Raw genomic sequence first — 56,689 nt, 5'->3', positions numbered from 1 at the left:
CTCGTCCCCGTGTCGATAGCCGCTCGGCTCTGGCCAGCTCCAGTGGGAACACCCGCACAATCGTGCTCGGCGCCGTCATTGCCCTTGTCATCGTGGCGATTGCGGTGGCGGCCTGGGTCCTGCGCGATACGCCTGAAAGCCTGCCCGCTCAGCCTCCGGTGGCCGAGACGCCCGCGCAGCGTCCCGCTCAGGAGGCCGGCAAGTTCAACGAGCGTGTCGGCGGCCAGTCGACTCCCGTTCAGGCCAGCCAGCCCAAGCCCGATCTTGGGGTGGCCCAGCGCGCGGTGTTCTACGAGGAGGATCCCTCCAACCCGCAGACGCCGAAGGCGCAGGTCGGCAAGGTGGTCTGGCGTCTTGAGAATGTCAGCGGAGGGCAGGGCCAGCCGCTTGAAACCGCGGTTCGCGCCGCCATCGAGATCCCGGACGCCGGCATCAACCTGAACATGACGATCCGCCGCAACACCGATGCGACGCTGCCGGCATCGCATACGGTCGAGCTGTTGTTCACGACCCGCGCCGGAGACACCAGCCGGGTCATCCGCGATATCGGCCTGCTCCAGTTCAAGAACGAGGAAGCCGCGCGCGGCACGCCTCTCGCTGGTCTGCCCGTGCCCGTGCGCGAAAACATCTTCCTCATCGGCCTCTCGAACCTCTCCGGGGACATCGAGCGCAATGTGGAAATGTTCATCCACCGCAACTGGATCGATCTGCCGGTGCGCATGGCCTCGGGCCAGCGTGCGATCCTGAGCTTCGAGAAGGGCGCTTCCGGCGAGCAGGTGGTCAACAACGCCTTCCGCCAGTGGCAGTAGCCTGATCAGCAGGCGTCATGCTTTTACGAAAAAGCCGCGGTCGATGCCGCGGCTTTTTTAATGTCGTTTGGTCTGTCGTCAGAAAGCTTTAGGCCTCAGCCGTGCTCTCGATCCGGGCGAGGTTTTTCTTCACGGCTTCCTGCACCTTCTCGAAGGCGCGCACCTCGATCTGGCGCACGCGCTCGCGCGAGACGCCAAATTCGGTGGAAAGGTCCTCGAGCGTCATCGGATCTTCCGCGAGGCGGCGCGCCTCGAAGATGCGCCGTTCGCGCGGGTTGAGCACGGACAGCGCGTTGCGCAGAGCGGAGAGGCGGTTCTGGCCTTCCTCCTCGGCCACGAGCAATTGCTCCTGGCTGGCGCTGTCATCGACAAGCCAATCCTGCCACTCGCCTTCGCCTTCCTCGCGCAGGGGCGCGTTGAGCGAGGTGTCGCCGCCGAGGCGGCGGTTCATCTCCACCACGTCCTGCTCGTTCACGCCGAGCTGGGTCGCGATCTGCTCCACCTGATCGGGGCGCAGGTCGCCGTCCTCGAAGGCCGAGATGCGGCTCTTCGCCTTGCGGAGATTGAAAAACAGTTTTTTCTGGTTGGCCGTGGTGCCCATTTTGACGAGGGACCAGGACCGCAGAATGTACTCTTGAATCGCGGCCTTGATCCACCACATCGCATAAGTGGCAAGGCGGAAGCCTTTCTCGGGTTCGAAGCGCTTGACGGCCTGCATGAGGCCGACATTGCCCTCCGAGACCACTTCCCCGATGGGGAGGCCGTAGCCGCGATAGCCCATCGCGATTTTCGCGACGAGGCGCAAATGGGATGTGACGAGCTTGTGCGCCGCCTCACGGTCGCCATGCTCACGCCAGCTTTTGGCGAGCATGTATTCCTCACGCGGTTCGAGCATGGGGAAGCGACGGATTTCGTCGAGATAGCGCGAAAGGCCCCCTTCATTGGCGAGAACGGGAAGCGCTGAAGCCATATTCTATATCCTCCTTGGGCTCCCTCCTGAGAGGCAAGCCGAGAGACGGCCTCCTGAAAAATGGCCGACCGTCGATCTCCCTATATAAGCACGGAGACCTTGGCCGAATAGAGGCATCCGCTGCACGAGCGTGTGAACGAGGACAACGCGCATGGCGCGCTCCCGGTCCCGCCCCCCCCATGCCGATGCGGCGCCGTGCCGCCTAACCGGCCTTGCGCAAGGCTTCGAGCAAGGCCGCCATGTCGGCGGGGAGGGGGCTTTCAAACTGCAGGAATTCCCCGGTTCTCGGGTGTTCAAAACCAAGCACCGTCGCATGGAGAGCCTGACGGCCAAGGGCCGCGAGAGCGTCCTGCTGCGCTTGTGAAAGGCGATTGGCTTTCGTCTTGAAGCCGGAGCCGTAGACAAGGTCTCCGAGGAGCGGATGGCCGATATGCGCCATGTGCACACGGATCTGGTGCGTGCGCCCCGTCTCCAACTCGCAGCGCACGAGCGTTGCGGTGGGGGCCAAGGCCGGAAGCGGCTCCTCGATCCGGTAATGCGTGATCGCGTAGCGTCCGCGCTCTTCGGACACCACCGCCATTTTCTCGCGGTTGTGCGTGCTGCGCGCCAGCGCCGCCTCCACCGTGCCGTGCTGGCGCTCAAGGGTGCCCCAGACGAGGGCGAGATAGGCGCGCTCCAGTGGCCCCGTGCGGCCGTGATCGGCGAATTGCTCAGCCAGGCCCTGATGAGCCCTGTCGTTCTTGGCGACGACGAGAAGGCCGGAGGTGTCCTTGTCGAGGCGGTGCACGATGCCGGGGCGCTTGACGCCGCCGATGCCGGAAAGGCTTTCCCCGCAATGGGCGATGAGGGCGTTGACCAGCGTGCCCGATTCATGCCCCGCCGCCGGATGCACCACGAGCCCGGCGGGTTTGTCGATGACGATCAGGTCCTCGTCCTCGTAAACGACGGTGAGGGACATGGCTTGAGCCACAGGCTCGGCCGGCGCGGGCGGCGGCACGGACAGGGCGATATGCGCCCCTGCAGCGACCTTGCGGCTGGTATCGATGACAATCTGCCCGTCCACAAGGGCGTGTCCCTCGCGGATCAGCGCCTGCAGGCGGCTGCGCGAGAGGTCGCTCCAGGCATGCGCGAGCACGCGGTCCAGCCGCTCAGGCGCCGCATGCTCCTCGACAATCCATTCCCGTGTCTCGCCGCTCAAAGAAAAACCTCTTTTTTGCCTGTCCGCGTCGCTTTTTTTCGCAAAGGCCTTGAAGCCGTCAGACAAGCTCGTTATACGAGCCACCTTCCTCTTGCTAGCTCCCTTCGTCTAGCGGTCTAGGACGTCGCCCTCTCACGGCGAAAACAGGGGTTCGAGTCCCCTAGGGAGCGCCAAGCTTTTCACATATCAATGGTTTGGAGAGTGGTTAGCCAACAGGGTTAGCCACCGGCGTTCTGTCGCAAAGCTAAAGAGGCGCGCTGCGAGTCGTGGCTCTGTCCTTGCTGTCGCCTGCCAATCAAACCTTCGCCAGCGCTGTCTCAATATCCCGCAACAAATCCTCCCGATGCTCCAGTCCCACCGACAGCCGCACAAGGCCGTCGAGGATGCCCATTTCGGCGCGTAGTTCCGGGGCGAAGCGTTGGTGGGTTGTCGTGGCGGGGTGGGTCACGAGGCTTTTGGCGTCGCCGAGGTTGTTGGAGATGCGGATCAGCTTGAGGGCGTTCATGAAGCGGAACGCGCCTTCCTTGCCGCCCTTCACGTCGAGGGCGATCATGGTCGAGCCGCCGCGCATCTGGCGGGCGATGATGTCTGCCTGCGGGTGGTCGGGGCGGCCGGGATAGGTCAGGCGGTTGAGCTTGGCGTGACCGGTCAGGGCGTCGGCGAGGAAGCCCGCGTTCTCGGTCTGGCGCTCAACGCGCAAGGGGAGGGTCTCTAAACCCTTCAGGAGAACCCAGGCGTTGAAGGGGGAGATCGAGGGGCCCGTCATCCGCAGGAACGGCTGGACGATCTCTTCGATGAATTTCGTGGACGAGAGGATGATGCCGCCCAGACATCGTCCCTGACCGTCGATGTGCTTCGTTGCCGAATAGACGACGCAATCCGCGCCGAGTTCGAGGGGCTTTTGCAGAAGCGGGGTCGCGAACACGTTGTCGACGGTGAGCGTCGCGCCAGCGGCGTGGGCCACTTCGGCAACGGCTGCGATGTCGATGATCTCCAGGCTTGGATTGGAGGGCGATTCCAGCAGGAAGGCCTTCGTGTTAGGCCGCACGGCCTTTCGCCATTCCTCGATCTTCGTGCCGTCGACCAGCGTGCAGGTGACGCCGAATTTCGGCAGGAAATCCTCGACCACCCAGCGGCAGGAACCGAACAGGGCGCGCGCGGCGACCACATGATCGCCCGCCTGAACCTGGCTGACCATCGCCGCCGTCACTGCCGCCATGCCGGTGGCGGTTGCTCTGGCCGCTTCCGCTCCTTCGAACGAGGCCATGCGGTCCTCGAACATGGCGATGGTGGGGTTCGAATAGCGCGTGTAGCTGAAGCCGGGCTCTTCGTTGCGGAACCGGGACTCGGCGCTCTCCGCCGTGTCGTAGATGAAGCCCTGCGTCAGAAACAGCGCTTCGGAGGTTTCGCCGAACGGGGTGCGGAGCGTCCCATCATGAACGAGGCGCGTTTCAAGGTGGTATTGCGAGGACGAGGTCATAAATTCTTGTTTAGTGTCGTTCTATAAAAAGAACAACACTTTTTTGAGCCATCCGTGGAAGATGGTTCCGCCGGCCCTCGCGCCAGCTCTTTCCCTAGCGGTTTTCCGCGACCTTGAGGAGGTATTGGCCGTAGCTGCTCTTGGCCAATTCCGTTCCGAGCGCGATCAACTGGTTCCGGTCGATCCAGCCCAGCGTGAAGGCGATCTCCTCCGGGCAGGCGATGCGGAAGCCCTGCCGCTTTTCGAGAGTGCGGACGAATTCCGCCGCCTCGACAAGGCTGTCCGGCGTTCCGGTGTCGAGCCAGGCGAAGCCGCGCCCCATGCGCTGCACTTGCAGCTGGCCGCGCTCGAGATAGGCCCGGTTCACGTCGGAAATTTCCAACTCGCCGCGCGCTGAAGGCTTGAGGTTGGCGGCGATGTCGATCACCTGCTCGTCGTAGAAATAAAGCCCCGTCACTGCCCAGTTCGATCTGGGCTTCGCGGGCTTTTCCTCGATGGAGATCGCGGTGTCGTTCCCATCGAAATCGACGACGCCGTAACGTTCAGGATCGGTGACGTGGTAGGCGAAAACCGTCGCGCCGTTTGTGACGCCGCGCGCTGCGCGCATCAGGTCCGGCAGGCCGTGACCGAAGAAGACGTTGTCGCCGAGAATGAGAACGGAAGGACCGCCGCGCACGAAATCCGCGCCGATGATGTAGGCCTGCGCGAGGCCTTCGGGCTTGGGCTGTTCCGCGTAAGACAGCCGCAGGCCCCAGCGCTCGCCCGTGCCAAGCAGTTGCTGGAACTTCGGCAGGTCGGCGGGAGTCGAGATGATGAGGATGTCGCGCACGCCCGCCAGCATCAGCGTGGTGAGCGGGTAATAGATCATCGGCTTGTCGTAGATCGGCAGAAGCTGCTTCGACGTGACATAGGTCATCGGATGCAGCCGCGTGCCGGAACCTCCGGCGAGAATGATGCCCTTCATGATGCTCTCTCCCGAGCCTCTTCGAGAATACGTTTGACGCAAGGCTCGAGAGACATGCGCCAGGATGGCAGGGTGACGCCGTGGATGCTGCCTATCTTCGTGCAATCGAGCACGGAATTGGCCGGGCGTTTCGCCGGTGTCGGATATTCCGTCGTCGTGATGGGCCGCACGCGTGCCGTGGGTCCGCCGAACGCGGCGGAGCATTCGAAGATCGCCGCCGCGAATTGCGCCCACGAGGCAGTGCCCGTGCCCGTCATGTGAAAGATGCCGCGCATCTCGCGCTCTTTGGGATAGGCGGTGAGATTGCGCGCGACGGCGATGATGCCGTCGGCGATGTCGAGCGCGTTGGTCGGTGCGCCGCGCTGGTCGCCGACGACCGCGACTTCGTCACGGCCTTCCGCGAGCCGCAGCATTGTCTTCACGAAGTTCTTGCCGAAGGGGCTGTAGACCCACGCTGTGCGCAGGATGACATGGTTCGGCGTTTCCTCCGCCACGGCTTCCTCGCCCATGAGCTTTGACAGCCCGTAAGCGCCGAGCGGGCTCACGGGATCGTCCTCGCGATAGGGCGCGTCCTTCGTGCCGTCGAACACGTAATCGGTCGAGATCTGGATGACGGGGATGTTCATGGCGGCGGCGGCGCCCGCCAGCGCGCCCGCGCCGATGCCGTTGATCGCTTGTGCCAGCTCGGCTTCTGTCTCTGCCTGATCGACTGCGGTGTAAGCCGCGGCGTTGACGATCACGTCGCCGCCCAGCTCCATCAACGTGTCTTCAAGGCCAGAGGGAGAAGCGAGGTCGATGGTGGGGCGTCCGACGGGGATCACGTCCACGCCGTGAAAAGCTCCCCGCTCCCGCATTGCGCGGGCGACCTGGCCTTCCGTTCCGGTGACGAGAATGCGCATCGCCTCAGCTCATGGAAAGTAAGCCGGAAGATCGGCAAGGCGCGGATGCTTCGTGTCCTTGTCCGACAACACGGCGCGCTCGGGTGAAACCGGCCAGTCGATGCCGAGCGCAGGATCGTCCCAGGCGAGACCAAGGTCGTGCGCGGGGGAATAATGCGCGGTGACCTTGTAGTGAACCTCGCAATTCGGCTCGAGGGTGCAGAACCCGTGCGCGAAGCCGATGGGCACGAGCAGCTGCAGCCGGTTCTCGGCGGAAAGCTCCACGGCCACATGGCGGCCATAGGTCGGCGAGGAGCGGCGCAGGTCCACGGCGACATCGAGAATGCGTCCGCGCCCCACCCGCATCAGCTTGGCGAGTTCGAAGGGGGCGGATTGGAAATGCAGCCCGCGAACCGTACCCGGTTCCACCGAGAGGGAGAAGTTGTCCTGGACGAAGTCGTCCATGATCCCGGCGGCGGCGAAGGCCTGCCGGTTATAGGTCTCGGTGAAGAACCCGCGCGAATCCGCAAACGCCTTGGTGCGGATCAGCTTGACCTCGGGCAGCGCAGTCGGTTCGACCTCAATCACGCCTTCAAACCTCTTTTATCGAACGTGAGAATATAGCCTCTCACTGCCATAGATCGCGCCTAGGCCACAATCCCAAGCCGCTCGCCGCGGTAAACGCCGGAGCGCACCCGCTCCCACCAGTCACGGTTTTCAAGGTACCATTCCACGGTCTTGCGCAGCCCCGTCTCGAAGGTTTCCGCAGGCCGCCAGCCGAGTTCCCGCTCGATCTTCGAGGCGTCGATGGCATAGCGCAGGTCGTGCCCGGGCCGGTCCGTCACGAACGAGATCAGGGCCTCGCGCGGGCCGATGGCGGCATTGGGGGCGAGTTCGTCGATGAGGGCGCAGATCCCGCGCACCACATCGATGTTCTTGCGCTCGTTATGCCCGCCGATGGCATAGGTCGCGCCGGGCTCGCCGCATTCCGCCGCGAGGATCAGGGCGCGCGCGTGGTCGTCCACGAAAAGCCAGTCGCGCACGTTCTCGCCCTTGCCGTAGACGGGCAGGGGCTTCCCCTCGAGGGCGTTGAGGATGATCAGCGGAATGAGCTTTTCCGGGAAGTGATAGGGCCCGTAATTGTTCGAACAATTGGTGACGACGGTCGGCAATCCGTAAGTGTGATGCCAGGCCCGCACGAAATGATCGGACGCCGCCTTGGAGGCGGAATAGGGCGAGGTCGGCTGATAGGGATATTCCTCGTGGAAGAAGCCTTCCTCCCCAAGCGAGCCGAATACTTCATCCGTCGAAATGTGGTGAAAGCGGAAGGCGGCCTGCCGCTCCGGCGAGAGGCCCCGCCAGTAGCCGAGGGCGGCCTGAAGCAGCGCGAAGGTGCCGACGACGTTGGTCTGGACGAATTCACCCGGCCCGTCGATGGAGCGGTCCACATGGCTTTCCGCTGCAAGATGCATCACCACATCGGGCTCATAGGCCTCGACCAGCGCGCGCATGCGGTCGAGATCGGCGACGTCCGCCTGCTCGAACCTGTAGCGCGGGCTGTTGGCGACCGGCTTCAGGGAGTCGAGGTTGCCGGCATAGGTGAGCTTGTCCACCACCAGCACCTGATGGGGCGTCTCGCGAACCAGCATGCGCGCGACGGCGGAACCGATGAAACCCGCGCCACCCGTGACCAGAAATCTTTTCGACATCTCTCGATAGTTCCCCAAAGCATGATCAGAACAAGTGGGCACCGGTTGTTCGCCCGGATCATGCGGCAAATAAAGGAAACAGAGGCTGATCGTGGATCGGCCTCTGGAAACAATCCCCGTGCTGCCACGGGGATTGCTTGATGCTCGTCTTAGTTGCCGATGGCAACCCCTTCGCGGCGGCTATCCGCGCCGCCGATGAGCCCGCCCGGGGTGACGACGATGGCGTGGATGCCGGAATTCTGGTCGATCAGCTTGACCTCGTGGCCCTTCGCTTCAAGCCCCGCTTTCCAGGCCTCCGCTTCGGTTCCAGCCTCAAGCTCCGTCGGGCCGTTGCGGCTGCCGAAATTCGGCAGATCGACGGCGACCTGCGGATCGAGCTTCCAGTCCAGAAGGCCGACCAGCGTCTTGGCCACGTAGTTGATGATGAGGCTGCCGCCCGGAGAGCCGACCACCGCGTAAAGCTTGCCGTTGCCGTCGAGCACGATGGTCGGGGCCATGGAGCTGCGGGGGCGTTTGCCAGCCTCGACCCGGTTCGCCACGGGCTTGCCGTCCTCCAGCGGCGCGAAGGAGAAGTCGGTCAGCTCGTTGTTGAGCAAAAATCCGCTCTTCGTCATGAGCCGTGCGCCGAACCCGTCCTCGATGGTCGTCGTCATGGACACGGCGTTGCCGTTCCTGTCGACGATCGACATGTGGCTCGTGCCGAATTCGATGCCGTCGGACGCGCCCCAGAGGAAGGTTTTCTGGAAGGGCGGGTCGCCAGGCTTGGCTTTACCCATCGACTTTGCAGGGTCGATGAGGGCGGCGCGGCTCTTGATGTACCCGCCATCGGTCAGGCCCTTGGTCGGCACGCTCAGGAAATCCGGATCGGCGACATAGAGCGCGCGATCGGCGAAGGCGAGGCGACCGGCTTCCGCGATCCAATGCGCGGCTTCGGGGCCCGGCTTCAGGGATGCCATGTCCTGGCCCTCGATAATGCCGAGGATCTGCTGCACCGCAATCTGCCCGGAGCTCGGCGGGCCCATGCCGCAGATCTTATAGGTGCGGTAGGGGCCGCAGACCGCAGGGCGTTCCTCGACCTTGTAGGCCTTGAGATCCTCCAGCGTGATGTCGCCCGGGTTGGTGGCGTGTCCGGTGACGGTCGTCACGATGTCGCCGGCGATCTCGCCGGAGTAGAATGCATCCGCGCCGTTCTCGGCGAGCGTCCGCAGCGTGCGCGCGAAGGCCGGGTTCTGGAGAACGGTGCCGACAGCCTTGGGCTTGCCGTCGGCATCATAGAAATAGGCGCGGGCCGTCGGGTCGTTCTGGAGATATTTCTCCTGGGTCAGAAGCCCGTTGAGGCGCGGCGAGATGGTGAAGCCTTCTTCGGCAAGGCGCGCGGCGGGCTCGATCACCTGCTTCCACGGCAACTTGCCCCAGCGCTTGTGCGCAGCCTCCAGAAGCCTCACCGTTCCGGGAACACCGACCGAGCGTCCGCCGACGACGGCGTCGTAGAACTTCATCGGCTTGCCGTCTTGCCCGAGAAAGCGCTCAGGCTTGGCCGCAGCCGGAGCCTTCTCACGTCCGTCGAGGGTCGTCATGGTCGTGCCGTCCCAGAACACCATGAACGCGCCGCCGCCGATGCCGGAGCTTTGCGGTTCGACAAGGTTGAGCACGAGTTGCACTGCCACGGCCGCATCGGCGGCGCTGCCGCCGGCGGCGAGGATCTCGCGCCCGGCCTGCGCCGCGAGAGGATTGGCGGCGGCCACCATGTCCTGCGTCGTCGTGACGAAAGGCTTGGTCGTTCGCCCCGTCGGCGCTTCCGGCGCGGGGGCGAGGGTCTGCGCCGACGCCTGGGGCGCGGACAGACAAAAGATTGTCATGAGACTGAGCCACAATGGGCTCGTTCCGGATTGCTGAATGCTCATCTTGGCGGACCCTCATGTAAATGATTTCGGCAAGCCTGAACCGGCTGGCGCATTATCCTAATCAGGAGAGCCGCCCCTGCGCCATCCCGCCTCAACCTTTGCGCTGCGGGGTCACACTCTTGCCATGTGTTGCCTCTAGTTCTTTCGTATAAGAAGAATAGCCAGGGAGAAGTGTCATGGATTCCTACAACCTTTTCCGAAGCAAATGGCCTGACGGTCTGGTTTGCGCCGTGCCCGAGGCGCGCACGGTGCCTCGGTTCCTGGCCGAGCCTCACTGGGCTTTCGAAGGCCGCGTCGATTCCATGCGCGGCGTGCCGTTCGGCTTCGATTCCAAGGCCGCCGAAACCGGGGTGCGCTTCAACGGGTATTATCTGTTCTCAAGCTTCTCGCGTGGTTCCGCCGACAGGAAAGCATGGCGCGACTGCGCGCCTTAACCGTGCGACCCACGATTTTCCGTTCGTTTCTGCCATCAACCTGAAAAGAGCCGCGGGCCTCGCCGCGGCTCTTGATCTATCTGGCTATCTGCCGTCTCTATGATCGGGACCGGCGCTCCCGACGATTCTTTCTTCGTATTCCATCTTGGGCTCATCTCTCTCCCTTATCTGGACGATTACCGTCGCAACGACGTTGCTGCAGGCGGGAAATGGCCTTCTGCAGGCGCTGCTGCCGCTGCGCATGCAGGCGGAGGGCTTGTCCATTTCGTCCATCGGCCTTGTGGCGGCGGGCTACGGTCTCGGGTTTTCGACCGGCTGCTTCGTGGCTCCCGCATTCATCCGGCGCATCGGCTACATCCGGGCCTTTGCCAGCCTTGCCGCACTGGCCGCGGTTCTCATTCTCGCGATGACGCAGGCGAACTCGACCGGCGCGTGGGTTGTCTTACGAATGCTCAATGGCGCGACGCTCGCCTGCATCTTTACTGTCACGGATGGCTGGATCAGCGCGCGCGCAACCAGCAGCCATCGCGGGCGTACGTTGTCGATCTACATGGTTGCGACGAAGATCGCCCTGATGCTGTCGCCGCTCGGCATCGGCCTTGGTGACATCCGGAGCGATGGCCTGTTCATGATGGTCGCCGCCATGATGTGCCTGTCGCTCCTGCCTATTTCCGCAACGCGCACCGAGGAGCCGCCTCCACCGCTTGGCGTCAAGGTCAAGATCAAGGGGCTTTTCGCCGTTGCGCCGTCCGCCATCGTCGGCGCCTTCGTCGTCGGCCTCGCCAACGGCCCGGTGATCGCCATCACGCCGGTCTTCGGCACGAGCATCGGCCTCAGTCAGGACCAGGCCGCGGCGCTTCTCTTCGCGTTGCAGGCCGGCAGCCTGTTGCTGCAGTGGCCGATGGGCTGGATTTCCGACCGCTTCGACCGGCGTTACGTGATCGGCGGACTGGCCGCGGGCACCACGCTGCTCTCGCTGCTCATTCTTTTCGCCAGCATCTATGCGCCGCCCGGCCTGATCATCTTCACCTTCGCGGCCTGGGGTGGCCTCGCGCTCTGCATCTACTCCGTCTGCGCGGCCCATGCCTGCGATCTTGTGGAGCCGGATCAGATCATTTCGACGGTGAGCAGCCTCCTGTTCTCCTGGGCGGCGGGCGTGACCATCGGTCCGCTTCTCGGCGCGTTCGCGATGGATCGGCTCGGTCCGGGCGGGCTCTTTATTTACTCCGCCGTCGTCATGTCCATCCTGACGGTCTTCATCGCGATCCGCATTCGCATTCAAAGCCGTCCGGCACGGAAGGGCGGTTTCGTCGATATCGCTCCGATCAGTCCCGCGACGGCGGGTCTGAGCACGCGCGCGGAAAGTCAGCCGGATGCCGATGCGGAGGAGAAGAAGCCGGAAGAGGCCAAAGCCGAATGATCATACGAATCCGGCAGGCAAGCCCTCGTTTTTAGTATCGCACTCTAGATGTCGGAGGCCACCGTCCGCTCTTGCTCCCGGGCGAGTGATGTCACGTCTTCGTAGACATCGAGCTTTCTGTCGATCATTCCGTCGATCTTGTCGTAGACTTCGGCGAGCGTCAGCTGACGCGTCTTGCGTCCGGCCTTCTTGAAGAACAGCGTGCGGTTGGCTTTCGCGGCGGCTGGGAACACGCGCGGCGCGCTCTGCTTCGGCTTGTTGTCCACGAGGCGCATGAAGCGGCTCGCGCTGTCCACGCCAAAGAAATGCGCAAAGTAGAATTCCGAGCGAGTGATGGGGCGACCGAGCCTGCTTTCGATCAGGGTGCGATCGCGCTTGGTCATCTCTGCAGCCATGAGCGCGGCGATATAGGCGTTCTTGCGCAATCCGAGAATGTGCTCGCGCATCGCATCGTCCTCGATCGCAAGCTGGCCGTCGGCGGGTTGAATCGCGCCGGCCTGCAACGTCAGTCCGTGCGCAGGGCCGAATTCGCGAATGGCCTGAAGCCATGTGGAGGAGATGAACTGAAACAACCCCGTGGCTGATGATGTTCCAGCCTTCGCGGTGGGGATGAAGCTCGATTCCTTGTCGGCGAGCGCCATCATGTAAACAGGGTCGACACCGACTTTGTCGGCGGCGCGGGTAATCGTATCCACGAGCCAGCGCGGCACACAGCGCCCCTCGAACTGAATGCAGGTTTCCCCGTCGCGCGATACCGCATCGGTGGAGGATGTCCGCTCGATGCCGTTCGGGGCTTTCGAGCGGATAATCTGCATTTGCAGGCCATCGTTTTCGGCGGGCGTGGGAGGAGCGATGCTCTGCAGCGGATCGGGTTCTTTCACCAGGTGAACCGATGCGGGTTCGATTGAGACCGCTCTCGCGGTGAGTTCAGCAAGAGCCATTCCGCCGCGCAGGGCGATACGTGCTGCTGTAAAAGTGTCGTCGACGGTTTCGATGTCGCCGCCATTCTCCTGAAAGAGGGATGCAGGCGCTTTCGCGGACGAAGCGGTCGCGAAAGTCAGTATGACGCTGACGCCGATGCTCGCGGTCAACCGAAGGAGTGTTTGATGATGGGAGAGAGAGTGCTGCCGTTTCGGAAAACGCGCTTGGAGCCAGAGAGCGGTGCCGTTCGATGCGGCATAGGCTGAGGCCTGGCAAGCGTCGTGAGACGCCGTCAGTTCGACAGTCATGCGGAAGAATCCCCAAGGGTGGCCGCGTCGCCGCGAAGCGGGTGTGCGGTCCGTTTTGATTTCAACTCGGGGGATTTCCTGGAGGCGGGATGTGTCCAGAATGGGCCGGTTTGGGTGTGAAACTATGGCAAAGGTGCTGTTGCGACGAACCGCCACCCATCGACGTGAGGCGTTGCGCCGCGCGGCAAATCTGCCCCAAAACGAAAAAAGGCGCCGCGGATATTTCGGTATCCGCGACGCCTTTAAAAGTTCTGTGAGGCCGGTTTACCAGGTGGCGCGCAGGCCCGCATGGAAGGCGCGGCCTGTCGTGCCGTAATTGTAGACATCCTGATAACGGGTATCCGTCAGGTTTTCGGCGCGCGCATAGAGGCTGAACGTCTCGTTGATCTTGTAGTCGGCATAGACATCGAAGCGCGCGTAAGCCTGCAGCTTGTCCTGCTGGCCCGTCGTCGAATAGCGCGTGCCGACGAAAATGATGGCCGGCTCGATGGAAAGCCCTTGTGCCGGCGTGAAGATCAGGCCGAGGCGTCCCTCATCCGCGGGCCGGCGCGCAAGGCGTTGATCGGTTTCACGGTCGAAGGCGTCTGTGTGAGTGTAAACGGCCTTCATGCGAAGGAAGGAGGGCACGATGTCCATGTCCGCCGACAGCTCGACACCTGTGCTGCGCGCGCGGGCGATGTTGAGGTAGCAGCCGAAGGCCTGGTTCGGCGCGCAGGTATCGGGATCGAACGCGAAGTCGATGAGGTTGCGGAAACGGTTGGCGAAGAAGGTCGCCGAGAGCGTCAGCCGATCGTTCATCAAACGCTGATCGACGCCGATGTCGAAGCCGACCGAGCGCTCGGCCTCGAGGTTCGGCGTGCCGTAGCTGGGGTCGAACTGCTGGAACAGGCTCGGCGCCTTCGCGCCCGTGCCGAGGCTCGCGCGCAACGTCATGCCGGTGTTGGCGACATCATAGGCCGCCGTGGTGCGCCAGGTGGCGAAGCTGTCGCCGTTCTCGATATCATCCAGCCGCCCGCCGAAGGTGAGCCGCAGGTTCTCGAAAACCGTGATCTGATGTTGGGCGAAGAGCGAGCGCGTCGTCTGCGCGACGTCGTTTGTCTCCGTGGTCGGTGTCGGAAACGGCACAACATCGCGTGAGGTCGAGACGAGGCTGTCGCGTTCGATCTTCGCGCCGAAGGTCAAAAGGCCGAAGGTGTTGAGATTGAGATCGCCCTGATATTCCGCCGCGATGCTGTCGCCGGTGTAGCCGCTCCGCATCCAGGACGTTGAAAGCGGAAAGCCGAAATAGCTCACGTCGCGGTAATTGCGGTTGGTGCGGGAACCCGACACCGTAAACGTGTTCCGCAGGGCGCGGTCGAACGCATAGGCCGTGAGGCGGGAATGACCCTCGAACAGCCGCTGCTGCGATTGCGAGGGCGTGTCGGGAAAGTCACCGAACGCTGCGTCGTATTGCGCGCCGTTGTAGCTCGCATAACCGCCGAACTCGAGCTCGACATCCGGTGTCAGTTTGATGCCGACGCGGCCCGATGCGCCGAGGCGCTGGGCGCTGTCCGACTCGAGCGGCCAGAGGCGGGTGTTTTCGATGCGTCCGATGCGATAGCCGTAGCGCGAGAAGCCCGCCGTATCGAAGCCGGTCAGCGAGAAGGCATAGGAGAGGCGCTCCGTGCTGCCGGAGACAGCAGCCCTTGCCGCCTTGGTGCCGTAGGAGCCTCCCTCCGCGCTTAACGTGAAGCGCGGCGCGCCTTCACCCTTGCGGGTGATGACATTGATGACGCCGCCGATGGCGTCCGATCCATAAAGGGCGGATTGCGGCCCGCGCAGAACCTCGATGCGCTCGATATCGGTCGCGACGAGATTGGCGAAGTCGAATTCACCCGCAGCGGTGGAGGGATCGTTCACGCGCACGCCGTCGATGAGAACGAGGGTGTGGCGCGCTTCCGCGCCGCGAATGCGAACGGTCGTCACACCGCCGGCGCCGCCGGTCTCCGTTATCGAAAGGCCGGGCACGCGGCGCAGCACCTCGGTGATGCTTCGCGGCGATTCCTTTGCGATCTCCTCCGCCGTGATCACGGAGATGGCGCTGCCCGACTTGGTGATGTCGATAGGCGTGCGCGTTGCCGTCACGACGATTTCATCGAGCGTTGCGGGTTGATTTTGGGAATTGCCGGATTGGGCGTGGGCGATGCCGGACTGGATGGCCCACAGGGAAACGCCCGCTGCGAGAGCGCGAGCCGAAGACTTGAACATAGAGATCTCCTGTCCGCCCCGCCGGCGGAACATGGCGTGAATGGCGACGCAGGCCGGTCTCCTGGCTCGCGGGTCATTGCGGCGATCCGCCTTCCCGTATGCTCTTGCGCTTGCCGCGCTTGGAGCATCAGTGGCATGAAGGATCGCCGCTCGCCGCTTACAGTTGCGGGGGCAGCCACGGAATTGGATGAAACATCCGCACCGTGTTCCCGTTTCACCCCGTTCATCGGGGCACCAACGTCAATGGCGTTTCCTTAGAGGCTCCTCTTCGATGCTGCAACTCCCTATCCAAAGGTTCCTTGCAGGGCTTCTTCTCGCCATGCTGGCTCCAGGGTTCGGCGCGGCCTTGGCTGAGGCGCGCCCGCAAAGGATAGCCTCGATCAATCTCTGCACCGACCAATTGCTTCTGGCTCTGGCGGACCGGGAGCAGATCGTATCCCTGAGCCGCCTCGCGAAAGATCGCTCGATCTCTTTTTTTGCTGATCGGGTCGGCAACATCCCCTTGAATTCCGGAACGGCGGAGGCCGTTCTCTTCAGCAAGGCGGACCTCGTTCTTGCGGGGCCGTTCGGCCAACAGGCGGCGACGGAGCTTCTCCGGCGCCAGGGCTTCGAGGTGCTGACACTCGATCCCTGGCGAAACCTCGAACATGGGCGCGAGCAGGTCCGTGAACTCGCGCGGCGCGTCGGCCACCCCGAGCGAGGTGAGAAACTGATTGCCGAGATCGACGCGGCGCTGGCGCGAACAAAGGACATCGTGCCTTCAGGGCGTAGCGTGCTGGTTTATTATCGCGGTGGTTGGGTGCCGGCGACCGATTCCCTCATGGGCGAAATCCTGCGTCACATGGGGTTCAAACTGCATCAGGAGAAGATCGGCCTGCAGCAGGGCGGCATGACGCGGCTCGAAAACATCGTCTCCGTTCCGCCGGACTACATTTTCGTGGATGAAGGGCTGAGCCGCGCCGTCGATAACGGCTCTGCGCTGTTCATCCATCCTGCTTTGACGAAAGCCGTACCTGCGGGAAAACGCCTTGCCATTGCAGGCAACCTTCCGATCTGCGGCGGCCCATCGACACCCGCCACCATCGAAGCCCTGGGACGGGAAATCAGGGCGAAGGTCCACTGACGAGCGTCTCTAGACTTTGATCGTTTCAAATTGAACCGATCAAAGTCTAATTCTTATTCTTGAGATCGCATGATCCGGGCGAACAACCGGTTCCCACTTGTTCTGATCATGCTCTATCGCGGCGCGCTCACGCCAAGGGCACGTTCAGCGCGGGCGTTGGCTTAATGACCAGCGGGCAGCCGGCAGCGGCAAGGATCACCGTTTCGCAAAGGGCGGCCATGCGCTGGTTGAGGCGGCCTTGCGCATCCCGAAAGGTGCGCCCCAGTTCCGTATCGGGAACGATCCCCTGGCCGACCTCATTCGAGACGAGGATCAGGGGCCCGGATGCGGCGGTGACAGCGGCCTCAAGGTCCGACAGAACGGCGTCGAGGTCATGCGCCGCCAGCATGACGTTGGACAGCCAGAGGGTCAGGCAATCGACGAGGACGACGCGCGATGCGCGTGTCTGCAGGCGTAAGGCATCCGCGAGATGAAGAGGCTCTTCATGCGTCGACCACCTCTCGTCGCGCGTGGTGCGGTGATGGGCGATGCGCTCGCGCATCTCGTCATCCCATGCCTGAGCCGTCGCCACATAAAGCAGCTCGAGACCGCTCTTCTCCGCCAGCTCCTGGGCGATCCGGCTCTTGCCGGAACGGGCGCCTCCCAGCACCAGCACACGGCGTGAGGATGGCGCGATGCTGTGACTGGCCATGTCTCAAAAAGCTCCGATCCTCGAACAGGTCACGGCGCTTTATGGGAAAGGCGGGCGAGCGGCAAGGTCATGCGCACGACAAGACCCTCCGGGCGCCAATCATGTTCGAGGGTGCCGCCCAGTTGTCCGCCGATGCTCCGCTGCGCAAGATGATGGCCGAAACCTTCGAAAGAGGGGGGAGCCGTCACGCCGGGGCCATGCGTTTCCGTCCAGAGCAGGGAGACCGTATCGTTCGCGACGTCCCATCTCACAGAGAGCCTGCCGGTTGGCGTCGAAAGGCAACCATACTTCGCGGCATTGGTCGTCAATTCGTGCAACACGAGGGCGAGGCTCGTGATCGCGTTACCTGCGACCTCGACCTCGGGTCCCCCGACGACGATGCGGTCGCCGCCCTCCTGTTTGTATGGTGCAACGATTGCCTCGATCAGCCGCGCGAAGCTGGTCGCCGTGCGGGGCGGTCCGTATTCCGGGCCGAGGGGTGGGCGGACAATCTCATGGGCCCGCGACAGGGCCGCGAGCCGCCCGCGCAGGGCGTCTGCCATCTGCTGCGGGTCCCGTGCGGTGCGCGCCGTCATCGAAACAAGGCCGCTGGTAATGGCGAAGAGGTTCTTGACCCGATGCGTCAATTCGCGGGTCAGAAGCTGCTGGGCCTCCTGCGCTGCGCGCCGCTCGGTGGCATCGACGCAGATGCCCGACATGGTGACGGCATGGCGGTTCGCGCCCTCTCCGGCAAACGTCACATGCCCGTCCGAGCGGATCCAACGCGTGGTGCCGTCCGGTTTTATGATGCGGAACTCCTCGCAATAATGCCCATCGGACCCTGGAGACTGCGCGGATGCAACGCGGCTTCGCACCCGCGCGCGGTCGTCGGGGTGAATGTTGTCGTAGGTGCTATCGACGAGAATGCCGAGGAGGCTGTCGGACGGCGCGCCGAAAAGCCGGCAGGCTTGCGCATCCCAGGTCACGGTGCGGGTTCCGATGTTGATGCTCCAGGTGCCGAGCTCCGCTGCCTCGAGGGCCAGGCGATGCTGCTCACCGGTCCGGCGAAGGGTTTCCTCGGTTCTTTTCTGTGCTTCGATGTCGGTATAGGTGCCGGACCAGCCGACGATGCCACCCGCGGCGTCCCGCTCGGGAAGGGCGCGGCAGAGGAACCAGGAATACGAACCCTTCGAAGACCTGAGACGAAGTTCCGCCTCGTATTGAGCGCCCGAGGCCACAGCCTGCTTCCAGGCTTTCAGGACGGATTGCGCCTCATCCGGATGAACGGCGTGGATCCACTTCATGCCAAGCGCATCGCGCTCGTCGAGGCCCGTGAACTCGGCCCATTTCCGATTGAGAAAAGTATAGGATCCGTACAGATCGCTCATCCAAACGATCTGCGGCAAGCTGTCCGCGAAGTGAGAAAATCGGGTGTCGTTCTCTGTAACTGCCACGCACGACCTCAAGGTTCTCGGTCCCATGCCTCGGGAGGAGATCCGGACAATTCGACCAGGAAGCGCTACAAATACAACTTTAACCTGTGACTTTCCCTAGTCAAACGGTGGTTCTTGCCTATGGAGGGTTGTATTGGGTGCTGGCCTCTGGCGGATCGGTCCGGGAGTCCTTAGATGCGGGCAGGCGTTGGAGCCGGACAGGTCGAACAAGGTAGCTTTTCTTTCGCATGAACGACACGAGTCCCAATCCGGTTCCTCTGAAGGACGCCGAGACCGCTGACGGCCACGCCTTGCGTGCGCGCCGCCGCTTTGCATGGGTGGGCACCGCCGCCAGCCTTGTGATCTTCGCCGTGTCGGTCGTCGTGCTCTGGCATATCGTTTCAGGCATGGACGTGGCGGAATTGCGCTCGGCCTTCACGGCGGCCAGCGCCCGCCAGATCGGGCTCGCCATCCTCCTGACGATGGTCAGTTACAGCCTTCTCACCTGTTACGATGCTCTGGCGCTCAGGCAGTTGAAGTTGAACGTGCCGTACCGCACGACCGCACTCGCCTCCTTCACCAGTTATGCCGTCAGTTTCACCTTGGGCTTCCCGCTGTTGACGGCGGGGACTGTCCGGTACTGGATCTACGGGGCGAAGGGCGTCGGGCCGGGGCGGATCGCGAGCTTGACGGTTATCGCCGGCGTGACCTTCTGGCTCGGCATGGCGCTCATTCTCGCCTGGAGCATGATCGGCAGTGCGGATGACGTTGCCAATCTCGTCTATTATTCCAATACCCGTTTCAACCAGTTGATCGGCCTTGTTTCGGGCGGGCTGGTGGTTGCCTATCTGGCCTGGGTCTCGTTGCAAAGGCGCATCGTTCGCATTCAAGGCTGGCGGTTGGAGCTGCCGGGCTTCCGGCTGTCCGCCGCACAGATGCTGATCGGAGCAGGCGATGTCTGCGCGGGCGCCGGTGTCCTCTTCGTGCTGCTGCCGGGAGGGCATAATCTCAGCTTCGAGACCTTCCTCGCAGTCTACATCTTTGCCGTGATGTTCGGCGTGGCAAGCCATGCTCCCGGTGGGCTTGGCGTATTCGAAGCGACGATCCTGCTCGCCCTCTCGCAATACCCGCGCGAGCCGGTGCTGGGGGCGCTGCTGCTCTATCGACTCTGTTACTATCTCGTGCCTTTCGTGGCGGCCCTCGCGCTGCTCGGAGCATATGAAATTCGCAACCGATTGCGGGCCGCGCAAAAGTCCCTCGAACCTGACGACATCGATCCTTCATGCGGTTAGGTTATAATAACTTCTTCTTCAGGAGGCCGCCTTCCGGGCGTGCTTTCGCCGAGATTAAGAACGCCGAACGGTTCCGCGCCGCGTGATCTTTCGGCGGGCCGTGTCCAACCGAGTTTCGTTTCCGCCATGATCGCTCCTTTCGCATTCCTTCCTCCAGACAGGTCGGCACGGCGCTCCGGCCTCGGAGCGGCGATCCGTGGAGCGGTGATCACCGGCATTCTCGTTGGCGGGGCCATGGTGTGGCGGGGTCCCGACATCCTCTGGATCGCGCTTGCTGCATTGGGCGCCCTGGTTCTCATCGTTGTCGTGGAAGGCGTCTTGCGACAGGGCGATCACACTGCTCATCGCTACAACGATGGCGCCGGGCATTTCGGGGTGGCCGACACCTTGCTCTCCCACATTCCCGATCCGGTGATCCTGGTCGATCGCCGCGCTATCGTCATCGAAGGAAACGAGGCGGCCAAGGCGCTGCTTCCGGGCCTGCGGACCATGCAGCCGCTCTCCTTTGCGTTGCGCAGTCCTGATGTCTTGGGTGCTATCGACACCGTTCTCGAAACGGGCGAGCCCTTGAAGACCGAGTATTCGGAGCGCGTTCCCGCTGAGCGGGCCTTCGAGGTGCATGCAAGCCCGTTGCAGGACGATGCGCAGCAGGCCGACACGCGCCTCGGCGTCGTCCTCTTCTTTCGCGATCTGACATCCGCGCGGCGGCTCGAACACATGCGCGTCGATTTCGTCGCCAACGCGAGCCACGAATTGCGCACGCCATTGGCATCGCTGCTCGGCTTCATCGAAACCTTGCAGGGACCGGCGCGAAACGATCCCGCCGCGCGCGACCGGTTTCTCGAGGTCATGCGCGAGCAGGCCCAACGCATGACGCGCCTGATCGATGATCTGTTGTCACTTTCCCGAATCGAGCTGCGTGCCCACGTGCCGCCGAGCGCCGCCGTCGATCTTCGCTCCATCGTCACACATATGATCGACACGCTCTCCCCCATCGCGAAAGAGAGCGGCGTGGTGATTGCGGCAGACCTGCCGCCCGAACCAGTCATTGTTCTGGGAGATCGGGATGAGCTTCTCCGCGTGACGGAAAATCTGATCGAGAACGCCGTGAAGTACGGCGAGAGCGGCGGCCGCGTCGATGTTCTTCTCAAAGAGAATGCCGAGCGTTCGCAGGTTGAGTTTTCCGTCAGGGATTACGGCCCGGGCATCGCCCCGGAGCATCTGCCGAGGCTGACGGAACGCTTCTATCGCGCCGATGTAGTGCAAAGCCGCCAGAAGGGCGGAACAGGGCTTGGCCTCGCCATCGTCAAGCACATCGTCAATCGCCATCGCGGGCAATTGACCATCGAGAGCGAAGTCGGGCAGGGGGCTCTCTTCAAGGTGCAGCTGCCGCAGGTGGCGCCGCCCGCGGCATGAGCGCTCACCCGCGCTCGATCATCTCGCGAATGCGCGAAGCGATGGCCTCGATCGGGAACGGCTTCGTAATCATCTCCATGCCAGGCTCGAGGAATCCGGAGGCGATGGCGGCGTTCTCGGCATAGCCTGTGATGAACAGGATCTTCAGACCTGGGCGCTGCTTGCGCGCATGGTCCGCAAGTTGTCGCCCGTTCATGCCTGGCAGGCCGATATCGGTGACGAGTAGATCGATACGGCTTGCGCTCTCGAGGAGCTTCAGCCCGGATGGGCCGTCCGGCGCCTGCAGGGCGCGGTAGCCGAGATCCTGAAGAACGTCGACGATAAGCGCGCGCACCACTGGCTCGTCCTCAACGACAAGAACGATCTCATCGTGCTCGATCTTCGGGGTCGGAAGCTCCGTCACGGGCATTTGCACTGTTTCGGCTGCACCCTGGTAACGCGGGAGGAAAATGCGGACCGATGTTCCTTCGCCGACTTCGGAATTGATGATGACCTGTCCTTCCGATTGCTTGGCGAAGCCATAGACCATCGAAAGCCCGAGGCCCGTGCCTTGGCCTATCGGTTTCGTGGTGAAGAACGGATCGAATGCGCGCGCCACCGTTTCCGGAGGCATGCCTGTTCCCGTATCGGAGACGCAAAGCGTGACATACTCGCCCTGTGCTCTGTCGCGGTGGGTTGAGATGAAACTGCTGTTGAGAACCGTATTGGCGGTGCTAATGGTAAGCTTGCCGCCGTCGGACATGGCGTCCCGCGCGTTGATGACAAGGTTGAGAAGCGCATTCTCAAGCTGGTTGGGGTCACACAGCGTCAGCCACAGGTCTTCCGCACAAGCGAGCTCGACTTCAATGGTCTCGCCTGTCGTGCGTCGCACGAGATCTTCCATCGATGCGACGAGCTGGCTCAAATCTACCGGTTTCGGAGCGAGTGGCTGCCGGCGCGCGAATGCAAGCAGACGATGCGTCAAGGAAGCGGCGCGATTGGCCGAAGACATGGCTGCTGAAATATACCGCTCGATATTTTCGAGTCGCCCTTGCGACATGCGGGTTTCCATCAGCTCCAGGGAGCCAATGATGCCTGTCAGAAGATTGTTGAAGTCGTGTGCGATCCCACCAGTCAGTTGCCCGATCGCTTCCATCTTCTGCGACTGGCGAAGCTGCTCTTCAAGCTCCTTGCGAACGGTGATGTCGCGACCATACGCGTAAAACAAACCACCTTCCGCAATGGTGGTCCAACTGAACTCGCGATAAGATCCGTTTTTATGACGGACGCGCAGATCGATATAGACGATACCATCATGCACGAGAACATCGAAGGCTTTGATGAGTCTCGGCACATCGTCAGGATGGGAAAGGTTCAGATAAGAAAGGCCGAGAAGTTCTTCCGGTTCATACCCGAGAACCTCTGTCCATGCCGGATTGACGCTTAGGTAGATGCTGTTCTCATCGAAAACGCAGAAAAGATCACGCGATACGCGCCACAACGTATCGCGCTCCCGGGTGCGCTCTTCGAACCTGGCTTCCAGCGCATCGGTTTCGGCGCGGGCTTCGGTTACGATGGCGAGTACGCCTCGGGGTATTCCTTCGTCATCCCGAATGGGGCTGAAGTTCAGATCCATCCAAACGTCCTCAGCGACGCCATTGCGGTAGAGAACGAGATGGTGATCTCGGTAAGAGAGCGCTCCACCCGTCAGACCGACATTCATGACATTGCGGTTGAAAGAAGCCAGTTCAGGCCACCCTTCCACCACCGATTTGCCGAGGAGTTCGGGATGCCGTTTGCCCGCCACGACCGAATAGGCGTGATTGTAGATCATGGAGCCGTCCGCACCCCAGAGCACGGCGATTGGGGCGGGAGAGTCCAGCATGAATTCGACGATTAAGCGTAGGCTTTGAGGCCAGCTCTCGATGGCGCCCAGGCTTGTCTTGGACCAATCGAAGGATCGGATCAGCGCCCCAAACTCGCCGCCGTCGCTCGGAAAGTACGCAGTTTCGGTTGTTTGAATGGGAAGATTCATTTTGACAGCGAGTCAGGGGAAGAGGGGAGACATTGATATGATGCCACTTGCAACCTGTACGAGCTTCGACAACGTCCGGCCGATCTCCCTGTGAGAACCTTTGAAAAGAGGATAAATCAATGGTTCGCGGGGTTCAATAACGCCGAACCAATCTTGGGTCCGCGCTGTTGTCATCCAAGTGTCATCCAACCGTCGTAGACCCGACATGGCAAGGGTTTAGCGCTCCTCACCGGAGCGGCATGCCTAACCACAGCGGTCCCGGACTGCCTGCCGCGTCTGTTTGATGATAAAGGGAGACGTTCCGTGAAATTCATGTCCTATGCATTGGTGGCCGGTCTGGCCGTCGCCTCGCTGTCGAGCCCGCTCAAAGCCGCCGAAATCACCGGTGCCGGTGCGACCTTCCCGTTCCCGATCTACGCAAAGTGGGCTGAAGCCTATCAGAAAGAGACGGAAAATCGTCTCAACTACCAGTCCATCGGTTCGAGCGGCGGCATTCGCCAGATCCGCGCCAAGACGGTCGATTTCGGCGCCACCGATGCTCCGCTCAAGGGCGAAGAGCTCGAGAAAGATGGTTTCGTCCAGTTTCCGACGGTCATGGGCGGCGTCGTCGCTGTTTATAACATCGATGGCGTGACTTCCGGCCAGCTCAAGCTGACGGGCGACGTTCTCGCCGACATCTACAACGGCAAGATCACCAAGTGGAACGACCCGAAGATCGCGCAGATCAACGCGGGTGTGAAGCTCTCCGACGCGACGATCACCCCGGTCTACCGCTCCGACGGATCGGGCACCACCAGCGTGTTCACGACCTATCTGTCGCAGGTTTCCGATGCCTGGAAGGCCGGCCCCGGCGTTGGCGCTTCGGTGCAGTGGCCGGCGGGTCAGGGCGGCAAGGGCAACGAGGGCGTTGCCGCGCTCGTGAAGCAGGTGCCGAACTCCATCGGCTACGTGGAATACGCCTACGCCAAGCAGAACGCCATTCCTTATGCGCAGCTCAAGAACAAGAACGGCAAGTTCGTTTCTCCTGAGTCCAAGACGTTCCAGGCTGCCGCCGCCGGCGCCGACTGGAAGGCCGCCCCGGGCTTTGGCATCTCGCTCACCAACCAGGCGGGCGACGATGCCTGGCCGATCACGGCTCCGACCTTCATCCTCGTCTACAAGAACCCGGAGAAGCCGGAGCAGGTGGCCGAGGCCCTGAAGTTCTTCAACTGGGCCTTCAACAAGGGTGACAATCAGGCGGTCGAGCTCGACTACGTGCCGCTTCCCGCCGCCGTGAAGGATCAGGTCCGCGCCAGCTGGGCCGAGATCAAGGACAAGGCGGGTCAGCCGGTCTTCAAGAAGTAATTTGAGAAAGGGCGCGGCTCCTCTCGGGGCCGCGCCTTCTCAAAAGCGTATCGGCTTTGCATGGACGGCGCTGCCTTTTCGTGGCCCAACCATGCTCTAGATCCCACGGGAGTGATCGGCGATGGTGGCTGTCTCTCAGAAGCAGTTCATGATGAGCATGGATCGTCCCTCGCGCCGCTCGAACCAGTCTGGTTTCGATAAGATCTTTCGCCTCGCGAGCCTGGGCTCGGCCCTTCTCGTCCTCATCGTCCTCGCGGGCATCATCGGATCGATGATCCATGGCGGCCTTCCCGCGCTCATCGAGTTCGGCCCCAGCTTCATCACCTCCAGCGTCTGGGATGTGCAGAGGGATCAGTATGGCGCTCTCGTCGCCATCATCGGCACGCTCACCACGGCTGTGATCGCGCTCGTGATCGGCGTTCCGATTTCCATCGGCATCGCGATCTTCCTCACCCAGCTCTGTCCAGCATGGCTGCGCCGCCCGGTTTCGACCACCATTGAGCTTCTCGCTGCCGTCCCCAGCATCATCTACGGCATGTGGGGTCTCTTCGTCTTCGCGCCGCTCTTTGCAAAGTTCGTCCAGATCCCGGTCTCGAAGATCGTCGAAGGGCTTCCGGTCTTCGGCACCATTCTCTATTCGCGCGTGCCCTCGGGCGTCGGCGTGCTGACCGCCGGCATCATCCTCGCCATCATGATCATCCCGTTCATCGCGTCAGTAACGCGCGATATTCTCGATCAGATTCCGACGATCCTGCGTGAGAGCGCCTATGGCATCGGTTGCACCACCTGGGAGGTCGTGCGCCATGTGCTCGTGCCGCAGGCGGGCGTGAGCATCATCGGCGCGGTCATGCTCGGACTTGGCCGCGCCCTCGGCGAGACGATGGCGGTCACCTTCGTCATCGGCAATGCCAACCGCCTGTCGGCTTCCCTGTTCGATCCGGGCTCGACCATCGCATCGCGCATCGCCAACGAGTTTAACGAGGCCATCGGCCTCCAGCTCAACGCGCTGATGGCCCTGGGCTGCATTCTGTTCCTCGTGACGTTCGCCGTTCTCGTGCTCGCGCGGCTTCTCGTCGCGCGCGTGAAGACCCGTTGAGGAGAGTGCCGATGAATGCCGCTTCGCAAAGCGTTCAGACGACACCGGCCCCCTGGGGCCGGGTGCGACGCGGGCGCTATGTGGCGGACCGCGTGCTGCGCATCATCTGCACGCTGTTCACGGCGCTCGGCGCTTTCGTGCTCGGCTGGATTCTCCTGATGCTTCTTTATGAGGGCATCACCGCACTCTCGCCTTCGATCTTCGTCGCGACGACACCGGGTCCCGGCACCAAGGGCGGCGGCATCGCCAATGCGCTGGTGGGCAGCCTCATTCTCACCTTCCTCGGCATCGCCGTGGCGACGCCCATCGGCGTCATGGCGGGCACATATCTCGCGGAATACGGCAAGGGCTCGAAGCTCGCGGAAGTCATTCGCTTCATCAACGATATCCTGCTCGCGGCGCCTTCGATCCTGATCGGCCTTTTCGTCTACACCCTCATGGTGCGGCCGATGGGCGGCTATTCCGGATGGGCGGGCGGCGTGGCGCTTGCCATCATCGCCGTGCCGGTGATCGTGCGCACGACGGAGGACATGCTGCGCCTCGTGCCCGGATCGCTGCGCGAGGCAGGGGCCGCTCTCGGCGCGCCCATGTCGACGGTGATCCGCGCCATAACCTGGCGCGCGGCGCGCGCCGGTATGGTGACGGGCGTGCTGCTCGCCACCGCGCGCATCGCCGGCGAGACGGCACCGCTGCTCTTTACCGCGCTCAACAATAACTTCTGGTTCAAGCCGAACCTGATGGGCGGCGTCGCGAACCTGCCGGTGATGATCTACCAGTTTGCGCTCTCCCCTTATGAGAACTGGCGGCAGCTCGCCTGGGCGGGCGCTCTCGTCATCACGTTGTCGATCCTGGCGCTGTCTGTCGTGGCGCGCCTCTTCCTGAAAAAGGATAAAGCCCGATGAACCCCGTCGCTGTCAGCGCGAGCTCCGCTATCGGACAGATACCTGCCGATATCGCCTCTCCGGTGCGGATCGCCGTCAAGAACCTGAATTTCTACTACAGCGACTTCCGGTCGTTGAAGGACATCTCGCTCGATTTCCATGACCGGCAGGTCACGGCGCTCATCGGTCCGTCCGGTTGCGGCAAGTCGACATTGCTGCGCACCTTCAACCGCATCTACAGCCTTTACCCCGAGCAACGCGCGGACGGACAAATCCTGCTCGACGGGCAGAATATCCTCTCCAACAGCATCGACGTGAACGAGCTGCGTGCCCGCGTCGGCATGGTGTTCCAGAAGCCGACGCCGTTTCCCATGTCGATCTACGACAACATCTCCTTCGGCATCCGCCTCTACGAGAAGCTTGGAAAGGCGGATCTCGACGTCCGCGTGGAGGAAGCTCTTCGCAAGGCGGCCCTGTGGGACGAGGTCAAGGACAAGCTACGCCAATCGGGCATGGGCCTTTCCGGGGGTCAGCAGCAGCGCCTTTGCATCGCGCGCACCATCGCGCAGAAGCCCGAGGTGATCCTGCTCGACGAGCCGACTTCGGCTCTCGATCCGATCTCCACGGGCAAGATCGAGGAATTGATCGAGCAGCTGCGGACAGAATTCACCATCGTGATCGTCACGCACAATATGCAACAGGCGGCGCGTATTTCGCAATTCACCGCCTTCATGTATCTGGGCGAGCTGATCGAATTCGGGCCCACGAACAAGATGTTCATGACCCCGAACCAGAAACAGACCCAGGACTATATCACCGGTCGCTTCGGCTGATCGCAGCGTTAAACGGGAGGCCTCCTCATGGCGGAGCATATCGTCAGCTCCTACGACACCGATCTTCAGGATCTTCGTCGTCGCATATCCGAAATGGGCGGCATCGCCGAGAAGATGCTGATCGATGCCATCGCGGCGCTGGTGCGCAGCGATGTTCCTCTGGCGCAGGCCGTCATCGCTGCCGACGCGCGGCTCGACCTTCTGCAGCGCGAGGTGGAAGAGAGCGCGATCAGCACCATCGCCCGCCGCCAGCCGCTCGCCATCGACCTTCGCGAGACGATTTCGGCCATCCGCGTCTCGGGCGATGTGGAGCGCATCGGGGATCTTGCCAAGAACATCGCCAAGCGTGCCCTGGCGATTGCAGGGCAGTTCCAGCCGCAGAAGATCGTCGTCGGCCTCCAGCACATGAGCGATCTCGTGCTCGGTCAGTTGAAGGACGTGCTCGACGCCTACGCCGCGCGCGACACCGAGCGGGCGCTCGACGTGTGGAAGCGCGACGGCGCGATCGATGCGCTCTACACCTCGCTCTTCCGCGAGCTTCTGACGTACATGATGGAAGATCCGCGCAACATTTCGTACTGCACGCATCTTCTCTTCTGCGCCAAGAACATCGAGCGCATCGGCGACCACACCACCAACATCGCCGAGACCATTCACTACCTCGTCACCGGCGAGACGCTGGCCATCGACCGGCCCAAGAACGACCGTTCCATCGACGCGACAGCCATCGCGACGGGAGCATAGGGCATGGGACCGCGCATTCTCATTGTCGAGGACGAGGAGCCGCTGACCCTTCTCCTGCGCTACAACCTCGAGGCCGAGGGCTACGAGGTCGATAGCGTCAATCGCGGCGATGAAGCCGAGATCCGCCTGCGCGAGCAGGTGCCGGATCTCGTGCTGCTCGACTGGATGCTTCCCGGCCTGTCGGGCATCGAGTTGTGCCGCCGCATTCGCGTGCGCGCGGAGACCGAGCGGCTCCCTGTCATCATGCTCACCGCGCGCGGCGAGGAGGGGGACCGCGTGCGCGGCCTCGCGACCGGCGCCGACGACTACATCGTCAAGCCATTCTCGGTGCCGGAGCTGTTGGCGCGCGTCCGCGCTCTCCTGCGCCGCACGAAGCCTGCTCACATCGCGACCCTGCTCATCGCGGGCGATGTGGAACTCGACCGCGAAACGCGCCGGGTGCGGCGCGGGCCGAACGAGATCCATCTCGGGCCGACGGAATTCAGGCTTCTGGAATTCCTCATGCAAAGCCCCGGCCGCGTGTTCAGCCGCGAGCAGCTCCTGAACGCGGTGTGGGGGCACGACGTCTATATCGACGAGCGGACCGTGGACGTTCATGTGGGGCGCTTGCGCAAGGCCCTCAACGAGCCGGGCAAGCCCGACCCGATCCGCACCGTGCGCGGCGCGGGCTATTCCTTCGACGAGATCTTTGCCCGCGGCGAAGCTGCTGTGGGTTAGACTACGTTCTCGCAAAGACATAGCAAACGAAAAGGGCGTCGGAGATCATCCGACGCCCTTTTCGTTCAAAGGATGTTTTCTTGCGCCTCAGGCGCGCGCGATCTTCTTGTCGCGGCGGCGGTCGATCACCGGCTGATAGGCGATCTGGGCGTGATGCGTGCAATAGGGGACGCCCGGGTTGGAGCGGGCGCCGCAGAAACGGAATTCCGGCTTCGTCGGGTCGCCCATCGGCCAGCGGCACATGGACTCGCGCAGCTCCATGATCGTCACGCGCTCGGAGGTCGGCAATCCGACATCGTCGTCCATGACGGGCAGCTCGATCTCGGGTGATGCGGAAACGACGGTCGCGATGGGAGCGATGACGACATTGCTGCGCACGGGAGCGGCAATCGGCGTCGGCGCGCTCGGCGCGCGCGTCGTCTTGCGCGGACGGGCCGTCGCACCATTCGTCGCGGGCTTCGCGGTCTTGGTACGGCCTGAGAGGCCGAGGCGATGAACCTTGCCGATCACGGCGTTGCGGGTGACGTTGCCGAGTTCGGCAGCGATCTGGCTCGCGCTCAAGCCGTCCGACCACAGCTTTTTAAGCTGCTCGACCCGCTCGTCGGTCCATGTTCCGCCCGCATCAATCATTTTCAACTCTCCAATCGGGGCCGCTTTCGCCCGAACATTGAATCGGCCAGCTGTCGCGGACGAATGCGTCCGACCGCGCCACGAAGGTCGCTCCTGAGGGTAAAGCCGCCGCACGAATGTCCGTACGCGACGGGGTGGAAGTTACAAGATCGTCGGAGGCGGGTGCAAGAGACGTGCGTCCTCCCGCTCCGTTTTCCCCAGGGAACTCGTCACGGTCCATATCGCCAGCGTGATCAGTGAGTTCATTTCTCTTGAATTGACAAGGGGTTCAGCCTCGTTAGAATCCCTTATCGTGCCGCCCCGGTTGGGCGGCGCTTTCTTTTTCGGGCCCCGGGGTGCGACTTTGGGGCCTCTCAAGCGGAGACAAACCCGTGAAATCGCCCCTGTTGCCGACCTACGCTCGCGCCGAACTGTCCTTTGAAAAGGGAGAGGGAGCCTGGCTCTTTGGCCGAGATGGGCAGCGATATCTCGATTTCGGGGCCGGCATCGCCGTCAACGCCTTGGGGCACGCCAATCCGCACCTCATCAAGGCCTTGACCGATCAGGCGGGCAAGATCTGGCACACCTCCAATCTCTATCAGATCCCGGAGGGTGAGCGGCTGGCTCAGCGCCTTGTGGAGAACACCTTCGCCGACGTGGTCTTTTTCAGCAATTCCGGCGCGGAGGCCAACGAGGCGGCCATCAAGATGGCGCGCAAGTACCACGCCGCCAACGGCAAGCCTGAGCGTTTCCGGGTGATAACCTTCGAGGGGGCCTTCCACGGCCGCACTCTCGCCACAATTGCCGCCGGTGGGCAGGCCAAGTATCTCGAAGGCTTCGGGCCGAAGGTCGAAGGTTTCGATCAGGTGCCCTTCGGCGATATCGAAGCCCTGAAAAAAGCCATCGGCCCCGAGACCGCCGCGCTGATGATCGAGCCGATCCAGGGCGAGGGCGGCGTTCGTCTGGTGCCGGGCGCGTTCCTGCGCGAGCTGCGCAGCCTGTGCGACCAGCACGACCTTCTCCTGATCTTCGACGAGATCCAGACCGGCGTCGGGCGCACCGGCAAGCTCTTTGCCTATGAATGGTCCGGCGTGACGCCGGATATCATGAGCGTCGCCAAAGGCATCGGCGGCGGGTTTCCGATGGGTGCCTGCCTTGCCACCGCGCGCGCGGCTTCCGGCATGACGGTCGGCTCCCACGGCACCACGTTCGGCGGCAATCCGCTCGCGATGGCCGTGGGCAATGCCGTGCTCGACGTGATCCTCGAACCCGGCTTCCTCGAGCATGTGCAAAAGGTCGGCCTTCTGCTCAAGCAGCGCCTCGCGGAGTTGAAGGATCGCCACCCCGCCGTCATCGCCGAAGTGCGCGGTCAAGGGTTGATGATGGGCCTACGCACGCATGTTCCGAACACCGAGTTCATCGCCGCCGCGCGCAAGGAAAAGCTGATCGTCATCGCCGCCGGCGACAACGTCACGCGCCTTCTGCCGCCTCTCATCATTTCCGAGGCCGAGGTTGCGGAGGCTTTCGAGCGCATGGACGCGGCCTGCACATCCATTGAAACTGAACTGAAAGCCGCTGCGCAGCGGGGAGCAGCAGAATGACTACCCAGAACGTCCGTCACTTTCTCGACCTGTGCGATTTCACGGGCGAAGAAATCCGCCATCTCCTGAACGTCGGCTCCGCCATCAAGGCGAAGCGCCGCAAGGGCGAGCCGCCGAAGGAGCGTCCGCTCGCGGGCAAGGTTCTGGCGATGGTGTTCGACAAGCCCTCGACGCGCACGCGCGTCTCCTTCGATGTGGGCATGCGCGAACTCGGCGGCGAGACGCTGATGCTGACCGGCAAAGAAATGCAGCTCGGGCGCGGCGAAACCATCGGGGACACCGCGCGCGTTCTCTCGCGCTTCGTGGATGCGATCATGATCCGCACGCTCGACCACGCGATGGTGACAGAGCTGGCCTCCGCCGCGTCGATCCCGGTCATCAACGGATTGACGAAATCGACGCATCCTTGCCAGATCATGGCCGATGTCATGACCTTCGAGGAGCATCGCGGCTCCATCAAGGGACGCACCATCGCGTGGTCCGGTGATGCGAACAACGTTCTGGCCTCGTGGGTTCACGCGGCGGCGCGTCTCGACTTCCAGATCAACATCGCCGCTCCGCCGGAGCTGGCGCCGCAGAAGGAGCTGCTCGACTGGGCGGCGAAGGAAGGCGCGAAGATCAACGTGACGACGGATGCCTTCGCGGCCGCCGAGGGTGCTGATGCCATCGTCACGGATTGCTGGGTCTCGATGGGCGACGAGGACGAATATCGCCGCCACAACCTGCTTAAGCCCTATCAGGTCAACCGCAAGCTCATGAGCGTCGCCGCTAAGGATGCGATCTTCATGCACTGCTTGCCCGCGCATCGCGGCGAGGAAGTGACCGATGAAGTCATGGACGGTCCGCAATCGGTCGTCTTCGATGAGGCCGAGAACAGGCTGCACGCGCAGAAGGGCATTCTCGCCTGGTGCCTTGGAGCAACCGGAGCATGAATTCCGCGCCTTTCGAAGGAAATGACGATTTCGTTCTACCCTTCGCGGTGGAGCCGCTCGACGTGCGCGGTCGCGTCGTGCGGCTCGGTGCGTCCATCGACACTATCCTGACGCGCCACGGCTATCCCGATGCAGTGTCCCGCGCGCTTGGTGAGGCGACAGCGCTCACGGTGCTTTTGGGCTCGTCGCTGAAGTTCGAGGGGCGCTTCCAGCTCCAGACCAAGACCGATGGTCCCATCGAAATGATCGTCGTCGATTTCGATGCGCCGGACCGCGTGCGCGCCACCGCGCAGTTCGATCGTGCGAAGATCGAAGCGTTGGGAGAGGGCACGTTCAAGACCGCCGATCTGATCGGTTCCGGCTATCTTGCAATGACCATCGATCAGGGCTCCGCGGCGAGCCGTTATCAGGGTGTCGTCGCGTTGGAAGGTCAGGGCTTCGAGGAAGCCGCGCACCAGTATTTCCGCCAGTCGGAGCAGATTCCGACGCGCGTTCGCCTCGCCGTCGCCGAGCAGGTCGAGGAAGGCCGCCGCACCTATCGCGCCGGCGGCATCATGATCCAGTTTCTGCCGAATTCACCGGAGCGGATGCGGCAGGCCGAATTGCCGCCCGGCGACGCGCCCGAAGGCCACACATTGTTGGACCCTTCGGCGATGGAGGACGATGCCTGGGTCGAGGCGAAGTCCCTCATCCAGACCGTCGAGGATCACGAATTGATCGACCCGACGGTGTCGAGCGAGCGGCTTCTCTACCGCCTCTTCCATGAGCGCGGCGTGAGCGCCTTCGATGGGTTGCGCGTGCATGAAGAATGCCGCTGCTCGCACGAGCGCATCATGGGCATGATGCGCCGCTTCTCCGCGCAGGATCGTCACGACATGGTCGGCGACAACGGCCGCATCGGTGTCACCTGCGAATTCTGTTCGCGTTTCTACGATCTCGATCCCACCGAGGTGGAAGCGGAGATCGCGAGCACTGGATCAGACGACGGCGATAACGCCTGATGATTTCAGCGCGTACCTCGATATGCGCTGAAGCCATTCATCACACGCAAGTAGCGGCGAGACGGCGCATGAAGGCGGCGCCCGCCTCAAACTGCGCAAGGGTGATGTATTCGTCCGGCTGGTGCGCCTGGTTGATGGAGCCGGGGCCGCAAACCACCGTCGGAATTCCGGCAGCCTGATAATGTCCCGCTTCCGTGCCGAACGGCACGGTGTGCGTTTCGTTGCGCCCGGCAAGGCGTAAGGCCAGCGTTTCGGCTGCGGAACCGGGCTGCGGGGCAAGACCCGGTACGGCGGCTTCAAGCTGCGTCTCGATGCGTCCGAAATCACCGAAGCGGTTGAGCCGCTTGAGCGCCACGTCTTGCGCGAAACGTTCGAGGCGCGTTGGGATCTCCTGCGGGTCGAGGCTCGGCAGGCCACGGAACTCCCACAGGAACGAGCATGACTTCGAGATGATGTTCCGCGCCGTTCCGCCGGAGATCGCGCCGACATGAACGGTAGTGTAGGGCGGATCGAAACGCCCGCTCGGATCGCCGCGCTCCATCATCTCGTCGCCGATGCGGTTGAGTTCGCAGATGAGTTCCGCCGCCGTCATCACCGCGCTGGCGCCGAGATAGGGCTTTGAGGAATGCGCCTCGTGCCCGTGCACGGTCGTCGTGAAGGTCACGACGCTCTTGTGCGCGTCGACGACGGTCAATTCCGTCGGCTCGCCGACAATGGCGGCCTTCGGCAACGGAAGCTCGTGCCCGAGCTTGCGGATGGTGTCGATCACGCCGAGGCACGTCGTCTCCTCGTCGTAGGAGAGCATGATGTGGATCGGCGTCGTCAGGCCCGCTGTTTGGAATTCCGGAATGAGCGCCAGCGCCAGAGCGTCGAACGCCTTCATGTCGACCGCGCCACGGCCATAGGCGCGCCCGTCCTCGACGCGCAATGTGTAGGGATCTGAGGTCCACGCCTGACCCGTCACCGGCACCACGTCGGTATGACCCGAGAGCACGACGCCGCCGCGATCCTGCGGGCCGACGGTGGCATAAAGCGCCGCCTTGTCGCCGGTTTCATTCGGCACGCGAATGAAGGGCACGTTCCAGCTCCGCAAATACTCCTCAACGAAGGCGATCAGGGCGAGGTTGGATTTGGAGCTCTCGGTATCGAACGAGACAAGCTTCGCCAGCATTTCAAGCGGCGTCAGCCGCTGGCCGTTGGGAGACATGGGATCCTCTGATCGTGGCACCCGATCCCCCGGACCGGGCTGTCGATGGTGGTAATAGCCCGCTGCGCCAGCGTCAATTTTCAGAGGGCGAATGCGCGCTCTGGGGAAGAGGTATCCTACCGATAGTTGCAGGACGGCCGCTCTTGCTGTAGCGGGACAATATTACATGGATGAAATCCCTTATGACCACGCAACCTGACAGCACCCTCATCGCCCTTGCCAATGGGGCCTATCTCTCGATCTGGACGGTTGGCGCCGATTCAAGCGCCATCGAAGGCCAGGTCACGAATGCACGGACCTCGGCGAAAGGCGCGGTCTTTTCCATCGCCGCCAGCGCAGGGGTGACGCGCTCACATCTTTCGGCGACCGAATTGAGCGACGGCCGCCTCGTCGTCATTTGGGAAGAGACGAGCACCGCGGGCAAGCATACGATCAAGGGGCGCGTCTTCGGTTCTGACACGGCGTCGGCGTCGGACATCTTCGAGATCGGGCCGAGCGCTGCGAACCGGACGTCGCCGAATGTGGTTGCGGACCAATACGGCGGGTTTTCCGTCATTGCGAATGACGGCCCGAAGGTTACGAGGGTCGATGTCAATGCTGCCGGAGACCAATCCTCAGCGACTGTCTTGATGGATGAGGGCTTCAACCCTTCCGTTGCTGTGCTGAGCTCCGGCGCGGTCATTACGGTGGCTTCCATTGCCGCCGAGAGCGGTGGATACGAAATCGCTGGCGTGATGCAGGGCGCCGACGGCGTGATTTTGATGTCGAAAGTGTTGGCCGTACGCAATGAGCCGACGCCGTCGCATCCCACCGTCACGGGCCTCTCCGACGGTAAATACGTGGTGGCTTGGGAGGGGGTTCTGGGCGGACAGCAGAGTGTCATTTTCCAGACCTATCTTATGGGCACCCCCTGGGGCGGCGCATCGCACTTTGATCCACTGTCGGCGGGTCAGGTGTTCGCCAATCCCGTCGTCATGGCTCTCTCCGGCGGCGGATACGCTTACGCCGCAACTCACGGAACAGCGAGCGATGCCGATATCTATGTCGGTTCGGTGCGCAACTCCTCCGCGGACATGTCAGCGGATCTGATCAATGCATCCTCAACCGGCCATCAGATCGACCCCACCATTGCGATGTTGCGGGATGGCCGTCACGTCATCAGTTGGCTCGAAGCGTCCGGCTCTACCTTTGCGGTGAAGACGAAGGTGTTCGACGCCCGATCTGCAGGCGTGAATGTCACCGGCACTGCCGGCAGCGATGATTATAGGGGCACATCAAACGACGATAGCCTTTCGGGGCTTGGCGGCGACGATTACCTCGAAGGCAACGGCGGCAACGATGTCCTCAATGGCGGCACCGGGGCCGATACCATGGTTGGCGGTGTCGACTTCTGGTCGAAGAACAATACGACGTATCACGTCGACACGGCGCTCGATAAATGCATCGAGACGTCGGACGGCGGGACGGACAAGATCGTCACGTCAGTTGATTGGACGCTTGGAAGCTACATCGAAAACCTGACCGCCATCGGATCCGATGCACTTGTGCTCACCGGCAACAGCCTGGCCAACACCATCACCGGCAATTCGGGGAACAATAAAATCTCCGGCGGTCTCGGCAAGGACACCCTGAAGGGTGGTGAAGGCAGGGACATCTTCGTTTTCAACACGAAACTGAGCAAAACGAATATCGACACGATCCTCGACTTTGCAGTCAAAGAGGACGTGATCCATCTCGACAACAAGTACATGTCGAAGCTGGGTAAGGGCTCGCCCACGAAGCCGATCAAACTCAGCTCGAAAATGTTCTGGACTGGAGCCGCAGCGCACGATGCGGACGACCGGGTGATCTACAACAAGAAGACGGGCGCGCTGCTCTACGATGCGGATGGCTCCGGCTCCGGTGCGGCGGTGCAGATCGCAACTTTGAGCAAGAACCTCAAGCTCAAGGCCGACAAGTTCTTCGTTATATAAGGTCGGACGCAAGCCCGATAAAACAGGCTCGACGGCTTGGCGCTGTCGGGCCTCTCCGATTGCCGGGAAAAGCCGATCACGAGCTTAGAGCATGATCAGAACAAGTGGAAACCGGTTGTTCGCCCGGATCATGCGGCAATAAAGGAATCGAGAGGCTGAGTGTGTTTCAAAGAGACACGATCAGTCTCTAGTGAACGGTTTTTTTGATGTGCGGGCTGTCGAGGGAAAAGGCCGGGATTTCGGCGTTGAAGCTCTCGCCTGAGCTTGTCTCCATGACATAGCTGCCCTGCATGGTGCCGCTTGGCGTCGGGAGGGGGCAACCGCTCGTGTAGTTATAGCTCTCGCCGGGGCCGAGCACGGGCTGCTCGCCCACGACGCCCGCGCCGCGCACTTCCTGGATGCGGCCATACTGATCGATGATCTTCCAGTACCGCGACCGCAACTGTACGCGCTCGAGGCCCGTGTTGATGATCTCCACCGTGTAGGCAAAGAAGTAGCGGCCTTCCTCCGGGGAGGATTCCTCCGGCATGAAGCGTGGGGTCACCATCACGCTGATACCGCGGGTTATGGCCTTGTACATCGAACCTCTCACGGGTGGAGCCCGGGGCCACTGTGGTACGGCGATGAGGTTTTGCCGTCAATCGAGGCGAAGAGGGGCGGATCGGCGCGGTGCGGCGAACCGGCGCTGCTGCCCTGAAGCGTCCGGAGAACCGCATGGGGAGAACAGGGGCCATGCCCCTTGGCCCCATAGCCGGATTTAAGCTAGGGAAAGGGAACAAGCGCGGGAAAAGACATGGTTGCGTTGCAGGACGGTATCCAATCGGCTGACGCCATCGCGCGCCTCGCGGAAGCAGGCGTAATCAAAACGGATGCGCCTTTCGCCTCCGACCAGATCCAGCCAGCGAGCCTGGACCTGCGCCTCGGGCGGCGCGCCTACCGGGTCCGCGCGAGCTTCCTGCCGGGTCCGGGACGGGACGTGCGCGACAGGCTTGAGCATCTGAGCTTTCACGAGATCGACCTGACGGCGGGCGCCATTCTGGAAACCGGCAGCGTCTATATCGCCGAGCTGCAGGAAAGCCTTGCCCTGCCGGCGGATCTTTCGGCCGCCGCCAACCCCAAGAGCTCGACGGGCCGGATCGACGTTTTCACCCGTGTCATCACCGACCGCGCGCAGGAATTCGACACCATCGGCGCGGGCTATCACGGCCCGCTCTACGCCGAAATTTCGCCGCGCACCTTCCCCGTTCTGGTGCGCACCGGCACCCGCCTGTCCCAACTGCGCCTGCGCAAGGGGGCTGCCCGCCTGAGCGACGAGGAGCTTCTCGCGCTTCACCGGCGGGACCCGGTCGTGACCTCCGCCGAGCCCTCCATTCAGGACGGCGTCGCGGTCAGCGTCGATCTTGAGGGGTTCGGCCCCGACAAGCTCGTCGGCTATCGCGCCAAGCGCCATACGGGGCTGGTCGACGTGGACAAGCCCGGCTCCTGCCGTGTCGCGGATTTCTGGGAGCCGCTTTATGCGGATGAGAGCCGCACGCTCATTCTCGACCCCGGCCAGTTCTACATTCTCGCCTCCAAGGAGGCTGTGCGTGTGCCGCCGGATTTCGCGGCCGAGATGGTGCCTTTCGATCCCCTCGTCGGCGAGTTCCGCGTTCACTACGCAGGCTTTTTCGATCCCGGCTTCGGCCATGAGGCGGCGGGCGGCGAGGGTGCGCGCGCGGTGCTCGAAGTGCGCTCCCGCGATGTGCCCTTCATCCTCGAAGACGGCCAGATCGTCGGCCGTCTCGTCTATGAGCGCATGGCCGAACGCCCGAAGATGCTCTACGGCTCCGGCGCAGGGTCGAACTATCAGGCACAAGGGCTGAAGCTCTCGAAGCACTTCAGGTAATCGGCCTCATCGCCGCGTGAAGGCTCATCCGTGCGGGTGCGGCCTGCGCACGAGCCATGTCACCGACAGAAAGGCTCCGATCCAGGAGCCGAGGGCGGCGAAGGCGACGTAGACCGCGTGCTCCGTGTAGCTGATGACGGCGAAGGCCGAGAGCAGATACCAGATCCCGCTCCAATTGGCCGCCCGCACCCGGTGCCGCGCGACGACGGCGGCGTTGAAGAACACATAAGCCGCATCCGTCGTCGCTGTCGCCAGAACGACGCCGAGGGCGGTGAGTGGGTCGATATTGAACGGCATGGGAACCGGCTCCATAACCTCATCCGAAGGAATGCCCGGACGCTCCGGGCGTTGCCCGCCAGCGGGGAGGGTGGCGCCGGAGTCTGAACGGGCAAGGGGGTATAATGCCGAAGCTGCAAGCCGTTCTCGAAACCGCCCTCTATGTGGACGATCTCGCACGCGCCAAGACTTTCTATGAGACGGTGCTGGAACTGAGGGTGCTGCGGGCGGACAGCCGCTTCTGCGCCTTCGACGTGAATGGCCGCAATGTCCTCCTGCTCTTCAAGCGCGGCGGCTCCGCGAAGGCCATGCCGATGCCGGGTGGGGTCATTCCGCCCCATGATGGGGCCGGGCCCCTCCACATGGCCTTCGCCATAAGCGCACAGGATCTTTCCGCCTGGGAGGCGGCCCTGGCCAAGTACGGCATTGCCATCGAGAGCCGCGTCACCTGGCCGAGGGGCGGCACAAGCCTCTATTTCCGCGACCCTGACGGCCACGCCATCGAACTGGCGACGCCGGGATTATGGGAAATCTACTGACCGCCGCCGAGAAGGACCGTTGCTGTGAGAGCCTCGCCCTTCCGGGCTTGACGTCCTCCCCCTGAAACGGTGTACACCAGAGACGACGCGGGTGTAGTTCAGAGGTAGAACGTCAGCTTCCCAAGCTGAATGTCGTGGGTTCGATTCCCATCGCCCGCTCCAATCTCGTTAGAGTAGATCGCGAAAGCCGAGCTAAAAGCCGCTATTGCGCAACTGTTGATTCTATTAAACCGAGGCGGCCCACAAAGTTGGGTATCCCGACAGCCGTGAATTCCATCAGTGCTCAGCATAAGCTAAGCTATGTAAAATGGCGGGGGCCAGTGGATGTACGCGGTAGGACAGTTCTTCGGCGGCTTGATGATCTTGGGTCTCGTCACACAGTTGCTGATGAGGACATTGAAGAGATGGAATTCTGACGTTCCCGGTATCCTCACTGCCAATGGGTTATTGCTGTTCATTGCGACCATACTTGGTGGGTTCGGGATGGCCGATGGCGGGGAGCCCGTGTTCAGGGAAGCATTCGCTAACTACGTTCTCCCGCAACTCGCCGTTTTGGGCTTTTCTTTTTGGCAGTGGAACAGATTTTACAGGGAAGTCGTATCGGCGGTTAAGCCAGTTATCGCCCCTGCGACGGCTTCTGGTGAAACAAAATTTCCGCAGATGAAGTGGCTATACGCCGCTGTGTCGCTGATCGCTTTTGCAGTTTGCTACGTCCTCGCCAAAGAAGGTGTCAGATACTTGAATGTGTCTACTCAAGCGGAGAAAGAGACCGCTTCGAACCGTGGCCTCCAGCAGGCACGGGACAACATGAAGACCACTCTTCCGAAGAAGCTTGATGATGCGACGACCCTAGTCGATGTGCAGGTCGAAGGCCTGAATATGACTTACGTCAACGAGATTGGGGCTGAGTACGAGGTAAAAAATATCGACGCCATCGAAGCGCTAGTGAAGAAACAGGTCTGCGCCTCTAGCATGGTCAAATCCATAAGCCAGGGAATTTCTTATACCTACGAATATTGGGGCCCGCATCCTGAAAGAAAATTCTGGGGTCGATTTAAGATTTCATCCTGTCCGTAGCCCGATGGCCGGAGCAAGCGTGGACGGGAGTGCGTGCTAAAAGCTTGCCCTGATTATCATAGCCTTGTTCCCGCCTCACACCTTGGCGGCGCTCTCCGTGCGGATCCTCTCCCGCCCATGAAACACCGTCATCGTATCGCGCCGTGCGATGCCGATGAGGGTCATGTCGTGATCGCGGGCACGGTCGAGCGCGAGCGAGGTCGGGGCGGAAATGGCGACGAGGGTTCGTGCGCCGAAGGCCGCGACTTTCTCCACGAGTTCGAAAGAGCAGCGGCTTGTGACGATGACGAAGCCCTGAGCAGGGCTTGTGCCGTCACGCAGGAGCGCGCCGATCAATTTGTCGAGGGCGTTGTGGCGGCCCACATCCTCGCGCACGGCGAGGAGGTTTCCTTCGAGATCGGCCCAGGCGGCGGCATGGACGGCGCGGGTTTCCCGGTTGAGGGGCTGCGCGCGCTCCAGCGCATCGAGGGCGCGGGCGATGGCGGCGGCGGCGATGGCGGGAGCCGCATGCGAAGGCGCGCGCGCTTTCGGCAGGGCTTCGAGATCGTCGATACCGCACAGGCCGCAACCGGTGCGGCCCGCAAGAGCGCGACGACGTGAGAGATGCATTTGCAGGCGCTCGGAGACGAGGTCGATGTCGAGGTGAAGGCCCTTTTCCACCTCGGCCACGCGCACGGCGCGGATGTCGGCGGCTTGTTCGATGATGCCTTCGGTGAGGCTGAAGCCGTAGGCGAAATCCTCGAGGTCCGACGGCGTCGCCATCATCACCGCGAAGGGCAGCCCCGCATAGATGAGGTTGACCGGCGTCTCGACCGGCACGGCACGGCTTGCGGGCGAGGCGTCGCCATCCCCGAAAGGCACGACGATTGTGGGAACATCCTTCGCGGCGCGCAGCGGCAATCTCCTCCGGCATCTTCGTGAAAGCTTACACGCCGCAGGCCGCCCGCTCAATTGCGCGGTCAGATGCTCACTTCGCTTGCGGTGATCGTGTACTTCACGGTGTCCGGCGTCAGGCAATCGAGGCGGCCTGCCGCCGTTTCCACCTGCGGATACATCAGGAAGCCGATGGCGGGACCTTGCGATCCGGGAAGGGCGAGATCGTGCGCCGTGTTGTAGGGCAGCCAGTTCCCATCCCATGCGCCAAACAGGATCTTTCTCATGGCGATGACCCTCGGCGAGTCGAGCGGCAGGCCTTCGGGCGTTTCCTCCAGCATCACCTTGCGCACGTCGGCGGGGTCCATCGGCACCCATCCGTGACTGGAGAGATAGACTTCGGCGCGGCAGTGCTGCGCCTTGGTGATGGTCGGCGAGTTTGCGCCGAGACTCTTGTAACCCAGTTTCGATGGTGCGACGCGCACGCCGTAAATATCGCGCGCCGGAATGCCCGCCGCGCGCACGAGGCCGACGAAGAGGCCGTTGAGGTCGGCGCACTTGCCGCCGAAATCGTTGGCCTTCAGCATGGCGGCCACGTCGCCCTCGCCGCAGCCGCGCGTGGCGGCGCGCCGGAAGGTGTTCTCGATCATCCACTCATAGATGGCGCGAACCTTGGCGATTTCGCCGTCCGCTCCCGCCGTGATCCTGTCCGAAAGCGCCTTCACCGCGCCGTCTGTGGGAATGAGAGCGGTCGGCATGAGGTAGAGGCGTCTCTCGTCATCGCTCAAGGCCTCCGCCTGTCCCTGCTTTGACAGATCGACGGCGCGCTCGCGCGTGGCGAAGCGGCTTCTCACGACGATGGAGGGAGAAGTTGTTCCCTCTCCCCAGACCACATGAAGCATCTTTGCGCGATAGACGGGATCCTCGACGACGGCCGTCGATGCGGCATTCGTCTGCCAGATGTCGCCTTGCGGGAGCGCCCAATCCGGCGCGGAGAATCCCGTCAACGGAATCCAGGCCTGTGTGCGACCGGCGGGCTCGGCGACGTCGAGGCTCGTCACGACCTCGAAGGATCGCCAGCCTCCGGCGATGTCAGGATCGGCAAGGACGCCTTTCGGCAAAGCCAGCGACGCCGAGAGAACGGCGCCGGTCATCAGGATGTCGCGGCGGGTCTTCATGAGGAGGGCTCCCGTGTCAGGGCAAGATCAGAGCAGGCCTTGTCGGCCATGACGAGGTGTGGCTCATGGCTCGCAGGCAGATGGCTGAAGCGCGTCAGACCGCCGTCACAAAGCCGCGACCGCGGATGCCGCGCGCGCTTCATGACGCTTGTGTGCAAGCCCCGCGACGCGGGAGCGGTTGTCAAGGACACGCCTTCATTCTGTGGCGGTCCTGTTCTCCGTCAAGGAGATGGGGTCTTTGAGGTCAGCTTCCTGTTTGACACTGGAACTTCCCAAAATTACCCTAAATTCAGGTCGATAGATGCTGCAGTGCAGAAACTGAAGGAGGGTTGCCATGAACATGGAACTCTCACGGCGCGGCTTCCTGAAAGTTGCCGGCGTGGGTGTTGCGGGGACCTCACTCGGAGCTTTTGGCTTCGGTGATCTTGAAGCGGCGCAAGCCGCAGCGATCAGGCCCTTCAAACTCGTCAATACGATGGAGACGCGCAACACCTGTCCGTATTGCTCCGTCGCCTGCGGCATCATCATGTATTCCAAGGGCGATCTGCGCAAAGGCGAGAACGCGGAGATCGTCCATATCGAGGGCGATGCCGACCATCCCACCAATCGCGGCACGCTTTGCCCGAAGGGCGCGGCGCTCAAGGATTTTGTGAAGGCCGAGACCCGGCTGAAATATCCGATGCTCCGCAAGCCCGGCTCGGACAAGTTCGAACGCATCTCCTGGGATCAGGCGCTCGACAGGATCGCGCGCCTGATGAAGGATGACCGCGACGCGAACTTCATCGCCGCCAACAATGCCGGGGTGCCGGTCAACCGGTGGACGACGGTCGGCTTTCTCGCCGCTTCCGCCACCACCAACGAAACCGCGTATCTGACCTATAAGGTCGTCCGCAGCACAGGGATCGTCGCATTCGATAATCAGGCGCGCGTCTGACACGGCCCCACGGTGTCCAGTTTGGGCCCAACATTTGGCCGTGGCGCGATGACCAACTCGTGGACCGATATTCGGAACACGGATCTCGTCGTGATCATGGGCGGCAACGCCGCCGAAGCGCACCCATGCGGCTTCAAGTGGGTAACGGAAGCGAAGGCTAATCGTGGCGCGAAGCTGATCGTCGTCGATCCGCGCTACACGCGCTCGGCCTCCGTGTCCGATTTCTATGCGCCGATCCGGCAGGGCACGGATATCGCGTTCCTGCTCGGCGTCATCAACTACTGCATGCTGAACGACAAGGTGCAGTGGGAATACGTGAAGGCCTTCACCAACGCGACCTATGTCGTGAAGGACGGCTTTGCCTATCAGGACGGCCTGTTCACGGGCTATGACGAAAACAAGCGCGACTATGATCGCTCGACCTGGGATTACCAGATCGGGCCGGACGGCTTTGCCGTCGTCGACGAGACGCTGCAAAATCCGCGCTGCGTCTGGAACATGCTCAAGGCGCATGTGGCGACCTACACGCCCGAAATGGTGGAGCGCATCTGCGGCACGCCCAAGGACAAGTTCCTGAAGGTGGCGCAGATGATTGCCGAATGCTCGACGCCGACGAAGACCATGACGTCGATGTACGCGCTCGGCTGGACGCAGCACTCCAAGGGATCGCAGAACATCCGCTGCATGGCGATGCTGCAGCTCATCCTCGGCAATATCGGCGTGCGCGGCGGCGGCATGAATGCGCTGCGCGGGCACTCGAACATCCAGGGCCTCACGGATGTCGGCCTGATGTCGAACCTCTTGCCGGGATACATGAACATCCCGGTGGAGAAGGAAGCCGATTTCGCGACCTATATGTCGAGCCGGGCCTTCAAGCCGCTGCGCCCGAACCAGACGAGCTACTGGCAGAACTACAAGAAGTTCTTCGTCAGCTTCCAGAAGGCGATGTGGGGAGATGCGGCCACCGCGCAGAACGATTTTGCCTATCACTACCTGCCGAAGCTCGACGTGCCGGCCTACGACGTGCTGCGCACTTTCGAGCTGATGCACCAGGGCAAGGTGAACGGCTATTTCTGCCAGGGCTTCAACCCGCTTCTCGCCTTCCCCAACCGCCAGAAGATCACGGAGTCGCTCTCCAAACTGAAATGGCTCGTGACGATGGATCCGCTCGACACGGAAACGTCGCGCTTCTGGGAGAACCACGGCGTCTACAACAATGTCGATACCGCCTCCATCAAGACCGAGGTGATTCAGCTTCCCTCGACCTGCTTTGCAGAAGATTTCGGCGCGCTCACCAATTCCGGCCGCTGGCTGCAATGGCACTGGGCCGGTGGCACGCCGCCGGGCGAGGCCAAACGCGACAACTGGATCATGGCGCAGATCCATCGGCGTCTGCGCGCGCTCTATGAAAAGGAGGGCGGACCGTTTCCCGATCCGATCCTTGGCCTCACCTGGAACTATGCCGACCCAGATGAGCCCACGGCGGAGGAATTGGCGAAGGAGATGAACGGCTACGCCGTCGAGACGCTCTACGATCCTGCTGACCCGAGCAAGGTGGTGCTGGAGAAGGGCAAGCAGGTCGTGAACTTCTCCGTCCTGCGGGACGACGGTTCGACGGCCTGTGGCTGCTGGATCTATTCCGGGTGTTTCAACGAGGCGGGCAACAACATGGCCCGCCGCGACAATTCGGACCCGGACGACACGGGCGCTTATCCGAACTGGACCTTCGCGTGGCCGCTCAACCGGCGCATCCTCTACAATCGTGCCTCGGCGGATGTACAGGGCAAGCCGTGGGATCCCACGCGCAAGCTCATCGCGTGGGACGGCACGAAATGGTCGGGATACGACGTGCCGGACATCGCGCCCAATGCGAAGCCGGACGTGGTCGGCCCGTTCATCATGAACCAGGAAGGCACGGCGCGGCTCTTCGCGCGCGGCCTCATGCGCGAAGGACCGTTCCCGGTCCATTACGAGCCGTTCGAAGCGCCCATCGCCAACGTGATTGCGCCGAAGATCCGCGGCAACCCGGCGGCGCGCGTGTTCCAGGACGATTTGAAGCAGTTCGCGACGTCGGAGGAGTTCCCTTACGCGGCGACGTCCTACCGGCTCACCGAGCACTTCCATTACTGGACCAAGCACAACAGGGTGAACGCGGTTCTGCAGCCGGAATTCTTCGTCGAGATTTCGGAACAGCTCGCCAAGGAAAAGGGCATTACGCCCGGCTCATGGGTGCGCGTGTGGTCGAAGCGAGGCGAGGTGAAGGCCAAGGCCGTGGTGACAAAGCGCATCAAGCCTTTGATGTGCGACGGCAAGCTCGTCCATGTGGTCGGCATTCCGCTGCACTGGGGCTTCATGGGCGCGGCGCGAAAGGGCTGGGGCCCCAACTCGCTCACGCCGTTTGTCGGTGACGCCAATATCGAGACGCCTGAGTACAAGGCGTTCCTCGTCAACATCGAGCCCACCACCGGGCCGGTGACGTCTTAAAGGAGGAAAGCGATGGAGCCGAGTCCGCACACCGCCCAAAGCAATCCTCCGGTTTCGAACGTGGTCTCGAACCTCTCCGAGAGGGATCTCGTTCGCCGCTCCGCCTCCACCATTCCGCCACCGGCGCGCCAGCTGGAGCCGGTGGCGAAACTCATCGACGTGTCGAAATGCATCGGCTGCAAGGCCTGCCAATCGGCCTGCATCGAGTGGAACGATACGAGCCCGGCGATCGAGACGAATGTCGGTGTGTACGAAAACCCGCACGACCTCACGCCCGAGATGTTCACGCTCATGCGGTTCACGGAGTGGGACAACCCGCAGACCGGAAACCTCGAATGGCTGATCCGCAAGGATGGCTGCATGCATTGCGAGGATCCGGGTTGCCTCAAGGCCTGCCCAGCGCCCGGGGCCATCGTGCAATATTCCAACGGCATCGTGGACTTCGTGCACGAGAACTGCATCGGCTGCGGCTACTGCGTGAAGGGCTGCCCGTTCGACATTCCGCGCATCTCGAAGGTCGATCACAAGGCCTACAAGTGCACCCTGTGCTCGGACCGCGTGGCGGTCGGCCAAGGACCGGCCTGCGCCAAGGCCTGCCCCACCCATGCCATTTCCTTCGGCACGAAGGAGGACATGAACAAGTTGGCCGACAGCCGCATCAAGGACCTCAAGTCGCGCGGTTATGACAATGCGGGCCTCTACGATCCGCAGGGCGTCGGCGGCACGCACGTGATGTATGTGCTGCACCACAACGACCAGCCGGAGATCTACGCCAACCTGCCGCGCGATCCGAGGATCAGCCCCGTCGTCAACGCGTGGAAGGGCATGGCGAAGTATGTCGGCTTCGCCGCGATGGGCCTGGCCGCCGCCGCCGGCATTCTCCACTCCGCGTTCGTCGGACCCAACCGCGTGACGCGCGAGGATGAGGAGAAGGCCGAGAACCTGGTGAAGGATAACGCCTGATGGAACCGGACGATATCGAAACGGGAGATGCGATCCGCCCGGGCAAGCCGGTCGTGGTCGATCGCTACAAGAAGGGCGCGCGGATCAATCACTGGATCACGGCGGCATGCCTGATCCTGCTTGCGCTGTCGGGTCTCGCGTTGTTCCATCCGTCCCTGTTCTTCCTCACCGGCCTTTTCGGAGGTGGACAGAACACCCGCGCTCTTCATCCGTGGATCGGCGTCGTTCTCTTCTTCAGCTTCGCCGGCCTCTTCTTCCGCTTCTGGCGGGCCAATCTGCCAAAGCGCGTCGATGCCGAATGGCTGGCGCATGCCAACGATCTGCTCGCCGGCCATGAGGAAAAGATGCCGGAGGTCGGAAAATACAATGCCGGGCAGAAGTTCATTTTCTGGAGCATGACGACCCTCATCGTCATTCTCATCGGCACCGGCATTCTCATCTGGGACCAGTACTTCTACGCCTGGGCCACCATTCCGCAAAAACGCGTGGCCGTGCTGGCGCACTCGCTCGCGGCGGTGGTCATCATCTGCGTGTGGATCGTCCATGTTTATGCGGCGATCTGGGTGCGTGGCACCATCAACGCCATGACGCGCGGCTCGGTCACGGGCGGCTGGGCCTGGCGGCATCATCGCCTCTGGTTGAAGGAACTGGCCGAACGGCATAAGTTCAAGAAACCGACGGCGCCTGCCGAATAAGGCGCTCGACACGTAACCCGTGCGGTTCGTGAGGATCCATGACGAATCCAAGCTCCCTTGAGCCAAACCCCGCTTCCATCGGCCGCGTTCCGGCCCCGCCCTTCGCGCGTCTCCCCGATCCGCGCGCGCTGTTCGCGGCGCGGCGTCAGCGGCTGGAGGCCCTGGCGCGAACGAGCGACCTTGCCCCCTATCTGCGTTTCATCGCCGGGCTGGCCGATGCGCAGCACCGCATTCAGGAGGGGCTGGCGGAACCGGATTTGCCGCCCGCCGACGCCCTCGACCGCGCGCGGGAATTCGGCATGCCGCCGCTGGACCGCAACCGTTTCGAGATCGATACGACGGTCGAGGAAACGCTGAACCGCCTCTTTGACGCTGCGTCCTCTCTCGTCAAGCCGGAGGAGGCGCAGGCCGCGCTCAAGCGCGTGAAGGATGCGTCGGTGGAAAAAATCACCGCGATGGTTCGTGGTGTTCTGGCCGATTCCATTCCCGCCGATGCTATCGCCGAACATGCTTATGTCGCGGCAGGATTGCAGGTTCATTTCGCGCGCCTCGCGGCGCGGTTCGATGCGGGAAAGCTCGCGCGTGTCGGCGATGGCGCGTGCCCCTCATGCGGTGGCCCGCCTGTCTCCTCCCTCGTCGTCGGCTGGATGGGTGCTGAAGGAGCGCGCTATTGCGCCTGCTCGCTGTGCGGCACGTTGTGGAACGTGGTACGGGTCAAATGCGTGCTTTGCAGCTCCACGAAAGGCGTCGGCTACAAGGAGATCGAGGGTGGCCCCGGCACCATCAAGGCGGAATGCTGCGATGCGTGCCACGGCTATGTGAAGATCCTCTACCAGCAGAAGGATGCCGCGCTCGATCCTGTCGCGGACGACATTGCGAGCTTCGGCCTCGATCTTCTCATGCGCGAGAGCGAATACCGGCGCGGCAGCTTCAATCCGTTCCTTCTAGGGGCGTGAGCAATGGCGGATGCGGCACTCTCATCCTTGCGCAAACTTCCGTCCGTCGATCAGGTGCTTCGCTATCCCGCCGTAGAGACGGCCATCGGGCATCATGGTCGGGCGGAGACGACTCTTGCTGTGCGGGAAACGCTCGCCTCTCTCCGTGACGCATTGCGTGCTGGCGGCGACGCTGCCGACGAAAGCACCATCGCCGCTTCCGTCCTGTCGTTGCTCGAGGCGCGACGTGGCTCGTCCCTGAAGTCGTTGTTCAATCTCACGGGAACGGTGCTGCACACCAATCTCGGCCGTGCGATTTTAGCGGAGGAGGCGGTCGAGGCGGCGGTGGCGGCAATGCGCAATGCCGTCTCCCTCGAATTCGACCTCGACGACGGGCGGCGCGGCGAGCGGGACGATCATGTCCGCGCACTCGTGTGCGAATCGACCGGCGCGGAGGACGCGACCATCGTCAACAACAACGCGGCGGCGGTCCTGCTTGTCCTCAACACGCTCTCTCAGGACAAGGACGCCATCGTCTCGCGGGGCGAGCTGATCGAAATCGGCGGCGCGTTCCGCATGCCCGAGATCATGGCGCGCGCGGGTGCGCGGCTCGTCGAAGTCGGCACGACAAACCGGACACATGCGAAGGACTATCGCGCCGCTTTCAGTGCGCAGACAGGGCTCGTGCTGAAGGTCCATACGTCCAATTATCGCATCGAAGGGTTCACCGCCGAGGTTGACGCGCCCGAACTTGCCCGCATTGCGCGCGAGCATGGCGTGCCGCTCGTCAATGATCTCGGCTCCGGCACGCTGGTCGATCTCTCGTGCTATGGGTTGTCGAAGGAGCCAACGGTGCGCGAGGCGGTGGAGGAAGGCGCGGACCTCGTGACCTTCTCCGGCGACAAGCTGCTCGGCGGCCCGCAGGCGGGGTTCATCGTTGGGCGTAAAGACCTGATCGCCGCGATCAATCGCAACCCGATGAAGCGCGCCCTGCGGGTGGACAAGATCCGACTTGCCGCCTGCGAGGCGACTCTCAAGCTCTATCGCGATCCTGACCGTCTGGCGGCGCGCCTGCCGACGCTGCGCTTTCTGGCGCGTCCTGCTGAGGATATCGCGCGGCAGGCAGAGCGGCTTGCTCCGGCCATCACCGGCGCGCTCGGAAAAGGCGTGTCCGTGGAGGTCACGTCGTGCCGCAGTCAGATCGGCTCCGGGGCTCTGCCGCTCGAGACGATTCCGAGCGCGGGACTCTCGCTGACGCCGGAAGGCGGCGGCAAGGCGCTTGAACTTTTAAGCGCGGCACTGCGGGCCTTGCCGCGCCCCGTCATCGGACATGTGACCGGCGGTGCGCTTGTTCTCGACCTGCGATGCCTCGCAGACGAAGAGGGATTCGTCGAGAATATCGCCGCTTTTCAACACGGACGTTCGGTATGATCGTCGGCACGGCGGGGCATATCGATCACGGTAAGACCTCGCTCGTCAAAGCGCTGACCGGTATCGACGCGGACCGGCTCAAGGAAGAGAAGGCGCGCGGCATCACCATCGATCTCGGCTTCGCCTATTGGCCGCAGGGCGATGGGCAGGTGATCGGCTTTGTCGACGTTCCAGGACATGAGCGCTTCGTGCACACGATGGTCGCGGGGGCGAGCGGAATCGATTTCGTTCTGCTTGTGGTCGCCGCCGACGATGCGGTGAAGCCCCAGACGCGGGAACACCTCGCCATCATCGATCTTCTCGGCATCGAGCATGGCGTCGTCGCCTTGACGAAGGCCGATCTTGCAAGCGCGGAACAGCGTGAGGAAGCGGTTGCGCAGATCCGCAAGGTCCTTGCCGGCACGAGGCTTGCGGGCATTCCCATTATGCCTGTCTCGGTCGTGACCGGTGAAGGCATCGATATGCTCAAGGCGTATCTGCGCGAAGCGGCGGCCTTGCAGGAAAAAAACGATGCGTCGGGCCTATTTCGCCTCGCGGTCGACAGGTGCTTCACGCTGGCGGGCACAGGAACTGTCGTGACAGGGACCGTTCTTTCCGGAGGCGTTTCGGTTGGTGAGCGCGTCGTCATCAGCCCGTCAGGGCTTTCCGCGCGCGTACGCTCGATCCATGCGCAAAACCGCCCTGCCGAGAGCGGTGTCGCTGGCGAACGTTGCGCTCTCAACCTCGCAGGAGAAGGGATCGCCAAGGATGTGATTGCGCGCGGCGATGTAGTTCTCGATCCGAAAATTCATGCGCCGACGGATCGCATCGACGCGCGCCTGCGCATCCTGCCGAGCGAGACGAAACCCATTGGGCAATGGTTGCCCGTGCGTTTGCACCACGCTGCAACAGAGGTCGGCGCGCGCATCGTTTTGTTGGACGATACGCCGATCAAGCCCGGTCACGAGGCGCTCGTGCAGCTCGTTCTCGATAAGCCCATCGCTGCCGCCGCGCGGGATGCTTTCATCCTGCGCGATACATCGGCTCAGCGCACTATCGGCGGCGGACGCTTTATCGATCTGCGCGCGCCTTCTCGCCACAGGCGTGGGCCTGAACGGCGCGCGCAGCTCGAGGCTCTGGCCCATGACGATCCGGCAGAGGCGATGGTCGCGCTTGGAGAAACGCTGCCGCATTTTTTCGATCTCTCGGCTTTCGCGCGCGACCGCGCCGTGTCGCTTGAGGATATGGCGGCTCTGGCAGATCGGCTTGGCTTCGTGCGCATACCGGCAGGGGCCTCCACCATTGCGCTCAGTGATAAAACCTGGGCCGCGTTTGCGAGCGATCTCCTCGCGATCTTGGAGAAATATCACGCAGAGAACCCCGATCTTCAGGGCATGGGGTTCGAGCGATTGCGAATGCAAATCGAGCCCCGCCTTCCTGTCGTGGCGTTTCGCGCCGCGCTTCACGTCCTCGTGCAGGAAGGGCGGATCGCCATCGATGGATCATGGGTGCGGCTGCCGGGGCACGAAGTACGCCTGAGTGATGAAGAGGAGCGGCTCTGGCATGCGATCAGCCCGCTTTTTTCCGGCTCCGAACGTTTCCGCCCACCGCGCGTGCGTGATGTCGCAGGGCTTTTGAACGAGCCAGAGACGAAGATCCGCGCCATGTGCAAGCTCGTCGGCCGGCTGGGGAAACTCGACGAGGTGGCGCATGATCACTTTTTCCTGCGCGACACCGTGGCGGAAATGGTCGGGATCGTTCAGGATCTTTCAGCTCAGGCAGGCGATGGGCAATTCACGGCGGCGCAGTTCCGTGACAGGGTCGAGAACGGGCGCAAGGTCGCCATTCAGATTCTCGAATTCTTCGACCGTCACGGCGTCACCTTGCGCCGCGGCGATCTTCGGCGCATCAACAGGCACCGGCTCGACCTCTTCAGGTCAGCGCCGGAGGAGCAGGGAGGAGAAGCGTCCCCGGTGGGGCGTCCGGACTTCAAATCCGGGTGGGGCCGCGAGCCGGTCCTCGGTGGGTTCGACTCCCACTCTCTTCCGCCATCTCGTTCGCTCAAGGGCGCGAACTAGCATTTCGGGTCAGGCGTCGCGGGGTTCATCGGGTCGAGGCCGCTCGCGGTTGGAGGGTGCTCCGTCGGCGATTGCTCTGTCGGCCCTTTCGGCGTGGTGCCGATAAAGGAACCGCCGGTGCCGCCCGTCCAGCCTGTCGAACCCGCAGTCCCCGGCGATGTGCCGGAAGCGGGGCTTTTCGGATCAGGCGCTGTCGCGGCTCCAGACGGTGGGGCGTTGTTGTCACACGTCTTCACGGGAGATTGCGCCCAGCACGGCGCCGACAAGCCGGTGAGAAGGGTGAGAGCAATCATGCCGCGCATTACGTCCATCCCTCTTTTGCACAATGGCGAGGGAACGTACGGGCAGGAAGAGGGTTCCTGAAAGTTTCAGACGACGGTGATCGAAGGCGTTCCGCTTTCCGCGTGGCCGACGATGCGAGCGGAAGGATAGCCTGCGTCAAGAATGGTTTGGAGAATGTCCTGCGCACGTTCGGGCGCGCAGGCGACGAGAAGGCCGCCCGATGTCTGCGGATCGGTGAGAAGCTGACGTTGCCACAGATCGAGATGCGGCGGGAGGGTGACGCTCTCGCCATAACTGTCCCAGTTCCGGTTCGACGCGCCGGTGATGTAGCCCTTCTCCGCCAGCGCGCTCGCTTCGCGAAGAAGCGGCAGGTCGTTCAGGTTGATGGTGAGCGCGAGGCCCGACCCGCGTGCCATTTCGAGGCCGTGCCCGAGAATGCCGAAGCCCGTGACGTCGGTGATGGCGTGCACGTCGGAGCCACGGGCAAGCATGGCGCCGACCTTATTGAGCAGCGTGACGGACGCGATCATCTCCGCATAGGCTTCTGCGGATAGAGCGTCCTTCTTGAACGCAGCGGAATAGATACCGACGCCGAGTGCTTTCGTGAGGATGAGCGCATCGCCTGCCTTCGCGCCGCTGTTGCGGCGGATCTCGCTTGGCTTTCCAGTGCCGATGACGGCAAGCCCATAGACGGGTTCCGGGCAGTCGATGGAATGACCGCCGGCGACCGGAATGCCTGCTTCAGCGCAGATCGAAGCGCCACCCTTCAGGATTTCCCGCACGACTTCGGGAGCGATTTTGCCGAGCGGCATTCCGAGGATCGCCAGCGCCATGATCGGCCGCCCGCCCATCGCATAGACGTCCGAAATAGCGTTGGTGGCGGCGATGCGTCCGAAGTCGCGTGGGTCGTCCACCATCGGCATGAAGAAATCCGTCGTCGCGATGATGCAGGTGTCATCGTCAAGCTGCCACACGGCGGCATCGTCCGCTGTCTCCGTGCCGACCAGAAGCTGGCGATAGGGGCTGGCCGCAGGCTGTTCGGAAAGAAGCTGCTGCAGGACGGACGGGGCGAGCTTGCATCCGCAGCCTCCGCCGTGAGCGAGATGAGTGAGCCGGAAACCCTGCGTGTCCATAAGCTTCCTCCAGACAGGCCGCCTATGGTGTCAGACGTTCCTCTTGGAGGCAAACCCGCCCCTTGCTATGATGGCGACCTGAAAGAGAGAACCATGAGCGCGAGCCGTTCCGATATCCAGACGCGAATTGCCGGGCGCGCGTTGTTTGCCGCCGCTATCCTTTGCGTCGTGGCAGCGGGGGCGCTTCTCTGGGCGCGCTATGGCGGAGCTGTTTTCAACGACATGATCCTGGCCGGGTTGGCCTGGTGCTTCTGACGGCTCAGGTTTCATAGCAGGCCGCTGCGAGAGGTCCGCGCCAGGCCGTGGCGGGTCTTGTTCCACTGAAAGGGCGCACTGACCAGCTCCCACAGGCTGCGCCATGCCGCCAGGCTGATGAAGAGATAATAGACCGGCAGCAGGGGCACCCACGGCAACAGCCCCCACAGCCTGCGCCGCTTGATAGCGACCAGCGCGGGGATCGCTATAGCCATCAGGCCAACCAGGAACAGCGTGGAGCTCCATGCTTCCAGCGCGGCAATCCAGATCGTATCGGAATAGACGCCGGGATCGTTGAGCCACGCGTTGAGAGCGAGGGCCATGAACAACGGATAGCCGAATGCGGTGACAACGGTGCCGGCGGAGACGATCAGGGTGCCGATGAACCGCCACGGACCAAGCTCTCGAAAGATCCGCCAAGGATTGCGCGAGTGGCAGTAGCATGTCTGGATGAAGCCCTTCATCCAGCGCGTTCTCTGCAGCATCCAGGCAGAGAGGGTGCTCGGCGCTTCCTCCAATGTGGAGGAGGGAAGATCGCCGACGCGCATCCCGAAGCGAGCGAGGCGAATGCCGAGATCGGCATCCTCCGTGACATTCCAGGCGTCCCAGCCGCCGACCTTGCGAAGCGCCTCGGTCCTGAAATGGTTCGAGGTGCCGCCGAGCGGGATCGGGCATCCGACCTCGACGAGGCCCGGATTGATGACATCGAACAGGATCGCATATTCCAGCGTGAAAAGGCGTGTGAGCCAGTTGTCCTTCGTGTTGTCGATGGTGAGGTGCGCCTGAAAGCACGCGGTCTCTGCCGATGCGCGTGCAAAGGCAGCAGCAGCGAGGCGCAGCTGGTTGGGCTCCGGCACGTCCTCCGCGTCGTAGAGAACCGTCAGCGCGCCGCGCGCGAGCGGCAAGGCGACGTTCAGGGCGCGCGGCTTGGTGCGCGGGGCTCCCGGCGGCGCAATGATGACCTCCATGAAGCCCGGAAGGTCCAGGGCTTCCAGAACCGCTCTGGTCTGCGCGTCGTCCTCCTCGAGCACGAGCTTGATATCGAGTTTTTCAGGAGGGTAGTCGAGACGACTCAAGGCTGAGACCAGACGCGGGGCGACACATTCCTCACGATAGAGAGCGGCGATGACGGTGTAGGTCGGGAGCTGCGCATCAGGAACCGCATGCTCCAGAAGAGAGGAGGACGTGGAGGAAGGGAGAAAGGCCGCGGCCAGTCGCAGTGTCACGTTTCCGAAAAAGAGCGGGCTCATGAGAGAGGCCAGAGCCATCACCGCACGTTCAGAAGCCGCAACCAGCGTGAAAGAAACCGCAAAGGCGGCAAGGCTCAACAGCGCGATTTGAGGGGCCCCTATGTCGACATGGTTTGAAAGATGCGCATATCGGGCGGAAAGGCCGTGGGCGGCTTGATGAGCTATGCCCTTCCTCTGGATCGCGAACACAGCGCGCATGAGGGCTGAAGAGGTCGTGAGCGCGATGGGGCGTCCCCGAGAGGGTCGCATGTGAAGCAATTGTGCGATCTGGCTTCCGCGAGGCGTGAGTGCGTAAGCGGGGGCGACCTGCGCAAGAGGCACGATTCCGCTGAGAATGCTGTGAGGGTAGCTGGCCTTTGGCGAAACCTTCGGATGGGAAATGAAGGGAACGCCAAGCTCATGCGCCAGGGCGCGATAGAAGGCTTCCTCGGTCACGAGCCCATGAGCGATGAGCACCCGGTCGGCGCTCACCCCCGTAATGGCCGCTATCGTTGCGGCATCCTGCAGAAGGCCCGAGGGAACGCCGTGAGCGGCGAGAAACCCGATTTCCGTCGGCAATGGAAGCGAACTAAACGCCGACGCCGGGATCTCTTTGGCTTGACCACTCCTCACGAACAAGAAAAGCTCCAACAGGCTGAAGGGAAGCGGCGACGACCGATGCGGTTGACCGATTCGAATGTCATTACATTGCGTGTGCGCTTCGGTTGCAAGATCAAGCGTATGCTGCACGCAGTGATATTTGCCCTGTTGCCGGGGTTGGCCTGGGCTCAAGGCATCCCCGGTCAAGGCGTGGCCATTCCCAATTTCTGGGACCCGCGGGCAGCACCGGAGCGGCCGGATCTGACCGGTTTCCGAACCATTCGCTTTCTGATCGACGACGAATTTCCGCCCCTCGCGTTCCCGGGGCTCGACGGCAATCCCACCGGATTCTCGGTGGAGCTGGCGCGGGCCGCCTGCGAAAGGCTGAACCTGACCTGCACCATCCAGGTGCGCCGCTTCGACATGCTGCTTGACGCGCTGGCTGACAGGCAGGGCGATGTGGTCGCCGCCGCCATCCCGACGACCGCGAAGCTGCGGGAGCGGTTTGCGGTCACCACCCCCTATTTCAAGGTGCCGGCCCGTTTCGCGGTAAGGCTCGACCGGAATCTGCCCGAACCTCAGACGAAGGACCTGGCTGGAAAGAAGGTCGGCATCGTCGCCGGGACCGCGCACGAGGCCTTCGCCAAAGCCTTTTTCCCGGGCGCGGCGCTGACACCGTTCGAGGATCTCGCGGGGGCGCAGGCGGCCCTGAAGTCGGGCGGGGTCGATTACCTCTTCGCGGACGGCTTGAACCTCGCCCTCTGGGTCGGCGGGGCGGACGCCGCCGGGTGCTGCGGCTTTGCGGGCGGCCCCTATCTGGAAAGCCGGTTCTTCGGGGAGGGGATGGGTTTCATCGTCCGCAAGGATGACGAAATTCTTCGCCGGGCTCTCGACTATGCCCTCCAGCAGCTCTGGAAGGAGGGCAAATATGCCGAACTTTATCTGCGCTTCTTTCCCGTAAGCCTGTTCTAGGCCGGAGTCAGGGCGGCAGTGCAAGACGCCCCTGCCGAAAGGGTAGGGGCGTGCGAAACCGTTTGCGCCGCATTGACCCTGACGGGCTCGCTTTCTAGTGTGCCGGGCTTCATCAACATGTCAGGTATCATGTCCAAGCCTCTTATCCTCGATCCAGCCCTCGTCGAAGCCGCCCAGATCGCCACCGCGTGGCCGTTTGAGGAAGCGCGCAAACTTGTCGAGCGACTGAAGAAAACGGGGAAAAAAGAGGTGCTGTTCGAAACCGGCTACGGCCCCTCGGGTCTGCCGCATATCGGCACCTTCGGCGAGGTGGCGCGCACCAGCATGGTGCGCCATGCCTTCCGGGTTCTGACCAACGACACCATCCCGACCCGCCTCGTCGCGTTCTCTGACGACATGGATGGGTTGCGCAAGGTGCCGGACAATGTGCCGAACAAGGAACTCCTGGCCGCCGCTCTCGGCAAGCCGCTGACCCAGGTGCCGGACCCGTTCGGGCAATATGAGAGCTTCGCGCACCACAACAATGCGCGCCTGCGCGAGTTTCTCGACGCCTTCGGGTTCGATTACGAGTTCATGTCGGCGACCGCCAGCTACAAGGCGGGCCTCTTCGACAAGGCCCTGCTGACCGTGCTCGAACGCTATGACGCCGTGATGGCGATCATGCTTCCCTCGCTGCGCGAGGAGCGTCAGCAGAGCTATTCGCCCTTCCTGCCGATCCATCCGAAAACCGGCATCGTCATGCAGGTGCCGATCGACGAGCGTA

49 protein-coding genes, 3 tRNA genes, 1 pseudogene and 1 riboswitch (2 of these 54 running past the window's edge) are annotated in these 56,689 nt (G+C 62.8%); of the genes and pseudogenes, 31 read left to right on the top strand and 22 right to left on the bottom strand.

Features of this window, described 5'->3' with window-relative positions:
- Positions 1 to 809: the 3' portion of a histidine kinase gene (locus DQW91_RS11860; protein ID WP_112663840.1), read on the top strand. The gene continues 349 nt to the left of window position 1, outside the view; 809 of the gene's 1,158 nt are visible here — the last part of the coding sequence; the start codon falls outside the window, past its left edge; it ends in the stop codon at positions 807 to 809.
- An 88-nt stretch (positions 810 to 897) separates the two neighbouring features.
- Here DQW91_RS11860 and rpoH read toward each other — a convergent pair whose 3' ends face one another.
- Positions 898 to 1,779, bottom strand: coding sequence for an RNA polymerase sigma factor RpoH (gene rpoH, locus DQW91_RS11855; RefSeq protein WP_112663839.1), 882 nt, complete (start codon positions 1,777 to 1,779; stop codon positions 898 to 900).
- 202 nt (positions 1,780 to 1,981) lie between these two features.
- Entirely contained in the window at positions 1,982 to 2,977 is a 996-nt protein-coding gene (locus DQW91_RS11850) for an RluA family pseudouridine synthase (protein WP_112663930.1), read from the bottom strand.
- 97 nt (positions 2,978 to 3,074) lie between these two features.
- On the opposite strand from DQW91_RS11850, the gene DQW91_RS11845 reads away from it, so the two are divergent.
- Positions 3,075 to 3,150, top strand: a tRNA-Glu gene (locus tag DQW91_RS11845).
- Positions 3,151 to 3,272: 122 nt separating this feature from the next.
- On the opposite strand, the gene DQW91_RS11840 is transcribed toward DQW91_RS11845, so the two are convergent.
- The 6 genes from DQW91_RS11840 to ggt form a co-directional block, all read right to left on the bottom strand.
- Positions 3,273 to 4,457, bottom strand: a complete 1,185-nt coding sequence (locus tag DQW91_RS11840; RefSeq protein WP_112663838.1) for an O-succinylhomoserine sulfhydrylase — start codon at positions 4,455 to 4,457, stop codon at positions 3,273 to 3,275.
- Positions 4,458 to 4,551: 94 nt separating this feature from the next.
- Positions 4,552 to 5,421, bottom strand: coding sequence for a glucose-1-phosphate thymidylyltransferase RfbA (gene rfbA / locus DQW91_RS11835; protein ID WP_112663837.1), 870 nt, complete (start codon positions 5,419 to 5,421; stop codon positions 4,552 to 4,554).
- The gene (gene rfbD, locus DQW91_RS11830; RefSeq protein ID WP_112663836.1) at positions 5,418 to 6,320 is read right to left on the bottom strand and encodes a dTDP-4-dehydrorhamnose reductase; all 903 of its coding nucleotides are present in this window, start codon (positions 6,318 to 6,320) and stop codon (positions 5,418 to 5,420) included. The genes rfbA and rfbD overlap by 4 nt, the downstream gene beginning before the upstream one ends.
- A gap of 9 nt (positions 6,321 to 6,329) precedes the next feature.
- Positions 6,330 to 6,887, bottom strand: coding sequence for a dTDP-4-dehydrorhamnose 3,5-epimerase (rfbC, locus tag DQW91_RS11825; RefSeq protein ID WP_112663835.1), 558 nt, complete (start codon positions 6,885 to 6,887; stop codon positions 6,330 to 6,332).
- Positions 6,888 to 6,946: 59 nt separating this feature from the next.
- Positions 6,947 to 8,008, bottom strand: a complete 1,062-nt coding sequence (rfbB, locus tag DQW91_RS11820) for a dTDP-glucose 4,6-dehydratase (RefSeq protein ID WP_112663834.1) — start codon at positions 8,006 to 8,008, stop codon at positions 6,947 to 6,949.
- Positions 8,009 to 8,157: 149 nt separating this feature from the next.
- Positions 8,158 to 9,867: a gamma-glutamyltransferase gene (gene ggt, locus DQW91_RS11815; RefSeq protein WP_245411003.1), complete on the bottom strand. Its 1,710-nt coding sequence runs from the start codon at positions 9,865 to 9,867 to the stop codon at positions 8,158 to 8,160.
- A gap of 221 nt (positions 9,868 to 10,088) precedes the next feature.
- Here ggt and DQW91_RS11810 point away from each other — a divergent pair, with 221 nt between their 5' ends.
- Complete coding sequence (locus DQW91_RS11810; RefSeq protein WP_112663832.1) at positions 10,089 to 10,346, top strand: hypothetical protein; 258 nt, start codon at positions 10,089 to 10,091, stop codon at positions 10,344 to 10,346.
- A gap of 145 nt (positions 10,347 to 10,491) precedes the next feature.
- Positions 10,492 to 11,766, top strand: coding sequence for an MFS transporter (locus DQW91_RS11805; protein ID WP_112663831.1), 1,275 nt, complete (start codon positions 10,492 to 10,494; stop codon positions 11,764 to 11,766).
- Positions 11,767 to 11,810: 44 nt separating this feature from the next.
- Here the strand turns inward: DQW91_RS11805 and DQW91_RS11800 are convergent, their stop codons facing one another.
- A complete protein-coding gene (locus tag DQW91_RS11800; RefSeq protein WP_112663830.1) occupies positions 11,811 to 12,995 on the bottom strand; it encodes a transglycosylase SLT domain-containing protein in 1,185 nt (394 codons plus the stop codon).
- A gap of 264 nt (positions 12,996 to 13,259) precedes the next feature.
- On the bottom strand, positions 13,260 to 15,242 hold the full coding sequence (locus tag DQW91_RS11795; protein ID WP_198411852.1) for a TonB-dependent receptor plug domain-containing protein: 1,983 nt from the start codon (positions 15,240 to 15,242) through the stop codon (positions 13,260 to 13,262).
- A 34-nt stretch (positions 15,243 to 15,276) separates the two neighbouring features.
- Positions 15,277 to 15,496, bottom strand: a riboswitch (cobalamin riboswitch).
- Positions 15,497 to 15,513: 17 nt separating this feature from the next.
- Between DQW91_RS11795 and DQW91_RS11790 the strand changes: the two genes are divergently transcribed.
- A complete protein-coding gene (locus DQW91_RS11790) occupies positions 15,514 to 16,365 on the top strand; it encodes an ABC transporter substrate-binding protein (protein WP_245411002.1) in 852 nt (283 codons plus the stop codon).
- 127 nt (positions 16,366 to 16,492) lie between these two features.
- On the opposite strand, the gene cobU is transcribed toward DQW91_RS11790, so the two are convergent.
- On the bottom strand, positions 16,493 to 17,056 hold the full coding sequence (gene cobU / locus DQW91_RS11785; RefSeq protein ID WP_112663829.1) for a bifunctional adenosylcobinamide kinase/adenosylcobinamide-phosphate guanylyltransferase: 564 nt from the start codon (positions 17,054 to 17,056) through the stop codon (positions 16,493 to 16,495).
- 29 nt (positions 17,057 to 17,085) lie between these two features.
- Positions 17,086 to 18,516 carry a sensor histidine kinase gene (locus tag DQW91_RS11780; protein ID WP_112663828.1) on the bottom strand — a complete coding sequence of 477 codons (1,431 nt, stop codon included), beginning with the start codon at positions 18,514 to 18,516 and terminating at the stop codon, positions 17,086 to 17,088.
- A 200-nt stretch (positions 18,517 to 18,716) separates the two neighbouring features.
- Between DQW91_RS11780 and DQW91_RS11775 the strand changes: the two genes are divergently transcribed.
- Positions 18,717 to 19,760, top strand: a complete 1,044-nt coding sequence (locus DQW91_RS11775; RefSeq protein WP_112663827.1) for a lysylphosphatidylglycerol synthase domain-containing protein — start codon at positions 18,717 to 18,719, stop codon at positions 19,758 to 19,760.
- A gap of 126 nt (positions 19,761 to 19,886) precedes the next feature.
- Entirely contained in the window at positions 19,887 to 21,176 is a 1,290-nt protein-coding gene (locus tag DQW91_RS11770; RefSeq protein ID WP_245411000.1) for an ATP-binding protein, read from the top strand.
- Between the two features lie 4 nt (positions 21,177 to 21,180).
- Here DQW91_RS11770 and DQW91_RS11765 read toward each other — a convergent pair whose 3' ends face one another.
- Positions 21,181 to 23,040: a hybrid sensor histidine kinase/response regulator gene (locus tag DQW91_RS11765; RefSeq protein WP_245410999.1), complete on the bottom strand. Its 1,860-nt coding sequence runs from the start codon at positions 23,038 to 23,040 to the stop codon at positions 21,181 to 21,183.
- Between the two features lie 453 nt (positions 23,041 to 23,493).
- On the opposite strand from DQW91_RS11765, the gene pstS reads away from it, so the two are divergent.
- From pstS to phoB, 6 genes are all read left to right on the top strand, one after another.
- Positions 23,494 to 24,534: a phosphate ABC transporter substrate-binding protein PstS gene (gene pstS / locus DQW91_RS11760; RefSeq protein WP_112663825.1), complete on the top strand. Its 1,041-nt coding sequence runs from the start codon at positions 23,494 to 23,496 to the stop codon at positions 24,532 to 24,534.
- Between the two features lie 157 nt (positions 24,535 to 24,691).
- Positions 24,692 to 25,630, top strand: coding sequence for a phosphate ABC transporter permease subunit PstC (pstC, locus tag DQW91_RS11755; protein WP_425373397.1), 939 nt, complete (start codon positions 24,692 to 24,694; stop codon positions 25,628 to 25,630).
- Positions 25,631 to 25,641: 11 nt separating this feature from the next.
- Positions 25,642 to 26,532 (top strand): phosphate ABC transporter permease PstA, encoded by an 891-nt coding sequence (gene pstA / locus DQW91_RS11750; RefSeq protein ID WP_112663823.1) that lies wholly within the window; start codon positions 25,642 to 25,644, stop codon positions 26,530 to 26,532.
- A complete protein-coding gene (pstB, locus tag DQW91_RS11745; protein ID WP_112663822.1) occupies positions 26,529 to 27,344 on the top strand; it encodes a phosphate ABC transporter ATP-binding protein PstB in 816 nt (271 codons plus the stop codon). The genes pstA and pstB overlap by 4 nt, the downstream gene beginning before the upstream one ends.
- A 27-nt stretch (positions 27,345 to 27,371) precedes the next feature.
- Complete coding sequence (gene phoU, locus DQW91_RS11740; protein ID WP_112663821.1) at positions 27,372 to 28,088, top strand: phosphate signaling complex protein PhoU; 717 nt, start codon at positions 27,372 to 27,374, stop codon at positions 28,086 to 28,088.
- A gap of 3 nt (positions 28,089 to 28,091) precedes the next feature.
- Positions 28,092 to 28,805 carry a phosphate regulon transcriptional regulator PhoB gene (gene phoB, locus DQW91_RS11735; protein WP_112663820.1) on the top strand — a complete coding sequence of 238 codons (714 nt, stop codon included), beginning with the start codon at positions 28,092 to 28,094 and terminating at the stop codon, positions 28,803 to 28,805.
- A gap of 87 nt (positions 28,806 to 28,892) precedes the next feature.
- Here phoB and DQW91_RS11730 read toward each other — a convergent pair whose 3' ends face one another.
- Positions 28,893 to 29,435 (bottom strand): GcrA family cell cycle regulator, encoded by a 543-nt coding sequence (locus tag DQW91_RS11730; protein WP_112663819.1) that lies wholly within the window; start codon positions 29,433 to 29,435, stop codon positions 28,893 to 28,895.
- Positions 29,436 to 29,806: 371 nt separating this feature from the next.
- Between DQW91_RS11730 and DQW91_RS11725 the strand changes: the two genes are divergently transcribed.
- Genes DQW91_RS11725 through DQW91_RS11715 form a run of 3 tightly spaced genes read left to right on the top strand, consistent with a single transcriptional unit; the run spans position 29,807 to position 32,948 of the window.
- Positions 29,807 to 31,015 carry an aspartate aminotransferase family protein gene (locus DQW91_RS11725; protein ID WP_112663818.1) on the top strand — a complete coding sequence of 403 codons (1,209 nt, stop codon included), beginning with the start codon at positions 29,807 to 29,809 and terminating at the stop codon, positions 31,013 to 31,015.
- On the top strand, positions 31,012 to 31,947 hold the full coding sequence (argF, locus tag DQW91_RS11720; protein WP_112663817.1) for an ornithine carbamoyltransferase: 936 nt from the start codon (positions 31,012 to 31,014) through the stop codon (positions 31,945 to 31,947). The genes DQW91_RS11725 and argF overlap by 4 nt, the downstream gene beginning before the upstream one ends.
- The gene (locus DQW91_RS11715; RefSeq protein ID WP_112663816.1) at positions 31,944 to 32,948 is read left to right on the top strand and encodes an Hsp33 family molecular chaperone; all 1,005 of its coding nucleotides are present in this window, start codon (positions 31,944 to 31,946) and stop codon (positions 32,946 to 32,948) included. The genes argF and DQW91_RS11715 overlap by 4 nt, the downstream gene beginning before the upstream one ends.
- A 40-nt stretch (positions 32,949 to 32,988) precedes the next feature.
- Here DQW91_RS11715 and argE read toward each other — a convergent pair whose 3' ends face one another.
- Positions 32,989 to 34,155: an acetylornithine deacetylase gene (gene argE, locus DQW91_RS11710; RefSeq protein WP_112663815.1), complete on the bottom strand. Its 1,167-nt coding sequence runs from the start codon at positions 34,153 to 34,155 to the stop codon at positions 32,989 to 32,991.
- A 182-nt stretch (positions 34,156 to 34,337) separates the two neighbouring features.
- Here argE and DQW91_RS11705 point away from each other — a divergent pair, with 182 nt between their 5' ends.
- Positions 34,338 to 36,128 (top strand): calcium-binding protein, encoded by a 1,791-nt coding sequence (locus DQW91_RS11705; RefSeq protein WP_112663814.1) that lies wholly within the window; start codon positions 34,338 to 34,340, stop codon positions 36,126 to 36,128.
- 187 nt (positions 36,129 to 36,315) lie between these two features.
- Here DQW91_RS11705 and apaG read toward each other — a convergent pair whose 3' ends face one another.
- Positions 36,316 to 36,708: a Co2+/Mg2+ efflux protein ApaG gene (gene apaG, locus DQW91_RS11700; protein ID WP_112663813.1), complete on the bottom strand. Its 393-nt coding sequence runs from the start codon at positions 36,706 to 36,708 to the stop codon at positions 36,316 to 36,318.
- Positions 36,709 to 36,921: 213 nt separating this feature from the next.
- On the opposite strand from apaG, the gene DQW91_RS11695 reads away from it, so the two are divergent.
- Positions 36,922 to 38,013, top strand: a complete 1,092-nt coding sequence (locus tag DQW91_RS11695; RefSeq protein WP_112663812.1) for a 2'-deoxycytidine 5'-triphosphate deaminase — start codon at positions 36,922 to 36,924, stop codon at positions 38,011 to 38,013.
- 24 nt (positions 38,014 to 38,037) lie between these two features.
- On the opposite strand, the gene DQW91_RS11690 is transcribed toward DQW91_RS11695, so the two are convergent.
- Complete coding sequence (locus DQW91_RS11690; RefSeq protein ID WP_112663926.1) at positions 38,038 to 38,310, bottom strand: hypothetical protein; 273 nt, start codon at positions 38,308 to 38,310, stop codon at positions 38,038 to 38,040.
- 104 nt (positions 38,311 to 38,414) lie between these two features.
- Here DQW91_RS11690 and DQW91_RS11685 point away from each other — a divergent pair, with 104 nt between their 5' ends.
- The 3 genes from DQW91_RS11685 (at position 38,415) to DQW91_RS11675 (ending at position 39,905) form a co-directional block, all read left to right on the top strand.
- Positions 38,415 to 38,828 (top strand): VOC family protein, encoded by a 414-nt coding sequence (locus tag DQW91_RS11685; protein ID WP_112663811.1) that lies wholly within the window; start codon positions 38,415 to 38,417, stop codon positions 38,826 to 38,828.
- Between the two features lie 87 nt (positions 38,829 to 38,915).
- A tRNA-Gly gene (locus DQW91_RS11680) sits at positions 38,916 to 38,990 on the top strand.
- Positions 38,991 to 39,152: 162 nt separating this feature from the next.
- On the top strand, positions 39,153 to 39,905 hold the full coding sequence (locus tag DQW91_RS11675; RefSeq protein WP_112663810.1) for a hypothetical protein: 753 nt from the start codon (positions 39,153 to 39,155) through the stop codon (positions 39,903 to 39,905).
- 75 nt (positions 39,906 to 39,980) lie between these two features.
- Here DQW91_RS11675 and fdhD read toward each other — a convergent pair whose 3' ends face one another.
- The gene (fdhD, locus tag DQW91_RS11670) at positions 39,981 to 40,805 is read right to left on the bottom strand and encodes a formate dehydrogenase accessory sulfurtransferase FdhD (protein ID WP_245410998.1); all 825 of its coding nucleotides are present in this window, start codon (positions 40,803 to 40,805) and stop codon (positions 39,981 to 39,983) included.
- A 59-nt stretch (positions 40,806 to 40,864) separates the two neighbouring features.
- Positions 40,865 to 41,956, bottom strand: coding sequence for a transglutaminase-like domain-containing protein (locus DQW91_RS11665; RefSeq protein ID WP_112663809.1), 1,092 nt, complete (start codon positions 41,954 to 41,956; stop codon positions 40,865 to 40,867).
- Between the two features lie 334 nt (positions 41,957 to 42,290).
- Between DQW91_RS11665 and fdnG the strand changes: the two genes are divergently transcribed.
- The 7 genes and pseudogenes from fdnG (at position 42,291) to DQW91_RS16620 (ending at position 51,428) form a co-directional block, all read left to right on the top strand.
- The gene (gene fdnG / locus DQW91_RS11660) at positions 42,291 to 45,374 is read left to right on the top strand and encodes a formate dehydrogenase-N subunit alpha (protein ID WP_112663808.1); all 3,084 of its coding nucleotides are present in this window, start codon (positions 42,291 to 42,293) and stop codon (positions 45,372 to 45,374) included.
- A gap of 12 nt (positions 45,375 to 45,386) precedes the next feature.
- Positions 45,387 to 46,337, top strand: a complete 951-nt coding sequence (fdxH, locus tag DQW91_RS11655; RefSeq protein WP_112663807.1) for a formate dehydrogenase subunit beta — start codon at positions 45,387 to 45,389, stop codon at positions 46,335 to 46,337.
- On the top strand, positions 46,334 to 47,032 hold the full coding sequence (locus DQW91_RS11650) for a formate dehydrogenase subunit gamma (RefSeq protein WP_245411014.1): 699 nt from the start codon (positions 46,334 to 46,336) through the stop codon (positions 47,030 to 47,032). Before fdxH ends, DQW91_RS11650 begins: the two co-directional genes overlap by 4 nt.
- 38 nt (positions 47,033 to 47,070) lie before the next feature.
- Positions 47,071 to 47,988 (top strand): formate dehydrogenase accessory protein FdhE, encoded by a 918-nt coding sequence (gene fdhE / locus DQW91_RS11645; RefSeq protein ID WP_112663805.1) that lies wholly within the window; start codon positions 47,071 to 47,073, stop codon positions 47,986 to 47,988.
- A gap of 3 nt (positions 47,989 to 47,991) precedes the next feature.
- Complete coding sequence (selA, locus tag DQW91_RS11640) at positions 47,992 to 49,398, top strand: L-seryl-tRNA(Sec) selenium transferase (protein WP_112663804.1); 1,407 nt, start codon at positions 47,992 to 47,994, stop codon at positions 49,396 to 49,398.
- Positions 49,332 to 51,227 (top strand): annotated as a pseudogene (selB, locus tag DQW91_RS11635) (selenocysteine-specific translation elongation factor); the annotation flags it as partial. The gene selA and the pseudogene selB, both read left to right, overlap by 67 nt.
- A gap of 105 nt (positions 51,228 to 51,332) precedes the next feature.
- A tRNA-Sec gene (locus DQW91_RS16620) sits at positions 51,333 to 51,428 on the top strand.
- 23 nt (positions 51,429 to 51,451) lie between these two features.
- On the opposite strand, the gene DQW91_RS16615 is transcribed toward DQW91_RS16620, so the two are convergent.
- Together DQW91_RS16615 and selD are read right to left on the bottom strand one after the other, a co-directional pair.
- The gene (locus tag DQW91_RS16615) at positions 51,452 to 51,757 is read right to left on the bottom strand and encodes a hypothetical protein (RefSeq protein WP_157961429.1); all 306 of its coding nucleotides are present in this window, start codon (positions 51,755 to 51,757) and stop codon (positions 51,452 to 51,454) included.
- Positions 51,758 to 51,823: 66 nt separating this feature from the next.
- Positions 51,824 to 52,870 (bottom strand): selenide, water dikinase SelD, encoded by a 1,047-nt coding sequence (gene selD / locus DQW91_RS11630; RefSeq protein ID WP_112663802.1) that lies wholly within the window; start codon positions 52,868 to 52,870, stop codon positions 51,824 to 51,826.
- A gap of 93 nt (positions 52,871 to 52,963) precedes the next feature.
- Here selD and DQW91_RS16880 point away from each other — a divergent pair, with 93 nt between their 5' ends.
- On the top strand, positions 52,964 to 53,125 hold the full coding sequence (locus DQW91_RS16880) for a hypothetical protein (RefSeq protein ID WP_198411850.1): 162 nt from the start codon (positions 52,964 to 52,966) through the stop codon (positions 53,123 to 53,125).
- A gap of 11 nt (positions 53,126 to 53,136) precedes the next feature.
- On the opposite strand, the gene DQW91_RS11625 is transcribed toward DQW91_RS16880, so the two are convergent.
- On the bottom strand, positions 53,137 to 54,933 hold the full coding sequence (locus DQW91_RS11625) for a glycosyltransferase family 2 protein (RefSeq protein WP_245410997.1): 1,797 nt from the start codon (positions 54,931 to 54,933) through the stop codon (positions 53,137 to 53,139).
- Positions 54,934 to 55,095: 162 nt separating this feature from the next.
- Between DQW91_RS11625 and DQW91_RS11620 the strand changes: the two genes are divergently transcribed.
- Both DQW91_RS11620 and DQW91_RS11615 read left to right on the top strand, forming a co-directional pair.
- Entirely contained in the window at positions 55,096 to 55,926 is an 831-nt protein-coding gene (locus tag DQW91_RS11620) for a transporter substrate-binding domain-containing protein (protein ID WP_112663923.1), read from the top strand.
- Positions 55,927 to 56,055: 129 nt separating this feature from the next.
- Positions 56,056 to 56,689 carry the 5' end (the start) of a lysine--tRNA ligase gene (locus DQW91_RS11615; RefSeq protein WP_112663922.1) on the top strand. It continues 1,097 nt past the right edge of the window, so 634 of the gene's 1,731 nt are visible here — the first part of the coding sequence; its start codon is at positions 56,056 to 56,058; its stop codon lies beyond the right edge, outside the window.

This window comes from Microvirga flavescens (assembly GCF_003290125.1).
Classification (GTDB): Bacteria; Pseudomonadota; Alphaproteobacteria; order Rhizobiales; family Beijerinckiaceae; genus Microvirga; species Microvirga flavescens.
This window is presented reverse-complemented; position numbering and strand designations above follow the sequence as displayed.

Coding starts and splice junctions, on each gene's coding strand:
- DQW91_RS11705 (WP_112663814.1), top strand. CDS start 34,338: ATGACCACGCAACCTGACAGCACCCTCATCGCCCTTGCCAATGGGGCC.
- fdxH (WP_112663807.1), top strand. CDS start 45,387: ATGGAGCCGAGTCCGCACACCGCCCAAAGCAATCCTCCGGTTTCGAAC.
- pstA (WP_112663823.1), top strand. CDS start 25,642: ATGAATGCCGCTTCGCAAAGCGTTCAGACGACACCGGCCCCCTGGGGC.
- DQW91_RS11730 (WP_112663819.1), bottom strand. CDS start 29,435: ATGATTGATGCGGGCGGAACATGGACCGACGAGCGGGTCGAGCAGCTT.
- cobU (WP_112663829.1), bottom strand. CDS start 17,056: ATGGCCAGTCACAGCATCGCGCCATCCTCACGCCGTGTGCTGGTGCTG.
- selA (WP_112663804.1), top strand. CDS start 47,992: ATGGCGGATGCGGCACTCTCATCCTTGCGCAAACTTCCGTCCGTCGAT.
- DQW91_RS11795 (WP_198411852.1), bottom strand. CDS start 15,242: ATGTTCAAGTCTTCGGCTCGCGCTCTCGCAGCGGGCGTTTCCCTGTGG.
- apaG (WP_112663813.1), bottom strand. CDS start 36,708: ATGTACAAGGCCATAACCCGCGGTATCAGCGTGATGGTGACCCCACGC.
- DQW91_RS11780 (WP_112663828.1), bottom strand. CDS start 18,516: ATGGGACCGAGAACCTTGAGGTCGTGCGTGGCAGTTACAGAGAACGAC.
- DQW91_RS11620 (WP_112663923.1), top strand. CDS start 55,096: ATGCTGCACGCAGTGATATTTGCCCTGTTGCCGGGGTTGGCCTGGGCT.
- phoU (WP_112663821.1), top strand. CDS start 27,372: ATGGCGGAGCATATCGTCAGCTCCTACGACACCGATCTTCAGGATCTT.
- DQW91_RS11840 (WP_112663838.1), bottom strand. CDS start 4,457: ATGACCTCGTCCTCGCAATACCACCTTGAAACGCGCCTCGTTCATGAT.
- rfbB (WP_112663834.1), bottom strand. CDS start 8,008: ATGTCGAAAAGATTTCTGGTCACGGGTGGCGCGGGTTTCATCGGTTCC.
- DQW91_RS11790 (WP_245411002.1), top strand. CDS start 15,514: ATGCTGCAACTCCCTATCCAAAGGTTCCTTGCAGGGCTTCTTCTCGCC.
- DQW91_RS11685 (WP_112663811.1), top strand. CDS start 38,415: ATGCCGAAGCTGCAAGCCGTTCTCGAAACCGCCCTCTATGTGGACGAT.
- DQW91_RS11665 (WP_112663809.1), bottom strand. CDS start 41,956: ATGAAGACCCGCCGCGACATCCTGATGACCGGCGCCGTTCTCTCGGCG.
- DQW91_RS11765 (WP_245410999.1), bottom strand. CDS start 23,040: ATGCTGGACTCTCCCGCCCCAATCGCCGTGCTCTGGGGTGCGGACGGC.
- ggt (WP_245411003.1), bottom strand. CDS start 9,867: ATGACAATCTTTTGTCTGTCCGCGCCCCAGGCGTCGGCGCAGACCCTC.
- DQW91_RS11810 (WP_112663832.1), top strand. CDS start 10,089: ATGGATTCCTACAACCTTTTCCGAAGCAAATGGCCTGACGGTCTGGTT.
- DQW91_RS11715 (WP_112663816.1), top strand. CDS start 31,944: ATGAATTCCGCGCCTTTCGAAGGAAATGACGATTTCGTTCTACCCTTC.
- rpoH (WP_112663839.1), bottom strand. CDS start 1,779: ATGGCTTCAGCGCTTCCCGTTCTCGCCAATGAAGGGGGCCTTTCGCGC.
- argF (WP_112663817.1), top strand. CDS start 31,012: ATGACTACCCAGAACGTCCGTCACTTTCTCGACCTGTGCGATTTCACG.
- pstC (WP_425373397.1), top strand. CDS start 24,692: ATGGATCGTCCCTCGCGCCGCTCGAACCAGTCTGGTTTCGATAAGATC.
- DQW91_RS16880 (WP_198411850.1), top strand. CDS start 52,964: ATGAGCGCGAGCCGTTCCGATATCCAGACGCGAATTGCCGGGCGCGCG.
- rfbD (WP_112663836.1), bottom strand. CDS start 6,320: ATGCGCATTCTCGTCACCGGAACGGAAGGCCAGGTCGCCCGCGCAATG.
- selD (WP_112663802.1), bottom strand. CDS start 52,870: ATGGACACGCAGGGTTTCCGGCTCACTCATCTCGCTCACGGCGGAGGC.
- DQW91_RS11775 (WP_112663827.1), top strand. CDS start 18,717: ATGAACGACACGAGTCCCAATCCGGTTCCTCTGAAGGACGCCGAGACC.
- phoB (WP_112663820.1), top strand. CDS start 28,092: ATGGGACCGCGCATTCTCATTGTCGAGGACGAGGAGCCGCTGACCCTT.
- rfbA (WP_112663837.1), bottom strand. CDS start 5,421: ATGAAGGGCATCATTCTCGCCGGAGGTTCCGGCACGCGGCTGCATCCG.
- DQW91_RS11690 (WP_112663926.1), bottom strand. CDS start 38,310: ATGCCGTTCAATATCGACCCACTCACCGCCCTCGGCGTCGTTCTGGCG.
- DQW91_RS16615 (WP_157961429.1), bottom strand. CDS start 51,757: ATGCGCGGCATGATTGCTCTCACCCTTCTCACCGGCTTGTCGGCGCCG.
- DQW91_RS11770 (WP_245411000.1), top strand. CDS start 19,887: ATGATCGCTCCTTTCGCATTCCTTCCTCCAGACAGGTCGGCACGGCGC.
- fdhE (WP_112663805.1), top strand. CDS start 47,071: ATGACGAATCCAAGCTCCCTTGAGCCAAACCCCGCTTCCATCGGCCGC.
- DQW91_RS11800 (WP_112663830.1), bottom strand. CDS start 12,995: ATGACTGTCGAACTGACGGCGTCTCACGACGCTTGCCAGGCCTCAGCC.
- DQW91_RS11675 (WP_112663810.1), top strand. CDS start 39,153: ATGTACGCGGTAGGACAGTTCTTCGGCGGCTTGATGATCTTGGGTCTC.
- argE (WP_112663815.1), bottom strand. CDS start 34,155: ATGTCTCCCAACGGCCAGCGGCTGACGCCGCTTGAAATGCTGGCGAAG.
- DQW91_RS11695 (WP_112663812.1), top strand. CDS start 36,922: ATGGTTGCGTTGCAGGACGGTATCCAATCGGCTGACGCCATCGCGCGC.
- pstB (WP_112663822.1), top strand. CDS start 26,529: ATGAACCCCGTCGCTGTCAGCGCGAGCTCCGCTATCGGACAGATACCT.